Source organism: Kiritimatiellia bacterium (genome assembly GCA_026417735.1).
Classification (GTDB): domain Bacteria; phylum Verrucomicrobiota; class Kiritimatiellia; order PWTM01; family PWTM01; genus CAACVY01.
In genome coordinates this window covers 1-57671 of the sequence record JAOACR010000003.1, presented here as the reverse complement: position 1 = coordinate 57671, position 57671 = coordinate 1, and the positions used below count along the sequence as shown (strand labels likewise).

General features: G+C 67.7%; 37 protein-coding genes and 1 tRNA gene (1 of these 38 running past the window's edge). 21 read left to right on the top strand and 17 right to left on the bottom strand.

Features of this window, described 5'->3' with window-relative positions; all coding sequences use genetic code 11:
• The 6 genes from N2652_00400 to N2652_00375 form a co-directional block, all read left to right on the top strand.
• Positions 1-586, top strand: the 3' portion of a protein-coding gene (locus N2652_00400) for a dihydropteroate synthase (protein ID MCX7817672.1). Its footprint begins 413 nt before the window's first position; only the last 586 of its 999 coding nucleotides appear in the window; the start codon falls outside the window, past its left edge; it ends in the stop codon at positions 584-586.
• 109 nt (positions 587-695) lie between these two features.
• Complete coding sequence (locus tag N2652_00395; protein MCX7817671.1) at positions 696-3233, top strand: hypothetical protein; 2538 nt, start codon at positions 696-698, stop codon at positions 3231-3233.
• Between the two features lie 202 nt (positions 3234-3435).
• Positions 3436-5622, top strand: coding sequence for a glutamine synthetase III (locus N2652_00390; GenBank protein ID MCX7817670.1), 2187 nt, complete (start codon positions 3436-3438; stop codon positions 5620-5622).
• Positions 5623-5669: 47 nt separating this feature from the next.
• A complete protein-coding gene (locus N2652_00385; GenBank protein ID MCX7817669.1) occupies positions 5670-7406 on the top strand; it encodes an NAD+ synthase in 1737 nt (578 codons plus the stop codon).
• Positions 7403-8971 (top strand): sigma 54-interacting transcriptional regulator, encoded by a 1569-nt coding sequence (locus N2652_00380; protein MCX7817668.1) that lies wholly within the window; start codon positions 7403-7405, stop codon positions 8969-8971. The genes N2652_00385 and N2652_00380 overlap by 4 nt, the downstream gene beginning before the upstream one ends.
• Positions 8964-11498 (top strand): PEP/pyruvate-binding domain-containing protein, encoded by a 2535-nt coding sequence (locus N2652_00375; GenBank protein MCX7817667.1) that lies wholly within the window; start codon positions 8964-8966, stop codon positions 11496-11498. Before N2652_00380 ends, N2652_00375 begins: the two co-directional genes overlap by 8 nt.
• A gap of 119 nt (positions 11499-11617) precedes the next feature.
• On the opposite strand, the gene N2652_00370 is transcribed toward N2652_00375, so the two are convergent.
• The 6 genes from N2652_00370 to N2652_00345 form a co-directional block, all read right to left on the bottom strand.
• Positions 11618-13069 carry a SpoIIE family protein phosphatase gene (locus tag N2652_00370; GenBank protein ID MCX7817666.1) on the bottom strand — a complete coding sequence of 484 codons (1452 nt, stop codon included), beginning with the start codon at positions 13067-13069 and terminating at the stop codon, positions 11618-11620.
• 1 nt (position 13070) lies between these two features.
• The gene (locus N2652_00365) at positions 13071-13559 is read right to left on the bottom strand and encodes an STAS domain-containing protein (protein MCX7817665.1); all 489 of its coding nucleotides are present in this window, start codon (positions 13557-13559) and stop codon (positions 13071-13073) included.
• Positions 13560-13651: 92 nt separating this feature from the next.
• Complete coding sequence (locus N2652_00360) at positions 13652-14923, bottom strand: DNA-processing protein DprA (GenBank protein ID MCX7817664.1); 1272 nt, start codon at positions 14921-14923, stop codon at positions 13652-13654.
• Between the two features lies 1 nt (position 14924).
• The gene (locus N2652_00355) at positions 14925-17099 is read right to left on the bottom strand and encodes a RecQ family ATP-dependent DNA helicase (protein MCX7817663.1); all 2175 of its coding nucleotides are present in this window, start codon (positions 17097-17099) and stop codon (positions 14925-14927) included.
• A gap of 165 nt (positions 17100-17264) precedes the next feature.
• Positions 17265-18392 carry a hypothetical protein gene (locus tag N2652_00350; GenBank protein ID MCX7817662.1) on the bottom strand — a complete coding sequence of 376 codons (1128 nt, stop codon included), beginning with the start codon at positions 18390-18392 and terminating at the stop codon, positions 17265-17267.
• Between the two features lie 52 nt (positions 18393-18444).
• A complete protein-coding gene (locus N2652_00345; GenBank protein MCX7817661.1) occupies positions 18445-20271 on the bottom strand; it encodes a cell surface protein in 1827 nt (608 codons plus the stop codon).
• Between the two features lie 128 nt (positions 20272-20399).
• Between N2652_00345 and N2652_00340 the strand changes: the two genes are divergently transcribed.
• Positions 20400-21884, top strand: coding sequence for a DUF4832 domain-containing protein (locus N2652_00340; GenBank protein ID MCX7817660.1), 1485 nt, complete (start codon positions 20400-20402; stop codon positions 21882-21884).
• Between the two features lie 18 nt (positions 21885-21902).
• Here the strand turns inward: N2652_00340 and N2652_00335 are convergent, their stop codons facing one another.
• Positions 21903-22664 (bottom strand): class I SAM-dependent methyltransferase, encoded by a 762-nt coding sequence (locus N2652_00335; GenBank protein MCX7817659.1) that lies wholly within the window; start codon positions 22662-22664, stop codon positions 21903-21905.
• Positions 22665-22775: 111 nt separating this feature from the next.
• Here N2652_00335 and N2652_00330 point away from each other — a divergent pair, with 111 nt between their 5' ends.
• The gene (locus N2652_00330; GenBank protein ID MCX7817658.1) at positions 22776-23951 is read left to right on the top strand and encodes a hypothetical protein; all 1176 of its coding nucleotides are present in this window, start codon (positions 22776-22778) and stop codon (positions 23949-23951) included.
• On the opposite strand, the gene N2652_00325 is transcribed toward N2652_00330, so the two are convergent.
• Genes N2652_00325 through N2652_00310 form a run of 4 tightly spaced genes read right to left on the bottom strand, consistent with a single transcriptional unit; the run spans position 23915 to position 28075 of the window.
• A complete protein-coding gene (locus N2652_00325) occupies positions 23915-25165 on the bottom strand; it encodes an ABC transporter ATP-binding protein (protein MCX7817657.1) in 1251 nt (416 codons plus the stop codon). The genes N2652_00330 and N2652_00325 overlap by 37 nt on opposite strands.
• 5 nt (positions 25166-25170) lie before the next feature.
• Positions 25171-26019 carry an ABC transporter permease gene (locus N2652_00320; protein ID MCX7817656.1) on the bottom strand — a complete coding sequence of 283 codons (849 nt, stop codon included), beginning with the start codon at positions 26017-26019 and terminating at the stop codon, positions 25171-25173.
• The gene (locus N2652_00315) at positions 26016-26546 is read right to left on the bottom strand and encodes a hypothetical protein (protein MCX7817655.1); all 531 of its coding nucleotides are present in this window, start codon (positions 26544-26546) and stop codon (positions 26016-26018) included. Before N2652_00315 ends, N2652_00320 begins: the two co-directional genes overlap by 4 nt.
• The gene (locus N2652_00310; protein ID MCX7817654.1) at positions 26543-28075 is read right to left on the bottom strand and encodes a hypothetical protein; all 1533 of its coding nucleotides are present in this window, start codon (positions 28073-28075) and stop codon (positions 26543-26545) included. Before N2652_00310 ends, N2652_00315 begins: the two co-directional genes overlap by 4 nt.
• Here N2652_00310 and N2652_00305 point away from each other — a divergent pair.
• The 6 genes from N2652_00305 to N2652_00280 all read left to right on the top strand — a co-directional run bounded on the left by N2652_00305 (position 28074) and on the right by N2652_00280 (position 41204).
• Positions 28074-30761 carry a Tat pathway signal sequence domain protein gene (locus tag N2652_00305; protein ID MCX7817653.1) on the top strand — a complete coding sequence of 896 codons (2688 nt, stop codon included), beginning with the start codon at positions 28074-28076 and terminating at the stop codon, positions 30759-30761. The two genes, N2652_00310 and N2652_00305, sit on opposite strands and share 2 nt — an antisense overlap.
• Entirely contained in the window at positions 30736-33918 is a 3183-nt protein-coding gene (locus N2652_00300) for an SUMF1/EgtB/PvdO family nonheme iron enzyme (protein MCX7817652.1), read from the top strand. The genes N2652_00305 and N2652_00300 overlap by 26 nt, the downstream gene beginning before the upstream one ends.
• 223 nt (positions 33919-34141) lie before the next feature.
• Positions 34142-35644, top strand: a complete 1503-nt coding sequence (locus N2652_00295; GenBank protein MCX7817651.1) for a glycosyltransferase family 2 protein — start codon at positions 34142-34144, stop codon at positions 35642-35644.
• On the top strand, positions 35641-39588 hold the full coding sequence (locus N2652_00290) for a polysaccharide deacetylase family protein (GenBank protein MCX7817650.1): 3948 nt from the start codon (positions 35641-35643) through the stop codon (positions 39586-39588). The genes N2652_00295 and N2652_00290 overlap by 4 nt, the downstream gene beginning before the upstream one ends.
• Before the next feature lie 17 nt (positions 39589-39605).
• Positions 39606-40466 carry a phosphoribosylformylglycinamidine synthase subunit PurQ gene (locus N2652_00285; GenBank protein ID MCX7817649.1) on the top strand — a complete coding sequence of 287 codons (861 nt, stop codon included), beginning with the start codon at positions 39606-39608 and terminating at the stop codon, positions 40464-40466.
• A 30-nt stretch (positions 40467-40496) separates the two neighbouring features.
• Positions 40497-41204: a glycerophosphodiester phosphodiesterase family protein gene (locus tag N2652_00280; protein MCX7817648.1), complete on the top strand. Its 708-nt coding sequence runs from the start codon at positions 40497-40499 to the stop codon at positions 41202-41204.
• Between the two features lie 419 nt (positions 41205-41623).
• Here the strand turns inward: N2652_00280 and N2652_00275 are convergent, their stop codons facing one another.
• The 4 genes from N2652_00275 to N2652_00260 all read right to left on the bottom strand — a co-directional run bounded on the left by N2652_00275 (position 41624) and on the right by N2652_00260 (position 44155).
• The gene (locus tag N2652_00275; GenBank protein ID MCX7817647.1) at positions 41624-41842 is read right to left on the bottom strand and encodes a hypothetical protein; all 219 of its coding nucleotides are present in this window, start codon (positions 41840-41842) and stop codon (positions 41624-41626) included.
• A gap of 6 nt (positions 41843-41848) precedes the next feature.
• Complete coding sequence (locus N2652_00270; protein MCX7817646.1) at positions 41849-42232, bottom strand: sulfatase-like hydrolase/transferase; 384 nt, start codon at positions 42230-42232, stop codon at positions 41849-41851.
• Positions 42233-42292: 60 nt separating this feature from the next.
• On the bottom strand, positions 42293-42496 hold the full coding sequence (locus N2652_00265; protein MCX7817645.1) for a hypothetical protein: 204 nt from the start codon (positions 42494-42496) through the stop codon (positions 42293-42295).
• Positions 42497-42727: 231 nt separating this feature from the next.
• Positions 42728-44155, bottom strand: coding sequence for an arylsulfatase (locus N2652_00260; GenBank protein ID MCX7817644.1), 1428 nt, complete (start codon positions 44153-44155; stop codon positions 42728-42730).
• Between the two features lie 103 nt (positions 44156-44258).
• Here N2652_00260 and N2652_00255 point away from each other — a divergent pair, with 103 nt between their 5' ends.
• Positions 44259-45083, top strand: coding sequence for an RNA methyltransferase (locus N2652_00255; protein MCX7817643.1), 825 nt, complete (start codon positions 44259-44261; stop codon positions 45081-45083).
• Here N2652_00255 and N2652_00250 read toward each other — a convergent pair.
• Together N2652_00250 and N2652_00245 are read right to left on the bottom strand one after the other, a co-directional pair.
• The gene (locus tag N2652_00250) at positions 44987-48301 is read right to left on the bottom strand and encodes a glycoside hydrolase family 78 protein (protein ID MCX7817642.1); all 3315 of its coding nucleotides are present in this window, start codon (positions 48299-48301) and stop codon (positions 44987-44989) included. The two genes, N2652_00255 and N2652_00250, sit on opposite strands and share 97 nt — an antisense overlap.
• Before the next feature lie 228 nt (positions 48302-48529).
• Positions 48530-48621 (bottom strand) — tRNA-Ser (locus N2652_00245).
• Between the two features lie 159 nt (positions 48622-48780).
• Between N2652_00245 and N2652_00240 the strand changes: the two genes are divergently transcribed.
• From N2652_00240 to trpB, 6 genes are all read left to right on the top strand, one after another.
• The gene (locus N2652_00240; protein ID MCX7817641.1) at positions 48781-50430 is read left to right on the top strand and encodes a ThuA domain-containing protein; all 1650 of its coding nucleotides are present in this window, start codon (positions 48781-48783) and stop codon (positions 50428-50430) included.
• Positions 50427-51740 carry a Gfo/Idh/MocA family oxidoreductase gene (locus N2652_00235; GenBank protein ID MCX7817640.1) on the top strand — a complete coding sequence of 438 codons (1314 nt, stop codon included), beginning with the start codon at positions 50427-50429 and terminating at the stop codon, positions 51738-51740. Before N2652_00240 ends, N2652_00235 begins: the two co-directional genes overlap by 4 nt.
• Positions 51685-54102 (top strand): HEAT repeat domain-containing protein, encoded by a 2418-nt coding sequence (locus N2652_00230; protein ID MCX7817639.1) that lies wholly within the window; start codon positions 51685-51687, stop codon positions 54100-54102. The genes N2652_00235 and N2652_00230 overlap by 56 nt, the downstream gene beginning before the upstream one ends.
• A 110-nt stretch (positions 54103-54212) precedes the next feature.
• Positions 54213-55859: a hypothetical protein gene (locus N2652_00225; protein ID MCX7817638.1), complete on the top strand. Its 1647-nt coding sequence runs from the start codon at positions 54213-54215 to the stop codon at positions 55857-55859.
• A 253-nt stretch (positions 55860-56112) separates the two neighbouring features.
• On the top strand, positions 56113-56724 hold the full coding sequence (locus N2652_00220) for a phosphoribosylanthranilate isomerase (GenBank protein ID MCX7817637.1): 612 nt from the start codon (positions 56113-56115) through the stop codon (positions 56722-56724).
• On the top strand, positions 56709-57671 hold a 963-nt coding region (trpB, locus tag N2652_00215; protein ID MCX7817636.1), incomplete at its 3' end, for a tryptophan synthase subunit beta. The genes N2652_00220 and trpB, both read left to right, overlap by 16 nt.

Below are 57671 nucleotides of genomic sequence, written 5' to 3'. Positions count from 1 at the left end.
CGTCCTTCGCGCGGGGCTCGAGGTCTCCGATCGCTCCCGCGGACGTCCGCTGCTGAACTGCGTTTCGCTGGAGCGCCCGGAGACGTTCAGCCTGGCCACAGAATACGACGCGGAAGCCGTCGTCTCCGCCGCCGGCGCCGGGGCGCTGCCCATCGAAGCCGGCGAGCGAGTCGAGAACCTGGCGCGCGCGCTCGAACTGCTCCGCGCCGCCGGCCGCCCCGACGAAACGCTCTACCTGGATCCCCTCGTGATGCCCGTGGCGACCGACGGACGCCATGGGCTCCGCGTTCTAAATGCGATCGCGATCGCCCGCGGCCGGTTTGGCCCCGCAGTCCACATCACCGTGGGCGTCAGCAATGTCTCGTACGGACTGCCCGCCCGCCATCTCCTGAATGAGGTGTTCGCCCATCTCGCCCGCGACGCCGGAGCGGACAGCGCGATCGCCGACCCCGCGCAGATTTCCGCAGAGCGGCTGGACCGTCTGGATCCCACCGCCGAGCCCTTTCGCCTCGCGCGCGCGGTGCTGATGAACGAAGACGAGTTTGCAACCGCATTCCTCGACGCCGTGCTCGCGGGACGCCTCTGAGACGGGCGCTCACCGTTCGCGCCGCCGCCCCCTCGTAGTGTTTTTCGGGGTGCTTGCGCCGGCCCGCCGTGTCTTCTAGCGTATCTTCGCCCTCGCTCAAGGAGACACTATGAGAGGCAACTGGCTGCTCGCCTTCTGTTCGCTGTCCGTTGCTGCCGCCGCGGCGGAGTCCGCCGAGCGGTTTCCGTTTGTGATCCCCGGTGACGATATCGCGGCGAACGCGACGGATTTCTCCCATCTTGTACCCCGGCCCGCCGGCGCCGACGGTTTTGTCACAATTCGCGACGGTCGGTTCTACGTGGGCGACCGCCGTTTGCGTTTCTGGGGCATGAACGTGTGCTTTGCCGCCAACGCACCGGAAAAATCCGTCGCGCCGAAGGTCGCCGCGCGTCTGGTCAAGCTCGGCATCAACGCCGTGCGGTTCCACCACCACGACACGCAGCCGCCGCCGCGCGGGCTGCTGCGGCCACCGGAAAACGGCGTCCGTCGCCTCGATCCTGAGATGCTAGACCGGCAAGATTTCTTCCTCGACCAGTTGCACCGGCATGGCATCTACGCAAACCTCAATCTCCACGTCGGCCGCTCGTTTACGGAGGCGGAAGGGTTCGAGAATGTCGGCGACTTGCCCTACGAGTGCCGCTTCGCGAAATACCTGCTGTACTTCGAACCCCGGATGCGACAGCGCCTGAAAGAGTTTATTCGTGAATACCTCGGCCACGTAAATCCGTACCGCCAGCTGCGCCGGGCGGAAGATCCGGCGATCGCGCTGGTCGAGCTCACCAACGAAAACAGCTTCAGCGAGCGTGGGCCCGGGCTGGCCAAAATTCTTCCGGAGCCCTATCGCTCCGAGTTCCGCCGCCAGTTCAACGCCTGGTTGCAGCGCAAGTATCAGAGCACCGAGGCATTGAAACGAGCCTGGTTGAGTCACCTCGAGCCTCCCGGCCGGCTCCTCGCTTCCCTCGACGGCTCCGCGAGCCGTCTGGCTCCCTGGACGTTGAACACCCCCCGTAGCGCCCCGGCGATCGCCCGGTTTGGCGTACCAGGACCGGACGGTCGGCACGCCGTCCGGATCGAACTGCCGGCGCCCGCGCCTGCCGGCGCGCACCATGAGCTGATCCACAGCGGTCTCTCGGTGACGAGCGGCCGAACCTACTCGGTGACCTTCGCGGTCCGCGCGGACCGGTCGCGCAACCTGTACGTGGACGTGTCGCGGCAAGGCCCCGCCAACTGGGGGCCTCTCGGCTGGTCGGAGCGGTTGCGGATCGGGCCCGAATGGCTTCGGGTCGCCCGGCAGTTCCGCGCAACCGATACCGTGGATGGCCGCGCACGCCTCTGCTTCAAGTTCGGCGAGTCGGACGTGGACTTCGAACTTGCAGACGTCGAGTTCCGCGAGGGGGGACTGCCCGACCCGTTCTCCGCCGACCAGCGTCTGGAGACGGGAACGGTCGAGATCCCCTACGCCGGGCTCTCGGATCGCGCTTGGGAAGACGCCCGTGCGTTCATGGTTGACACCGAGCGCGAGTTCATCCGCGATCTGATCACCTTCATCCGTCGCGACTGCGGCGCGCGAATGCCGATCACCGCGTCGCAGATCACCTATCACGGCGCTCGGATCGTCGCCGACACCTGCGACTACGCTGACGCGCACGCCTACTGGCACCATCCTCGATTCCCCCGGCGCCCGTGGGATCGCGATGACTGGACCATCGGAAACACGCCGATGGAGGAGGCGATCGAATTCAATCCGCTATTCGAGCGCGCAACGTGGCGGCTGCTCGACCGGCCATTTACGTTGTCCGAGTGGAACATCCCCGCCCCGCACGATTACGCCGCTTCCGCGGTGCCGTTCGCCGCGCTCGCAGCCGCGCTGCAGGACTGGGACGGTGTGTTCTTCTTCCAATACTCCAGCGACGCAGACGAGTGGTTTCGCGACCGGATTTCCGGCTACTTTTCGTTCAACGGGCACCCTGCGAAGCTCGCGCTGCTCGGCGTCTTCGCCCACCTCTATCTGCGAGGCGACCTGCCGCCGTTGCCGGAGGTCGCGGCCGGCACCTGCGAACGGCGGCTGCCGCCCATGCTCGGCCTCACGCACCGCATTGGCATCTCGCCCGCAGCCACCTCGCCCGCCGCCGTGAGCCCTCCGCCGACTCGGCGCGTCAGCAGCCCGGACAACGCGGTCGTCTGGGACGCGACCGCCCCCCCGCGCGCACACCTCACCGTCAACACCCCGGCGACGAGGGCCGCGTGGGGACGCGTCGCCGGGCAGCGCTTCCAATTCGGCGGATGCACCCTCGCGATCGGCCCGGTCGAGCGAGATTACGCGGTCGTCGCGCTCACGAGCATGGACGGCCGCCCGCTGGAGATCTCGCAGCGAATGTTGTTGGTGGCGGTCGGATCCGCCGAAAATCCCGACATGCGCTGGAACGAGAGCCGCACCAGTGTCGGCCGCCATTGGGGCCGCGGCCCGACGCACGTGAACGGAATCCCGGCGCGAATCGAGCTGCAGGGACCGCCGTTGACCGTCCGTGCGCTCGACGGCCGAGGCGAACCCACGGCCGAGCTCAAGGTGAGCGCCACCGACTCCACATGCTCGTTCGACATCGGCCCCGAGCACCGCACGTTGTGGTATGATCTGCGCCGGCGATGACGGGTCAAAAGAACAATTTTGTTACATAGGTCGGAACCAATGCTGACAAATATGTCGTATTGCGCCGCCGTCGGATGGCTGGTGCGCGGCACCAAAGGCTCTTTCGGCGTGGAAATAGCGCAGTCACGCCGCACCCTGGCATGGGGCCTGCTGTAAGCGGAGGTGCCTCGTCGCAATGTGACGACGAGATGGAAAGGGAACGATGAAGACCATCAACAATCGTGTTCGGGCGGTGGGAGAAATTGCGGGCGCGCCGTGGCCGATTCCGCGGCTGCCGACGGACGAGTGTCCGGAGGAACTGTTCGGCTCGCTGGTGTTCAACATGGCCGAGATGGAGCGCCGGCTGCCGAAAAACGTTGTGCGCTCGCTGCGCGAAACGATCCGCGCGGGCCGGCCGCTGGACCCGGCCGTCGCGGACGTGGTGGCGCAGGCGATGAAGGCTTGGGCGCTCGAAAAAGGAGCGACTCATTACGCACACGTCTTCTATCCCCTGACCGGGCAGACTGCGGAGAAGCACGACAGTTTTCTGGTACCCGCCGAGGACGGCCGCGCAATCGCGGAGTTTTCCGGCCGTCAACTCATCCAGGGCGAACCCGATGCCTCGTCGTTCCCGTCCGGTGGCCTGCGCGCGACGTTTGAGGCGCGCGGCTACACCGCCTGGGACGTCACCAGTCCCGCGTACATCCTTGAAAATCCGAATGGAAACACCCTCTGCATTCCGACCGCGTTCTGCTCATGGACCGGCGAGGCGCTGGATAAGAAAACGCCGCTGTTGCGCTCAATGCAGGCGCTGAACAAACAGGCGCGTCGGGTACTGCAGATCTTTGGCGAGACCGACCCTGACTACGTCGTTGCCACCGCCGGTCCGGAGCAGGAGTACTTCCTGGTAGACCGACGGCTGTACATGCTGCGGCCAGATCTGGTGATCGCGGGGCGCACCCTCTTCGGCGCGCGGCCGCCCAAGGGACAGGAGTTTGAGGACCAGTACTTCGGCGCGATTCCGGAACGCGTGCTCGCCTTCATGTTCGATGTCGAGCGCCGACTTTACAAGCTCGGTATCCCCGTGAAGACCCGTCACAACGAGGTCGCACCCAGTCAGTACGAAATCGCACCGGTTTACGAAAACGCGAACGTCGCCGCCGACCACCAGCAAGTCGTGATGCAGACCATGCGGGCGACGGCGCCGGCATACGGCCTGGCCTGCTTGTTGCACGAGAAGCCGTTTGCAGGCATCAACGGGTCCGGCAAACATCTGAACTGGTCGCTCGCATGCGGGCGGCGCAACCTGCTGGACCCCGGCGATACGCCGCATGAGAACGCGCGGTTCCTCGTGTTTTGCGCGGCGGTCGTGCGTGCGGTGCACCGTCATGCGGACCTGTTGCGCGCCTCGGTTGCCCACGCGGGCAACGACCATCGGCTGGGCGCGAACGAGGCGCCGCCGGCGATCATCTCCGTGTTCCTCGGCGATCTGTTGACGGACATCTTCCGCCAGATCGAGCGTGGCCGGCTCAACGGCGTTGCGAAGCCAGGCGAACTGCGCATCGGCGTGGACACGCTGCCGCCGCTGCCGAAGGATGTCGGCGACCGGAACCGAACCAGCCCATTCGCGTTCACCGGCAACAAGTTCGAATTCCGTGCGGTGGGCTCCTCGCAGTCCATTGCCGGTCCGCTGGTGGTGCTGAACACCATCATGGCCGAGTCGCTCGACTACGTCGCAACCGAGCTGGAGACCCGAACCGCCGGCAACCCAGCAAAACTCAACGCGGCAGTCCACGAACTCATTCGGGACATCATGCGCGAACACGGCGCGATCGTGTTCAATGGCGACAACTACGCCGCGGAGTGGTACGCCGAAGCCGAGCGGCGGGGACTGCCGAACCGCCGCAACACCGTGGACGCCCTGGTTGCAGTCCGCGGCAATCCGGTGTACGAACGGCTGTTCCAAACCTACGGCGTGCTCTCGCCGCGCGAGTTCGAGTCCCGCAACGAGATCTATCTCGAGCGCTACACGAAGGAAATCCGCACCGAGGCCCTGCTGTGCCATCGGATGGCTTCCAGCGCGCTGCTGCCGGCCGGCCATCGTCACCAGGGTGACCTCGCCCACACGATCGCGGCGCTGCGGTCCGCCGGACTTTCCGAACCGCATACCGGTTACCTGCGACGGCTGACCGATCGGGTGCGTGAGTTTGAAACGCGGATCGAGGCGCTCGAAAGCGCGATCGCTGGCACCGCCGGCAAGTCCGAGCTGCTCGAGCTGGCGCGGTACTACCGCGATGAGGTCGTCCCCGCAATGGCGGCAGTACGCGAAACAGCCGACGCGCTGGAGCCGGTCGTCGCCGACGATCTCTGGCCGCTGCCGACCTACGCGGAGCTGTTGTTCGTCCGTTGATCCCGGAGGGCCGGGCCCGCGGCGGCCGCCGCGGGCCCGGCGCCCGCATGCGAACGGTTCGCATCGCGCTGGCCCAGATCAATCCGACGGTCGGCGCGCTCGCCGACAACGCGCGCCGAATCCTGCGCGCCGCGCACCAGGCGGCCGCCCTCGGCGCCGACCTCCTGGCCACGCCGGAGCTGGCGCTCTGCGGGTACCCGCCCGACGATCTGGTCATCCGTCGCGCCTTTCTCGATGCGGTCGTCCGAACGATCCGTTGGCTCGCCCGTGCGCTGCCGCGGAAGCTAATCACCATTGTCGGTGCGCCGCGGCCCGTCCCCAACCACCGCCCCCAGAACGCCGCGTGGGTCCTCCAGGACGGTCGCCTTGTGGGCACCTATGCGAAAATGCAGCTGCCCAGCGGCGGTGTCTTCGACGAGGAACGGGTGTTTGCGCCGGGCGAACGCCCTCTCGTGCTTCGGGTGGGACCGGTCCGCATCGCGCTTCACATCTGCGAGGACTCCTGGCACCCGAAGGCCCCCGCCTGCACCACGCTGCGCGGTGCGGCGGATCTGGTGCTGAACATGTCCGCCTCGCCGTTTCAACTCGGCAAGTTCGCCCTCCGCCACAGCGTGATTACGGAGGCCGCTGCGATCGTCGGCGCCCCGTTTGCGTACGTAAACCTCGTCGGCGGTCAGGACGAGCTGGTGTTTGATGGCGGCAGTTTCGCGATCGATCGACAGGGCCGGCTGGTCGCGCGCGCCCGTTCGTTCGAAGAGGATCTGTTGCTGCTGGACGTGCCTGCGCCGTCCCCGCCGGCGGGCGCCCCTGCGCCCCAAACGGCACTGCTCGCGCTTTCGGCGCTCGGGCGCTCGCGGCGGCGCTCACTGGCCAACTCAATCGCCGCCCGCCCGCGCGGATCCGCAGAAGCATGGGCGGCGCTGCGGCTGGCGCTTCGAGACTATGTGCACAAGAACGGCGCCAGCGACGTGGTGCTCGGCCTCAGCGGCGGCGTGGACTCCGCGCTCGTCGCGGCGCTGGCGGCCGACGCGCTCGGCGCCCGTCATGTCCATGCGCTTTCGATGCCCACCCGCTTCAACTCACCGCAGACCCAGCGCGACGCGCGCCGCGTCGCGGAGCGGCTCGGTCTCGATTTCCGCGTCGTCCCCATCGAGCCAATGCGACAGGCGGTGCTGGAGGGACTCAATGCGGTCGCGCCAGGTTGCGAACGCGGGCTGACCGGCGAGAATCTGCAGGCAAGACTGCGAGGGCTGGTCCTGATGGCGATGTCGAACCGATATGGATGGCTGGTGCTTGCGACCGGCAACAAGAGCGAGATCGCGACCGGCTACTGCACAATTTACGGCGACCTGGTCGGCGCGTTCGCACCGCTGAAGGATGTGCCCAAGACCCTCGTCTACCGTCTCGCGCGCTGGAGAAACCGAACGGCCGGCCGTGAAGTCGTGCCCGCCTCCGTGCTGCGCCGCGCACCGTCGGCGGAACTGCGGCCCAACCAGACCGACCAGCAGTCCCTGCCCCCCTATTCGCTGGTGGATGAAATCGTCGAGCGCGTCGAGGAACGCGACGAACCCCCTGCCTCGCTGGTCGCCCGCGGCCTTCCCGCCGACGCGGTACGAAACGTCGTGCGGCGCATTGAAACCAGCGAATACAAGCGGCGACAGGCGCCGCCGGGGCCGAAGATCACCCCCCGCGCCTTCGGCCGGGATCGCCGCATGCCGATCACCTGCGCGTGGCGCGCGCCGGTCCCCCGGCGCCCCGCGGCTCGGCGGGGAGGTCCCCGATGAGCTCCGAACCGACCCTCCCGCCCTCGAGCGCTCGAGAGCTGCAGTTGCTCTTTGAGGTCAGCCGCCGGCTCGACCAGAGCCTCGACCTGCGCGAAGTGGTGCAGCCGGTGCTCGCCGCGCTCGCGGCGCATCTGAACATGAACTACGGCACGCTCACGCTGCTGCACCGCGACACGGGCCAAATCCAGATCGAAGCCGCGCACGGCCTGACCCCGGCGCAGGCGCGGCGCGGCCGCTATCGTCTGGGCGAAGGTGTCACCGGCCGCGTGATCCAGTCCGGCGAGCCGATCGTGATCCCCCGCAAGAGCGAATCGCCGCTGCTGCTGGACCGCACCGGCCGCGGCAAGCGACCCGACACCTCGTTCATCTGCGTCCCGATCAAGATCGGCGCGGAGGTCGTCGGCGCGTTGAGCGTGGATGAGCCCGCGAAGCCGCTCCCCGCGCTGCAGGCCGATGCGCGCCTGCTTGGCATCGTTGCCTCGATGATCGCGCAGGCGGTGCGGCTGCGCCGCGAAGCCGCAGAGGAGCAGGAGCGCCTCGCGGAAGAAAATCGCCGGCTCCGCGGCGAGCTCCGCGGCCGATTCCAGCCCGAGGGCATCGTCGGCGCGTCGCACGAAATGCGCGAAGTCTACGAGCAGATCGCACAAGTCGCCCGCACCGAGGCCACGGTGCTGATCCTCGGCGAAACCGGTACCGGCAAGGAGCTCGTCGCGCGCGCCATCCACTATGCGAGCGACCGCGCGTCGGGTCCGTTCGTGCGCGTGCACTGCGCAGCGTTGCCGGAGTCCCTCGTCGAAAGCGAGCTGTTCGGCCACGTCCGAGGAGCCTTCACCGGTGCGGTGCGGGACCGGCAGGGACGTTTTGAGGCCGCACACGGTGGGACGCTGTTCCTCGACGAGATCGGCGACATTGCGCCCGGCGTCCAGGTCAAACTGCTGCGGGTACTGCAGGAACAGGAGTTCGAACGCGTCGGCGATACGCGGCCGATCCGGGTGAACGTGCGGTTGATCGCCGCCACTCACCGCGACCTCGCCGCCATGGTCGCCAGCGGCCGTTTCCGCGAGGATCTCTATTACCGGCTGAACGTGTTTCCGATCTATGTGCCGCCGCTGCGCAACCGCCCCTCCGACATCCCGTTGCTCGCGAACCACTTTCTGCGGCTGTACGGCGAGCGCGGCGGCCGTCGCGTCACCGCGATCAGCAGCGAGGCGTTGCAGCGGCTCCTCAGCCACTCGTGGCCCGGAAACGTCCGGGAACTCGAAAACACGATCGAACGAGCCGTGCTCGTGTGCGATGGCGACACGATCGAACCTCACCACTTGCCGCCCGTTCTGCAGGCGCTTCCGCCGGCCCCGGAGGCGACCGGTGGCGGCCTCGCGGCGCAAGTGGCCGCACTGGAACGCAGGCTGATTCTCGAAGCGCTGCGCGCCACCGGTGGACGCATCGCCCCCGCCGCCCGTCGACTGGAGACCACGCCCCGCATCCTCGCCTACAAGATGCGCAAACTCAATATTCACCCCCGCGTCGGCCCCGCCGCACGCGGGCCGGAGCCGAACAATGCGTGAACCGTATCGCCCCCTCTCCACCGGTTGGCCAGATCTTGACGCGCGGTTGAAGGGCGTTCTGCCCGGCGACAACATCGTCTGGCACGTCGATTGCTACGACGACTTCCCCCGACTGGTCGCCCCCTTCCCCGCCACCGCGCAAGGGCGTCCGCTCATTTATTTCCGCTTCTCCGACCGGCCTCCTGTCCTGCCCGCGGATGCAGGAGCAGAGCTGCGCCGCCTCGACCCCGCTGAGGGGTTTGCACCGTTCGTCCGTCGCGTGCACGACACGATCGATCAGGTCGGCCGCGGCGCCCTGTACGTGTTCGACCTACTCAGCGACCTCGCCGGCGTCTGGCAGTCGGACGCGCTGCTGGGCAACTTCTTCCGTTTGACCTGCCCCCACCTCTACGACCTGGAGACCGTCGCCTGCTTCGCGCTCTTGCGCGGCGCGCAGTCCGCCGACGCGGTCGAACCCATCGTTGCCACCGCGCAAATCGTGCTCGACGTGCTGCGCCGCGGCGACCGCGTCTTCGTGCGGCCCGTGAAGACGCAGTACCGCTATTCCCCCACCATCACGCTGCTGCATGAATGGCAGGGGAACAGCTTCCCGCCCGTGGCCGACAGCGGTGTCGTCGCGGAAGTTCTCGCAGAGGGCGGTGCCGGCGATCCGCGCCAGCCCGAGCGCGTGGAGGCGCCCGCACTCGTCACCTCGCCGCGCATGGAGGCGCTGCTCTCCGGCGACGACCGCATTCTGGCGCTCGCGCATCGCTACATGACAGCGGCCGACCTGGATGCGGTCCGCCGCCGCATGATCGGCACCGGCCGAATCGGCGGCAAGGCGACCGGCATGCTGCTGGCCCGCGCAATCCTCCGACGCGAACGCCCCGAGCTCGCCGCCCGCCTCGAGCCGCACGACTCGTTCTTCGTCGGCTCCGACGTCTTCATCACCTTCCTCGTCCACAACGGGATCTGGTGGATGCGCGATGTCGCCGACGACATTGACCGCCGACTCGTCGAAGCAGCGCTCGCGCGGCACCGCATCCTCAGCGGCACCTGGACCGCCCGCGCGATCGAAGGATTCGAACGAATGGTGGACTACTTTGGCCAGTGGCCGTTCATCGTACGGTCCAGCTCGATCCTCGAAGACGGCTTCGGCAACGCCTTTGCGGGCAAATACGATAGCCTGTTCTGCGCAAACCAGGGCCCCCGCGAGCAACGCATCGCGGACGTCCTCGCCGCCGCCCGCCACATCTACGCTAGCGCGATGAGCGAGCGTGCGCTGCGCTACCGCGCCACACGCGGTCTGCTCAACCGCGACGAACAGATGGCGCTTCTGGTGATGCGCGTTTCCGGTACGCTCGCCGGCCGCCGCCTCTACCCGCCTGTCGCCGGCGTCGGCTTCTCCTTCAACCCCTACGCCTGGCACCCCGACATTGATCCCCGCGCAGGCGTCGCGCGCATAGTGCTGGGTCTGGGCACCCGTGCCGTGGATCGTTCCGACGACGATTACACTCGGCTCGTCGCACTGAACGCCCCTCACCGGCGCCCCGAAGCCAACTTCGACGAAATCGTCCGCTTCGCGCAGCGCCGCGCCGACGTCGTCGATCTCGACGCGAACCAGGTCGTCAGCGTCCCCGTCGAAACGCTCGCCGCCGACCCCCCGCCCGGCGTGCCGTTCGACCTGTTTTTCACCGGCGGCGACGACGGTACGCCGCCTGTGCCGACGTTCGACCGGTTGTTCGAACGAACGCGGCTGGCCGAGGACCTGCGCGACATGCTCCGCACCCTTGAGTCAGTGTACGAGTGCCCCGTGGACATCGAGTTCACCGTTAACTTTCCCGCCCCGGATTCCCCGCGCATTCATCTGCTTCAATGCCGACCGCTTCAGGTTCGCGAGGGCGAGCGCGCCGCCCCCGAGTGGCCCGCGGACGGCGCCGCAGCCTGGTTGGCCGTCGCCGCGGACGCGGTCGTGGGCCACAGCCGGTCACTGCCGCTCGACTGGGTGATCTATATCGCACCACGAGACTACGCCGCACTAAGTCTTGCAGACCGGCACGCGCTGGCGCGCTGGCTGGGCGTTCTCGGGCGGCGCCTGCGCGAAACACCTCGCCGCGATGCGGCCATCGCATTGCTCGGCCCCGGCCGTTGGGGCACCACGAACCCCTTCCTCGGCATCCCGGTCACCTTCGCAGAGCTCCAGCCCGCCTCCGCAGTTTTCGAGATCGTCGCCATGCATGAGCACCTGATTCCGGACGCCTCGCTCGGCACGCATTTCTTCAGCGACCTCGTTGAGTCCGACATGCTCTACGCAGCGCTGCGCCCCGACCGCTCTCCGAACCTTCTGGACGATCAACGCCTGCGTGCACTGCCGAACCTGACGCTCGAGGTGATGCCCGACGCGGAACGCTGGGCGGGCATCGTGCGCGTGCTGGCCGCCGACCGACTCCCGCCCCCCTGGCGCGGCCTGCGACTGCTCGCGGATGCACCCCGCCAACGCGCCGGCATCCTTCTGGAAACAGCCGGCGGCGCCCCTCCATCACGCTGACCGGCGCGCTGACCGTTCCAAGCCTTGGACGTCCCTCCCGCAACCCCATCCAACCATCGGACCGACCGCCACCGCCACGCTCTCGGCACGCTCATTCCGTCGACGTGCCGGCCTGCCCCTCAGGCGGTCAGCCGCGCAACGAGAATCGTCAGATCGTCCTCGAACGGACGGCCCCCGGAAAAACGGCGAACCCGATCCTGCAGCGCTTCCACCACTGCGGTGGCGCTCGGCGGATCGGTGCGGACCACCGTCTCCATGATGCGGTCCGCGCCAAACTCCTCGCCCTGATCGTTCCGCGCCTCACTCAGGCCGTCGGTGAACGCAACCAGCACATCGCCGCATTCCAGCGGCACACATACGTCTTCGATGAGTTCGTCAAACATCGCCGGATCGCCAATGCCGATGCCCACTCCCGGCGAGTCGATCCGGGTCAGACCGCGGCTGAGCGGCCGGTACAGCACCGGCGCCTCGTGGCCCGCCCGAGCGACCGTCACGCGGCGCGCCGGCGGATCCAGCACCATGTACAACGCAGTGACGAACATGTCCCCGCCGAGGTCCGGCGACATCACCCGGTTCAGCGCGCGCAGCACGGCGGCAGGGCTGGGACACCCCGGCGCGGTCGCGCGCGTCACACTGCGGCAAACCGACATCCAGAGCGCGCCCGCCACGCCTTTGCCCGACACATCCGCCACCATCAGTCCGATGCGACGATCGTCCACCTGGATCGCGTCGTAGTAATCCCCTCCAACCTGCCGAGCCGGCACGTTCACCGCCGCAAACTCCGCGCCAGGAGGCGTCGGCAGACAGCGCGGCAACAATGCGGCCTGGATCTGGCGCGCCAGCGCCAGGTCGTGGTCGAGCCGGCGCTTCTCGTCCAGCTCATCCCGCAGCCGTGCATAATGCACCGAGACGGAGGCCTGGTCAGCGAGCGCCTGCAGCAGGTTCACATCGCTCGGCGTGAACGGGCGGCGATCCGCTCGGTTCACCGCGACCAGCACTCCCATCACGCGATTGCGAAACCTCATCGGTACCGCCGCCAGTGTGCGCACCCGAAGCGCCGGGGGACCGTGCCGCGGTACCGACGGCTCCCGCTCCGCGTCATGGATCAATCGGGCGGCACCGCGCCATGCGACGTCGCCCACTATGCCCTCGCCGGTCCGCACCAGCTCGGCACGCACCGCCGCCTCCAGCGCCGCCGACGGCCCCTGCCCCGTGTCACCCAGCGGCTCCGTCCACGCCCGTCCGAGCGGAGCGAACAACCCAGACACCGCGCGAACGCGCAGCGTGCCGCCATCCGGTTCCATCAGGTAAATCGCACCCGACAGCGCACCGCTGGTGCGCAGCGCGTAGAAAAGAACCCGCTCCAGCAGCGCGTCGGTCCCCTCTTCGTCGGTCTCTGAAAAAACTTCCGCGACGTCGTGCACGAAGCCCATCATCACCTCGCGCTCGCGCCGCAACTCGTCCGCCTCGCGCCGGCAGCGGCGGTACCGCCGCCACAACGCCGCCCCGAGCGCGCCCACCACCCCGACGCCGGCGGCGACCGCCAGGCCGACCGCGTCCCGCAACGGCATCTCAGCGCCCTCCGGGCGCGTTGCTGACCCCGCCGGACCGCTCGCGCAGAAACTCGATCACATCGCGAAATCGCTCCCGGTTCGCTTCCGAAACGGAGGCGAGCGTCTCATGCGCTTCCAGCACCGTTTCCCTCGAACCGGCCACCGATGACGGCCGAAGCTCCTCCCCGGCGGCCTGCCCTGCTGCCGGCGCCACCGGCGCGATCTCCAGAAGCCGGTCCACCCCCAGCGTGTGCAGCAGGCGGCGAACTCGTTCGCCCGGCGATACCGCCAGCATTCGCCCGCCCGCCCGGCGCAGCCGCATCGCGAAACCCGCAATCAATCCGAGGAAGGTGCTGTCCATCGAGTCACACTCGTCCAGCTCCAACACCGCCTCCTGAACCCCTTGCTGTTCCGCGTGCTGAATGAACTCCCGCAGCGGCGGCCCCACCGACAACGTCCCCCGCCCCGTGACCCGAATCCATGCGCGGCCGGCATCAAGCCACACCATCACCCGCCCCACACCCTGAGAGCCGTTGCCCATATTGCTCGGCGACTCTACTGGTCAATGCCGGCGCGGTCAAACGTGGGCCGCTCCCACGGCTACCCATCTTCCGTCGCCGCGCTCCCCTCCGTTTCACCAAAGAGATTCGGCTGTTTCGCACACCAGAGCGTCGTCCGACCGCACCGACGCTGCTCAATCGCCCCCTCGTGGAGCAGCCGCTCCAACCAGACCCGCAATTGCGAGGGCTCCAGCCGCAGCCCCTTGGCGAGTTTCGACGCGGTGACCGGCTCCTGCAGCGCCGCCAAAAGCTCGCGCCGCACAGCCGCAAAGAGACGCTCTGCAGGCGGTTCGGCGGCGGTCACGGGCGCTCGTTCACCGGCCTCGCAGACTGCCGGACGCGGCCGCCCCGACGGCCGACCAGGTGCGACCCGTGCCCGCACGAACGCGACCAGATCGGCCTCGTCCGCGGCGGCCACCGGCAGCGCCCCCTTCTCCACGAGTTTCCGATTGCCCTCCGGAGCGCCATCGGCCACCCACACGAACACGCGGTCGTTTGGCCACAATTTCAGTGCTTCCGTTGCGCCCGCCCACGTCCCTCCCTTGCCCACGCTCGCGCTGATCACCACCACCGTATCCGCCAGTGCATACACGATTTTGTTGCGTCCCATCGCCGCGCCAACGGAGAAACGGCTCTCGGGACTGCATGGCGAGAGCAATACCAGCCGGCCTTCGCGCAGGTAATCCCGTTCCGGCTTTCTGCAGGCGCGGCGCAACAAACTGTCTCCCAGAACCAGCACCGCCCGCCCACCCTCGTCCAGCGCCGCCTCGGCGGCCGCCATGTCCACCCCGGCCGCCCCTCCCGAAACCAGCGGCACCCCGCAGCGAGCGGCCGCGCAACCCAAGATGCGTGCAACACCGAGTGACGGCTCGGGCGCATGGCGGGAACCGACCACACCCAGCCCGACCTCGCCCAGCAGCTCCAACGGTCCTGCTCCGTAAAGAATCGGCGGCGTCTTTGCTTTGAGTTCGGACTTCAGCCGACCAGGATAAGCTGCGTCGCTGCGGCACAGCACCCAGAGCCCCTTGTTCAACCAGCGCTCCAACGCCAACGCCATTTCGCCACCCCGCGACATCAGCCGCCGAACGCGTTCCGATTCGACCGGAGCGTCCCCGTCCTCCAGCCGTCGCCAGCCCTCGAGTTCCAGCAGGGAGGCCGGCCGAAGCGCCCGTTGATGAAGCCAGACCGCCAGCCGGTGATACTCACCAGCGCCCAGCGGCTTTTCATCGCATGCAGAGGCGTCAAAGTAGCCACACAGCAGCAGGATCGCCCGCGCGTCCGCATTCAGATTGCCCGGTGTCTGGCCGTTCATATCAGCCTCCGTCCCTCGCGCTCGAAGCCAGCGCCACCGGCCACACCGCCGGGCAACCGCGCCCCATCAGCAACACGCCCGCAACCGTCATCGTCCACCGCGAGTCCACCACGTCATCCACCAGCAGCACCGGTTCCTTTCGCATCGCCGAGGTATCCACTTGAAACACCCCGCACACATTCAGCGCTTGTTGCGCACTGTTCTGCATGAACTTTTGCGGTTGATTGTCCTTCACCTTGATCAGCGCCGGCGCAAATGGAAGGCCCAACCGCTCCGCAAGCCGGCGGGCGAAGTCCGGCACCAGCTCCGGCCGCGATCGCGACGGGATGCACGTCACCCACGTGGGCGGCGGCCGCGGCGCCCACTCCCTCACCATCGCCGCGCACGCCTCGACCAGTTCGTCGCGGAACCGACCGTTTTGATATTTGTCCTCCCGCACCATCCGTCCCCACCCGCCGTCCCCCCACAGGCACAGCGCGCGCCCCTCGTTGAGCCTCGGCATCGGGAATCGGCCCGTCGCAAAAAGCTTCATCCCCGAGGCAAGGTCGCCCGTCACCCATTGCGCAAAGATCGCCGCCGCCACGCGCTCGCTGGGCGACTTCACCCGAGGCGCAATTTCGACATAACATCGCCGGAGAAACTGCGAGGCCAGCCGCGTTCGCTCCGGCGCATGACCGATCCCAACCACCGGCTCACCGCGACAGTTCGCACAGCGACCACACGGCGCCGCCGGATCGTCGAGCGCGCGGCACAGGCGTGCCATCAAACAGTCGCGCGCGTGGAGATATTCCGTCATCTCCCGCTGTTCCGCTTCACGCCGCTCGCGCAGCGCCCGGGCGCGCGCCTCGTCCAGCCGGTACTCCACCGGCGTGGCCATCCATCGGGACTGCACCCGCGACACCGGCGAAGGCGTTTCGACCGCGAGAAACTTGAGGCACTTTTCGATCGCGCCCTGCGGCAGGTTCACCATTTCCTGCAGTTCGCCGACCGAAACACCGCCGGGCGCCCGGTTCAGCCCCTCGAGCACTTTCACCACATGCAGGTGCGGTGGCATCGCAGACTCGATAAAGTACCGGATGATCTCCTCGTCTTCTTCACCGCCGAGCAACACCGCGACCGCGCGTTCCACCGCGCGCCCCGCGCGGCCAACCTGCTGGTAGTAATGCACCAGCGACGGCGGCCTCTGCATGTGCACCACGAATCCGAGATCGGGTTTGTCGAATCCCATCCCCAGCGCAACGGTCGAGACCAGCGCCTTCACCTCGTTGCGGCGAAGCCGCTCCTCCAACTGTTCCCGACGGTTCGCGGCCAAACCTCTGGCCCCATCCGTTTGGCTGTCGTCGTCAAGACCGCTGTGATAGGCCTCGACTGGCCAGCCGCAGTCTTTCAGCCACCGCGCCAGGCGATTCGCATCGCGTCGCGTGAGCACGTAGATCCCCCCGCTGCCCGGCAGCTCGCCGAGGTGCTCCGCGAGCCACGCCATCCGCTCCTCATAGTTCGGCATCCAGATGTTCTGCAGCTCCAATGTATCGCGCGCAAGGGGCCCGCGCACAACCTCCAGTTCGCCCAACTGCGCCACCACGTCCGCAACAACCCGTTCGTTCGCGGTCGCGGTTGTCGCCAGCACCGGCAGGCCCGGCGGCAGCGCCTGGAGCACTCGCACAATGCGCCGGTAATCCGGCCGGAAATCGTGCCCCCAGTCCGAAATGCAGTGCGCCTCGTCCACCACGAACAGCGCGATGCGCGCCGCCGTCTTCCCCAGCACGTCGCGCTGAAAGTCCTCGTTCGCGAGCCGCTCGGGCGAAATGAAGAGAACGTCCACCTGATCCGCCATCAACTGCGACTGAACTAGCGCCCACTCCTTTCGGTTCTCTGAGTTGATCGTGGCCGCCCGAACGCCGAGCCGTTCCCGCGCCGCACGAATCTGATCCCGCATCAACGAGAGCAGCGGCGAGATCAGCAACGTGAACCCCCGTCCCGCCTCCCGCAGCAACCGGCTAGCGAGGAAATACACCATGCTCTTTCCCCAACCCGTCCGCTGCACCAACAGCTGGCGGCGCCCAGCCAGCACAGCCGCGATCGCCTCCCACTGTCCCGGTCGGAAGTCCGCCGCCGAATCGCCCAGCGCAGACCTCAGCATTGCGAGCGCCTTCAACCGACTGTTGTTCAAATCCATGCGCGCGCCTCCGACATCCTTTTCGAACCCCCAGGGAAAAACACGGCCGATGGTAGCCCCCCCTCGCCGACCGTCAATTTGTGGGCCGTCGTCCCCCCGCACAGATCGGGCCCGCGTCCGCCCACCCACGGACCGCGGGCCCAACCCAAACTCACCGCGCTGCGCTCAGCCGATCGCGAGCGCGTCCACTTCAATCTCGAACAACAGATCGTCGCGACAGATGTCCGCCTTCACCACCACGATCGGCAGCCCCTGCAGCCGGTGGCGCGCACACCACCGGTCCCAGGCCGACGCATCGGCCGCATGTTTGAAATACGCGATCGCGCGGTTCACATCCGCCCACCGATAGGCCGACTGCTCCATGATCGCCTCGACGACGCGCATGGTGAGCTCGACCTGCGCGTCCACATCACCCACGTGCGCGGTCTCGCCGTTCGGGTGAATGCTCGCCGTGCCGGACACGTACAGCCGCCGATACGAGGGCAAGCGAACCTCGACCGCGCGGCTGAAGGAGCTCCCGTACGCCGGCGCCGGGCACTGCAGCGGCGACGGAAGACTGCGAATGGACACGTCACCCCGCTTCGGCTGAATCGCCAGCGCCTCGCCCACCAGTGCCGCACCGTACGGGTTCGCGGTGCCGACCCCCGTGCTGGCGGGCACCAGCCGGTCGTAGACCCCGCGTTCCGCGAAAAAGGCATTTCGCACCCGGTTCAACTCGTTGTACCAATCGAGGATCCGATCGCAGTACAGCCAGGTGCGCACGATGTGGTAAAAATCCATGCCCACCGGCGCGAGCGCCGCATCCATCCGCTCGAACACCGACCGGGCCTGATCGCCACGGCGGGCGTGAAGGTCCGCCGGCAGCAGCCCGACAAGAATCGCATAGCGCGCGTCATCGTCCTCGATCAGGGTCCCGACCCTGCGGCCCTCGAAGAAAATCGGCTCACAAGATCCGCCCACCGCATAGAACTGCGCGGCCACCGGCGCATGCCCCGCGCACGCGGAGCCGTCAATCCACGTGATCGGCCAGTCCAGCCGGCCGCAGTAGCGCCGCAAGAGATCGAGCGTTTTCGCCTCCAGCTCACACGGGCCGAACAAATCCATCGCGGCGACGGTCGCGCCGGTCGCCGCAAGAAATTCGCCGATTTCCCGCGCCAGCGGTTCCGGGCCCCCGTTGCCGCCGGGCGCATCCGTTGCAAAAAAGCGGGGCAGGCCGCCCGCCGACAAGCGCACCACGTGCAGACGAGCTTGACGAAATGAATCAATCACCGGCCGGAGCGAGGGCGTGGTCATGATTCCGCTCATGACCACTGAACGAAAACCCCTTCAAAATATTGTCGGCGCGTTACAGCGACAACAAATACTGCACCAGATCGTCAATCTCGGCCGGTGTCAGCTTCGATGTTTCGCCGTGCCGGTCGTCCTTGTTGAACGTCGTCACCACATCGCGCAGTGTCGCCGCCCGACCGTCATCCAGATACGGTGCGGTCCGCCACACCTCGCGCAGCGTTGGCGTGTCCAGCGGCTTGTTCGCATCCGGTCCGACACCGGTGCCGACGTCATAGCTCTTCAATGTCGTATACAAAGGCGGCGGATGACACTCCTCGCAACCGGCCTTGCGGAAGACCGCCTCGCCCCGACGCGCCGCATCGGTCAGCGAGCCGTCCGGTGCGCGATGCGGACTGTTGACCGGCGCCAGCGCCTTCAGGTACTCGTCCATCGCCTGCGCTTCCTCCTCCGGCCGCACCGCAAACTGAATGAACCGGATCCCGGAACGCACCGCGATCTCGGCGGTCGCGCGCACGCCGCTGAGCATTGCCGGCGGCGTCTGGTGCGCCAGCACTAGGCTCTTGGTCTGTTTGGGATTGCCCATCCCGTCGTTCAGCAGATCCCAGTTCAGCCCGTCCACCCGACCGTCGGGGTGGCAGCTCGCGCAGCTCTGCCACTCCTGAAAACAGAGCGCGGCATCGTGGAAGAGCATCTCCCCGCGCCGCACGATCGACATCGGCGACTCGGAGGAGCCCAATCGAATTTCCGACGGCCGGCGCGGCGGGCCGGCCAGAGGAACCACCGCCAGCGAATCGGTGAAATACATCGCCGCACAGGCTCGGTCGCCGACCACCGCGACACCCCGCGGCGAGTTGCCGGGGAGTCGAACGCGTTCGCGAATGTCCACCAAAAACGCCAGATCGTTCGGCACCTGTGCCGGCGTCGAACTCACCGGCGTGACCGCCTCTCCGCGCGCAACGCGATCGAGACGATCGTGCAGCGCCGCCCGGTCAATCACGCTGAGCTCGTGCGTGCCGGAATGTGCCACCACCAGCCAGCGCCCGTCGGCAGAGACGGCCACACCCCAGGGATTCGCGGCGCCGTGATCAATCTCGTCGAGCAGCACCGTGTTGACGAGACGGCCGGCGGCCACGTCCACGACACTGAGCGCGGCCGTCATCATCCAACCCCGGTCCAGCTGCGTGGTGGGAAGCGTGAACCGACCGAGAATCGAAGTGACATAGGCGAAACGCCCGTCGGGCGAGAGCGCGACGCCCCGCCCAACGCTGCAGCCGTTCGGCAGCCGGACCGTCGCGAGGACCTTCAGGTCGGCCGCCGAGAGAATCACCACATCCAGCGCGACGACCTCCGCGGTGGCCGGCACGGCGGGCAGATGATTGACCACCACCAACCGCGAGCCATCCGGCGTCAACGCGCAGGCGATCGGCTCGCGCGGCATCGACACTTGTCCGATCTGGGTGCCGTCGGAGGTTTGGATCGCGCGCACCACACCGCCGAACCGGTCGCACACATACAGCTGCGCGCCATCCGGGGCGATCGCCAGCGCCACCGGCGAGTGGCCGGCTGGCCAGTCGTGCAGCAGCCGCCCGTCAGCCGTCTCGACCACCCACACTTGGCCGGTTCCGGTGCCGCCAGCCACCCACAGCCGGGCGCCGTCTTTCGAAACAACGAGCGCCGCCGGCTCCGCCGGCAGCGGCCACACCGCGCGGACCTGGCCGGCGACGAGGTCCACATGGGCCACGCACCGGCCGGTGGCTCCTGCCACCCAAACGTTCGAACCGTCGGGTGAAACCGCGATCGCCAGCGGCGACACGGGCCCGGCCGCCGCGCACGCGATCGAGCCGGCTGTGATCGCCGCAATCATCCCACGCACTCCGTGCATGCGACACACTCCTTGTCGTCCGGCGTTGCCAGGACCATCGGCGAGCGTAGTCGCGCACGTTGCCAGATTCAAACCGCCGTTGCACGATGTCCTCAGTGCCGCACAACCGCCGTTGGAGACATCGCCCGATGAAGTCCTCCCTCACGGATCGTTGGACCACGTCCCCGAAGCCCCCGCCGCCAGTCTGCCGAGCCATCTGCCGCCTCGTGCTAGCGACCGTCGCCGTCCCCCTCGGCGCCAGCGCCGCCGACGCCGTGGTGGTGCGCCCCACTGAGATCCCCGACCTGCTGCCCAACCCGCACATGGGCTGGCAAACCTTCCACCGAACGGCGCGCAGCGACCGCGCCTTGCCGCCGTGGATTCCCTCCACCGTCGCGTATACGCGCTGGGGATGGGGTGAGCTGGAGCCAGAGCCGGGACGCTTGAACGCGGAGTTGCTCGACCGCCAGCTCGCCGAATGCCGGGCTGCGGGTCAGACGCTCGCGTTTCGCGTGATGTGCTGCTCGACCACGCCCCGTCAGCCCTACCACCCGAAATGGCTCGAGGCGGCCGGCGGGCGGGTGATCGCGGCGGATTACAACGGACAGGAACCGCTGCCCATCCCCGACTTTGACGATCCACGAACCCTGGAGCTCCATCTCGATTTTTTGCGGCGGCTCGGAGAACGCTACGACGGCCACCCCGATCTCGAGCACGTGGACCTGGGCTCGATCGGCTGGTGGGGCGAATGGCATTTGAGCGGCAGCCGCCGCGCCCGCTTACCCTCCCTCGATGTTCGCCGTCGCGTGGTCAGCGCCTACCTCGCCGCGTTCCGCCGCACGCCGCTCCTGATGCTGGTGGGCGGTCGCGAATGCCTCCGCGAGGCCCTCGAGCGCGGCACCGGTTGGCGTGCGGACTGCCTCGGTGACATGGGCGGATTTTCAAAGAACTGGTGCCACATGCGCCGAGGGTATCCGGTGTGGCTGCGCGAAGCCGGCGCGCTCGAGGCCTGGCGACGCGCGCCGGTGGCGTGGGAAACCTGCTGGGACATCCGCCGATGGGTGCACGAAGGATGGTCGCTACGGTACATCTTCAACTACGCGCTCGCCTGCCATGGCTCCTTCGTCAACAACAAATCTGCGCCGCTGCCGGAAAGCCCCGAGGTGCGCGCTGAGATCGAGCGGTTTCTGCGGCGGCTCGGCTACCGGTTCGTCCTCCGCGAGCTCCGTCACCCCGCCAGTGCCCGTCCGGGCGACCTCTTCCGGATCGTCACCGTCTGGCAGAACGTCGGCTCGGCCCCGTGCTATCGCCCCTACCGGCTCGCGTGGCGCCTCACCGCCACCGACGGGCGGCAACTGGTATTTCCCGGCCAGACCACGGTGGAGCGTTGGATGCCTGGCGATGTCCCTGTGTTCGACGAGGCATTCCTCCACTCGCCACCCGACCTTCCGCCCGGACCGCCGACCCTCGCGACCGACGAGTTGCGCCTTCCGCCGGACCTGCCCGCCGGGCAGTACGGGGTTGCGCTGGCAATCGTTCCGCCCGACTCGCTACGACCCGCCATCCGCATCGCGATCAAGGGACGTGCCGACGACGGCTGGTATCCCTTAACCGCGTTCGAGGTCCGCCCGTAAACGACATCGCCGGCAAGCTCAGCCGGACGGAGCCTGCGCCGCGATCAACAACCAATGTCCCCTCTGCGGGATCCATCGCTCAAGGCGGCGACCCACGAACACAGGAAGAGGCAGCAAGCCGATCGTCCTCACTTCGACCTTCGCAAACCCGCTTCGAATAAACAGTTCTCTCGCTTGTCGGACGCCCAGCACACGAACGTGACCCGATACACCACTGAACGCCGGATCGTCCGGTTGTAAAACATTCAAGTCGACGGCGATTTCCTCGCCCGCATGTAGCCCCATGGGGTTACCCAGATACCAACCACACGTTTGCTGGAGCGAGAATGGCGTGTACCCCAAGATCATCGCTGCCAAATTCAGCCAGCTGGTCAGATTTTCACTCGTCAGGATGGCCCAGCCGCCCGGCACAAGTACTCGCCGCATCTCCTCCACAAACAGACGAGTATTGTGAAGATGTTCGATCACTTGTGCCGCGTGGATCACCTCGAAAAACGCATCCGGCAGTGGCCACCGGCCATTGAGGTCAAATTCCAAAACCTTGATTCCTACTTCACGCGCTTTAGCCGCAAGCGTGGGATGCCGCTCGACCCCGAACCATTGGCTGGGCTTTTCAGTCAAGTAGCGCAATAGCCTCTGTCCATCACCACAACCCACATCGAGGAGGCGCTGTGGACGGAGCGCTCCAACTTTCTGTCCAGCCCAATCGTAGGACCTGTCCCCGCTCTCGTGGTAATAGCGGAACACCATTTGCTGAAGCGATCGAAGAATCGCGATCATGCGGCGCCGAAATAGATTTCCCGAATAGCTTCCGCGAAGAAGTGATTGCGATTCGCGCCAGTCATGTTATAGAGGTAAAAGTAAATCCACGGTACACGAGATATCACCTGCATGCGAATCGATTCCAACGTGTGGGTATACGGCTCCCGGGCCGCTCTGCTGGCCGCAGCCCTCGGAGGAACTGCATCCACCGTGGCAGCGCCATTGGAGGCGCCGTCCGTGCCGCCGTCGAACTACGGCACCACGGGCGCACCGCTCGCGACGGAATGGCCCTTGGGCCAGATCGTCACCAATGTTCCGTGCGTCGGGGACGAATCGCAGACGTTTCATTTGTACCTGCCCCGCGGACTTCAAGCGGGCCGAAAGTACCCGCTATTGCTGTTCGTCAGCTCGTCGGTCCCCGGCGGGAGCACGCTAGGGCGGTTTCTGGACGCGGTCGAACTCAACGGCTGGATGCTTGTGGTGCCGGCAGCGGGCGCCTCCGAAAATTTTGATCGGGCGCTGGCCGCAGCGCGACTGACGTTGAGCAATGCGTTGGTACGGTTGCCCGTGGATTCCCGTCGGGTGTACGCGGGTGGATTCTCCCACGGCGTCCGCGCCGCCGTGCTCGCGCTGCACGAAACCAAAGGCATCGAACCTGCTGGTCTGCTGCTGATCAACATGGGGGTCGGACCGGAGGAAATTGCACGCCTGCCGAAGACCGCAGCCTTGGCGACAATCGGCTCCGCCGCGACGATCAGCCGGTGGGATCTGGCCTGCACCGCACTGAAGTTCAGCGACGGCCGGCCCTCACGGATGGAGTGGCACACCGAAAAACCCGGCCGGTGGGGACCGACCGAGGCGATCATCGACAGCGTCCTTTGGATGAACGGCATATTTCTTCGTCGCGAGCGTGGAGGCCGTCTCGAGGCGGCGCGCGAGCGAGAGGCCTGGGTCGCGGCGGTCCTTGACCGCGTCGAACCGGCGGTCACCGCCGCGCCGGAGCGGGCAGCCGAATGGCTCGCCTTTCTGCAGGGGTTTCCGGCGAGCGGACCGCTCCAGGCGCGGATCCGCATCCTGCAACAACAGCTGAAAAACCAACCGGCGGCCGAAGCGTGGCGAAAAGTCTGGCCGGACATGGAGCGGCTCATCGCGAAGCATTTCGCGACCAGCCCCAAAGGATTCCGGTCCGGCAACGGCACGGCCGCGGCCAAAAAGGATTTTGGGGCGCTACTGCAGAAGGCCGCAGGTACGCGGCTGGAGCCGCTGATTCAGGCGTTCGCGGCCCGCGGCGCGTCGGGGGGCTGAGCCGAACTGCCCTTCCCTTCTCCAAACGACCAGCGCCCGTCCAGCTCGACCAACCCCAGCGCTCCAGTGCGGTTGCGCACCGCAAAGGGATACCAGTCCTCACGGCGGTGGTACTGGCGGCTGTGGTCCCAGGAATGGAGCGAGAGTGAAAGCAGATAGTGCCCCTCCATCAGCCGCAGGGGATCGAACGTCAACCGGATGTCTCCCTCCCCTTCGATCGCCGGAATCTCCACTCCGGCGATCTGCGTGTTGCTGCCGCATAGGTAAAGGCCGTTCGCGGTCTTGATGGAATAGCCGAAGACCGGTCGCTCAATCCGCCGTGCCGCCCGCCAGCGGATCCGCACGCTCATCCGGCGCCCCGTCTCGAAAACCGCGGTCGACGCGCCGCGCTCGTCCTCCAGCACCACGTCGGCCAGCTCCGCCTCTCGCGTGCCGAACTCCTGCGTAAACACTGGGCCGCCCTCGCCCATGAACTCCCGAATGTAACGGAGGATCGTTGGTGCGGGCTCGCCCTGCGCAACGATCCGGCCACGGTGCAGCAGCCACACCTCGTCGCAAAATTCTTCCACCGTCTGCAGCGCGTGGGAAACGAACAGCAGCGTGCGTCCCTCCCGCTGAAAACGGCGGATGCGGTCGAGGCACTTGAGTTGGAACGCGACGTCCCCGACCGCCAGCACCTCATCCACCAGCAGGATATCCGGCTCCGCCTCCGCCGCGACCGCGAATGCGAGCCGCACGTACATGCCGCTGGAGTAGTGCCGCACCGGCTCGCCGATGAACCGCCCCAAACCGGAGAACTCGACGATGCGATCGGTTCGCCGCCGTAGCTCCTCACGCGGAATGCCCAGCAGTGCGGCGTTCAGGCGTATGTTCTCCAACCCGGTCAGATCCGGATGAAACCCGGCGCCCAGTTCGAGCAGCGAACAGATGCGGCCGCGAACAACGACGCGTCCCGCCGTTGGCGTGATCGTGCCCGCCACCAACCCCAACAACGAGCTCTTGCCGGCGCCGTTGGGTCCGATCACACCCACGGTGCGCCCGCGCGGCACCGCGAACGTCGCATCGCGCAGCGCCCAGAATTCCGGCGCGGCGCGGCCCTGCAGCGCGTCACGCAGGCGGCCAAACAGCGTCGGAGGTCCGATGCCGCGAACGCGATATCGCTTACCCAGGCCTCGGGCCTCGATCGCCGGCGCGGCTGGAGCATCGTCGCTCATTCGCCCTACAGCAGATCTGCGAAGTGTCTCTGCGCCCGCTGAAACACGGCCAGCCCCACGGCCAGCACCACTACCGGCCAGCCGAGCGCGGCCGCGGAGAGCGGTGTCCACGGGTAACTGACGTCGCTCAGCAGACACGCGCGCAACGCGGTCAGCAGCGAAGTCAGCGGATTCAGCCAGATCCACGGCGCAAGGTTCGGTCGGGACTCCAGAAATGCGCGCGCGAAGTCGAGGTCGTACATCACGGGGCTCACGAAGAACCATGCGCTCAACAGCACGCCAACCAGATGCTGGGTGTCGCGCAGGTGCACATGCGCGGCGGACAGCAGCAGCGCCAGTCCCAGGTTGAGCGCGGTGAGCCCCGCGATCACCGCGGGGAGCGCGAGCCAGCCGCGCGGGCTCCAAGCGACCGCGTCCAGCGCCGTTAGCAGGACGATCTGCACCGCCAGACTCACGCCGTAGTGGACCAGCTGGGCGGCGACCGTCGCAGTAGGCAGAAGCAGGCGGGGGAACAGCACCTTTTTCACGAGGTTCGCGTTGGAAGTGACCGAGACCATCCCGCCCTGTAGACACTGCGCGGTATACTGCCAGGCGAACACCCCCACCAACACGCGGCCGATGCCCATCCGTTGCCCCGCGAGGATCCGCAGGAACATCACGTAGACCGCCGCCATAAACAGCGGTACCAGAACCGCCCACAGAAACCCCACCGCCGACCCCTTGTAGCGCCCCTTCAATTCGCGGGCAATCAGCGCCCCCAGCATCTCCCGCCACGCACCCGTGCGCCACGCAGAAGGGGTCGACCGTGCACCCGTTGGTTCGTTGATCAGCATCGCGACGTCCGCCGTGCTCATGGCCGCCGCAGCTCCTCCTGACGCCGCAACGCCGGCGCCTCCAGCGTGAGGGCGACGCGGGCCCGCGACGAACCTGCATCAAGGGCCTGCAGCCGCAGCGCGGCAACTCGCCAGGGCGGCCGCGCGGTGGCGCACGCGTGCAAAAACACCGCCAGCACATCCACCGGCACCTCCGGCATGGCCAGCTCCACCCGCCGGATCGCGCGGGCCTCGTCCAGAATCAGCTCACGCTCGCCGGACACCGCCGGCGGAGAGACGCCCGAACCGACTCCCGCAAAGAGTTCGACCGGCGATCGCACGGGTCCAGCCGAGCCCAACGCCGCATCCACCTCGCTCAAGTGCGGCGCATATCTCGCAATTGCCTCCGCCATCTGCTCCAGCTGCGCAAGCTCTTCCCGCCGCGCCGCGCACCGCCCGCGGTACGCCGGCAACGCCACCAGCTCCGTCCAGAGCACCCCTCCGAGCGCGGCCAGCGCCAGCGCCCCAGCTGCGGCGGGGAGCGCCACCTCGCGAACCCATCCTCTCACCGCCGTCCGCCCTCCATCACAAAGGGAACCCGTCCGTCGGACAGCGATGGCCCAAACTCCATCTTCGGCACCAGCCCCAGCATTCGGAAAAAATCCGCCATCCGCCGCGCCGCTTCGCGGTCCGGAACAGTCCCCTCAACCCGTACCGTTTGGTCGGACAGATCAACCGTCTCAAGATGAATCTCGGCCTCGGACGCCACCCTCAGCAGCCCCGCCAGCACCGCGGTCTGAGGTGGCTGAAACAAGCGGTCGAGGGGTCTCAGCGCCTCGAGCCGCCGCTCAACCGCCTCCCGTGCCATCCGCACTTCAAGGCCCGGCTGGACCCGAGAAAGGCCGCCCACCTCGCGCGCCCGCCTGGCCACCACAGTGGCAAGGTCGCGCTCCCGCGAACTGATCGCCGAGAGTCTCCAAGCCTCCACTCCTAAAGCCGCCACAGAACTGATCGCCAAGCCCCCACAGGCCAACAGCGCCGCAACATTTTTTGCCCTTCGCACCTCAGCCGGCAGCTCATCCTCCCCCAGCAGGTTCGCGCAACGGCTCATTCCCTCCAGCGCCCGAAGTGCCAGTGTCCGTGCGAGTGCCAGTTCCGGATCGGCCAACACACGTCCGTACTCCTCGGCCGTCCCCCGCCGCCGTGCTGCCATCGTTTGCGCCCATCGCTGCACTGTCCCCGCCGGCCGGCCACACCACACCCAAAACTCACGCTCACGCGGCTGGTTCGCCACCGCCGAGCGCAGCATGACATCCACCCGTTCCCACCCCGCCGAACCCTCTTCTCCCGGCGGTTCCCGGACCGTGACCACCCCCTCCAGCCCCTTCACGCTCCCGAACGCACACACCCATCGCGACGCCGTCGCGTGTACCGCCACACGCAGCTCGCCCATCGCCGGTTCGCCCGCCTCCCGAAGCGCCGCCTCCCACACCGCCAAGCCCTCGACATCCAACACTGTCGGCCGCACCCCCAACGCCACCAGCGCCTCGCACCGGCGGGCCAACGCCTCGCGCGGAATCACCGCCGCCAGCGCCGAGGTGCCACCGTCCTTCCGCCGCAACTCCGGAACCGCAACCGCACAATCCTCGATCCGAAAGGGTAGCTGAACATCGAGCAACGACCCCACTACCGCTCGCGCCCGCGCGGGCGACGCCCCCGGCACTTCAACCCGGCGCACAATCGTCTCAGCCGCCGGCGCCGCCGCCGCCACCTCACACCGCGCTGCCGGCACACCAGATAAGGCCTCTCGAAGGCGTCGCGCACAATCCGCCGCCTCCTCCCCCCGCGCGGATGCTGCGATCGTCTGGGTGACCACACGCCCCCACCGGCGGCAGGCGCGAACCACCGCCCAACCGCTGGCGTCCGTATCAACTCCGAAGCTGACTCCTGAAAACATCGAAGCGTCCAACGGCCGCATATATCCCGGCCTTGCCCCCCTGTCGAGCCGGCCGCCAAACCGCGCGGCCGTGCCCAGCAAGCCGTCCACCGCGGCGGCGATCTTGCCCTTTGATCGGCGTTCGGGTATAGGCCACCGCATGAGAATCGCCGGTCTGCCGCCGGAGAACGCTGCGGGCCGTCTACTCGTGCCCTGGCTTTTTCTGGCAGCGGCGGCCGCCACCGCAGCGACATCCACCGACCCGTCGGATGTTCCGGACCGCGTAGTCTGGCCGGAATTTCTCGCCCGCCACGACCTCGTTTGGGAACGCCTACCCGCCCGTTGGCACGAAGGGGCGTTTACCGGCAACGGCCGTCTCGGCGCCATGGCGTATATCCGGACCAATGGCTGGCTGGCCTTCGACATCGGCCACTCCGAAGTCGTCGACCGGGGCAACCGGATCGCCATCGGTTTCTTCGCGATGCGCCCCGTCGGACGCACTCTCGCTGGCACCATGCGCCTTCACCTCTGGGACGCCGAAATGACTGCAACCCAGACGACCGACCGTGGCCGGATCTCATGGACGGCCTTCACTTGTGCCGACCGCCCCGTGCACGCCGTCGCTTGGACTGTGGAGGGCGCTGAGGCGGTGGAGCCCATCCTCGTGCACGAGCCGGCGGTGGACGCACGAAAGGTGTTCCGCGGCGAGCCGCTGGGCCCCAAGGACCTGAATCCCCCCCCGCAGCGCGACGAACAGAACACGATCCGAACCCTGCTGCAACCGTTTCGCGAGGCTGGCGGCTATGCGCTGGCATGGACCGTGCAACCGGCAGGCGCCAATGGCGGTCGGCTCCTTTGGTCTGTGGTTCCCCGCCCGGACCCGGCGGCCGCGGCGTCCAACGTCGCCGAAGCGGCGCTTGCCGGCTGGCCCACCCTGGTGCGTGACCATCGCGCGTGGTGGCACAGTTGGTGGCCGCGCCATTTTCTTTCGATCCCGGACACCCGGCTCGAGGGCTTCTATTGGATCCAGATGTACAAGCTCGCCTCCGCCGCCCGTTCCGACGGTCCGGCAATCGACCTGATGGGACCATGGTTCCGTTCGACGCCCTGGCCCCGTTTCTGGTGGAACCTGAATCTCCAGCTCACCTACTGGCCGGTCTACGCGGCCAACCGCCTGGATGTGGGTGAGTCACTGGTCCGCATGATCGATCGGGGCTGGTCGAACCTCATCGCGAACGTTCCGGAGCCGTTCCGCGCAGACTCCGCAGCGGTGGGCCGTACCTCCGATCACGACTGCCGCGGGCCCGCCGGCGCGGAGTTCGGCAACCTCACGTGGGCACTTCACAACGTCTGGCTGCACTACCGATACGCCGGCGACGAAACACTTCTGCGCGAGCGCCTCTATCCTTGGCTGCGCCGCGCCGCCGCATGGATGCTGCACCAGCTCCGACCCGGCGAGAACGGGCGCCTGCATTTCCCGGAAGACATCTCGCCGGAATACCCGGACCGTGCTCGGGATACGCACTACAACCTTGCGCTGCTGCGGTGGGCACTCTCCACGCTGCTGGCCGCGCATGAACATCTCCGTCTCGACGACCCCGAGGCACCCCGATGGCGCGACACGCTCGCGCGCCTCGCCCCCCTGCCCGTGGACGAGCGCACCGGTTTCATGGTCGGCGCCGGTGTTCCGTTCGCACAGTCGCACCGACACTTCTCGCATCTCCTCGCGTTCTACCCTCTCCACCTTTACGACCCCGAGGATCCCCGCCAGCGACCGTTGCTGGAACGTTCGCTCGACCACTGGATCGGCCTCGAGGGAGCGCACCAGGGATATTCCTTCACCGGCGCGGCGGCGATGTCGGCCTGGCTCGGCCGCGCGGAGGCGGCGGCGGCCTTTCTGCGGCGTTTCCTCGACGGTTTCGTCCAGCCGAACACAATGTACCTCGAGGCCGGCCCGGTGATCGAAACACCCCTCTCCGCCGCCGCATCGCTGCATGAGATGCTGTTGCAGTCGTGGTGCATGGAACCGTTTGGCGTGCAACTGCGCGTCTTCCCCGCAGTTCCGGCCGACTGGACCGATGTGGTGATCCGCGACATGCGCGCAGAGGGTGCGTTTCTGGTGTCTGCGTTGCGGCGCCGCGGAGCCACGCGATGGATTCGGATCCAAAGCCTGGCCGGGGCGCCCTGCCGCGTCCGCACCGGTTGGACCGGCCCGGTGATCGCGCGGGGTTCCCGGCCGTTCTCGATCTCCACCGCGCCGGATGAACAGGGCCGGCCGGTGACCACGGTGGACCTCCGGGCAGGCGAGCGCGTGTTGCTGCTTCCCGCCGCGCAGCCACCGGAAGAAGCCGAACTGGCGGTCGAGCCAGTCGCGGCCGATCCGGACCGCCTCAACTGGTACGGGTCTCAGAAGGCCCCGTGGGTCCGCGCAACACCGGAGGGCGTTTTGCGACTCGATGCGACCAGCGCAGCACTGCTGGGCACGCGGCTGCTGCGCGAACGCAAGTCCCCCGCCGGTAACATCGGCCGCTGGACCGACCGGGAGGATCGCATTCTGTGGCGCGTGCGAGTGCCGCGCGCCGGCACATGGAATGTACGGTTGCGCGCCGCCGGGCCCGGCGCAGAAGTGCGCGCCGTTTTCCTCCGCGCCACCGGCACGGATGACGCCACCCCGATCGCGGTTTCGCTGACCGCACCCGCCACTGGCGACTACGGCCGCTTCGTGGATGGCCCTCCCGTGCGCCTCATCCTTCCCGAGGCCGGCCCCTGGACGGTGCAGCTCGAAGCCGCGGGCGATCGCGCGCCCGCAATCAATATCGAACATGTGGAACTCATACCCGTGGACTGACCGGCTCCGTTTCGGGGCCGCCGCAACACTGGCGATCGCAACCCTGTGCGCCAGCGGCGCGCTGCCGCCTCCGGATCCCCGCGCGGTCCACGACGCGATCGCAGACCTGATCGCGTCGTTTGGCCCACGGTATCCTCGTGGTCCCGAATGGCAGCGCCGCGCCGCAGAGCTGCTCGCCCGTCACGCCGCGGCCACCAACCCGGCCGCGCTACAGGCGGAGGTCGCCGCGCTGCAGCGCGAGGCACTCCTCGCCAACCCTCTGCTGCAAGGTCTAAAGATTCTGGCGCTGCGCCGCGCAGTGCCGACGGACCGCCAGCTCGATGGCGCAGCACTCGGCCTTCCGCAAAACTGGCAGGGCAACTGCGCGCTACGGCGCCCGGGCCCCCCAACGGAAATCGTCTCGCTCGAGCTTGACCACCCAGACGCCCCGCCGCAGCGCATCTGGGCGCCCGAGGCGCCGGCGATGATTGCCGACCTCGAGCTGCATTTCGACGCCCGCCGCCTGTTGTTCTCTGCGCCGCTGGGACCTTCCGCGTCATGGCAGATCTTCGAGCTCGATCTCGACCGGTGCCAGGTCCGCCAGGTGACCTCCGGTTTTCCTCCCTCCTGCGACCAATACGACCCCTGTTACCTGGCCGACGACGACGTGATCTTCGCCTCCACCGCCTGCATCGCCGGCGTGCCCTGCGTCGGCGGCGGAACCCGCGTCGCCAACCTGTTTCGATGCCGCCTCGACGGCTCAGGAGTCCGACAGCTGTGTTTCGATCAGGAACACAACTGGTGCCCGACGCTGCTCGAAGATGGCCGCGTGCTCTACACCCGATGGGAGTACACCGACACGCCGCACTACTTCACCCGCCTGTTGTTTACGATGAACCCGGACGGGACCCACCAGCGTGCGCTGTACGGCAGCAACTCCTACTGGCCCACCTCCGTTTTCTACGCGCGCCCGATTCCCGGCCAGCCGGGCCGGCTGATCGCAATCGTGTCCGGCCATCACGGTGTCGCCCGCATGGGAGAACTGGTTCTGTTCGACGTGTCCCGGGGCGACCGCGACGCGGAAGGGGCCGTGCAACGCATTCCCGGTCGCGCCCAGCTTGTGCCGCCGGTGATCGCCGACCGCTTGGTGGACCGCTCCTGGCCGAAGTTCCTGCACCCGGTTCCGCTCGCGGACCCGGCCACCGGCGCTGGCGCCGGCCGCTATTTTCTCGTCTCCATGAAACCCTCCCCCGACCGCCCGTGGGGCCTTTGGCTAGCGGACGTCTTCGACAACCTCGTGCTGCTCCGCGAGGACCCCGACATCGCCTGGCTCGAACCGACACCTTGGCGGCCATCACCCCGCCCGCCGATCATCCCCCCCAACGTGGACCTCAACCGTAACGATGCGACCGTACTGATCCACGACGTGTATCTCGGCGAACCCATGCGCGGTGTCCCACGCGGTACGGTGCGGGCGCTGCGTCTGTTCGCCTACCACTACGCGCTGCCGGGCACCGGCGGCCACATCGACATCGGTATCGACGGTCCGTGGGACGCGCGCCGCATTCTTGGCACCGTCCCCGTCGAGGAGGACGGTTCCGCCTTCTTCCGTGTGCCCGCAAACATCCCCATCGCGCTGCAGCCGCTGGACCGAAACGGCGCGGCTGTGCAGGTCATGCGTTCGTGGTTCACTGCGATGCCCGGCGAGAACGTCTCCTGCGTCGGCTGCCACGAGCGGAATGCCGAAGTGGCTTCTCCGGCGCCTCGCGCCGCGTTCCGGCGCGAGCCCTCGCGCATCGAACCTTGGTACGGTCCACCGCGCCCGTTCTCGTTCCGTCGCGAAGTGCAACCGGTGCTCGATCGCCGTTGCGTCGGTTGCCACGATGGTTCCGCCGACCGGCCCGACTTTCGCAGTGCTGGATCTTCCCCTTTCCGCAATTTCACGCCGGCCTATGTCGCGCTGCACCCGTTCGTGAATCGCCCCGGTCCCGAAAGCGACTACCGTCCGCGACCCCCGATGGAATACCACGCCGACACGAGCGAGCTGGTGTGGTTGTTGCGGAAAGGCCACCACGGCGTCCGTCTTGCACCGGAGGAGTGGGATCGGCTCATCACCTGGCTTGACCTCAACGTGCCGGATCATGGCACCTGGACCGAGCAAACCGGTCGCCGCCGTTCCAGCTGGGCCGACCTCCGCGCACAGCTGCGTGCAACATATGCCGGCATTCAAGAGGACTGGGAACAATATCCCCCGCAGCCGCCGCTTGCCGTAACCTTTCAACCACCGCCGCCCAACAGCGCTCCGCCCCGCAGCCGGGCCGGGACGGCCCCCCCAACAACCGATGAAACGCCCCTTCCCCCACCACCGGTCCGGCGCTTCGAACTAGCCCCCGGCGTCGTTCTCGAAATGGTTCGGCTGCCCTCCGGCACCTTCTGGATGGGCGCCGACGATGGCGCCGACGACGAACGGCCCGCTCACCCCGTCACGATCCCGTCACCGTTCTGGATCTCCCGCCATGAAATCCCCAATGCGATCGTCCGGCTCTGCGATCCCGCCCATGATTCTGGGGCGATCAGCCAGTACAACAAAGACCACGTCGGTCCCGGCCTGCCCGCCCACCAGCCGACTCAGCCAGCCATCCGCATCTCCTGGCACTCCGCGCGCGCCGTCTGCCGATGGCTGTCCGAACGCATCGGCGGCGTCGTTGACCTCCCCACCGAAGCCCAGTGGGAATACGCCGCCCGCGCGGGCCGCCGCACGCCCATGTGGTACGGCGAACCCACCGTCGATTTTTCCGCGTTCGCGAACCTTGCCGACCGATCCCTTCTGAAACTGTTGATCCGTGACTCACCGCCGTGGTTGCCACATGCCGGCGACTGCGACGATCGGGCCACCGGCCCGGCCCCGATCGGCAGATACCGACCGAACCCTTGGGGGCTCCATGATGTGCATGGGAACGTGGCCGAATGGACGCGATCGCTGCACCGTCCCTATCCGTACGCGGACGACGGACGCAACGACCCCGCGGCCGAAGGCCCGCGCGTCGTCCGCGGCGGCTCGTGGCGCGACCGTCCCCGCTGGGCCGCCGCGCACGTCCGGATCCCGTTGCCTCCCTGGGGACGGTACGCGACGGTCGGATTTCGCGTCGTCGCCGAATCGCTGCCGGATCCGCGCTGAGACCGGCTACCCTGCCGGCCGGCCACCACTGCGCTCGTGCCGAGCCAAAGCACTCAGACTTGGGCACTTTTGCCGTGCACGACCGCCGCGTCGGCCGGCACGGGCTGGCGCATGAATCTCATTTTTACATTTCAGCTGCTTTGCACATGGGACCGTCGCTGTGCTAAGCTCAAACCAATGGGCTGCATGGGAGACGGCATCATTGCGATCTGATCCAGCTGCCATGGTCGCCACACCGCCGGCCGAATCTGCCGCGCTACAGGAAAGCCCCCCGGCACGTGCCAGCGGCTCCGCGACCCGAACGGCCCGCCGATGCCGGTGCGGGCTCTGCCGGCTCTCGATACACGTCGTCGAGGCGCCCGCGCCGGTGGTCTGCCCGTTCTGCCAGTCGCGACTCCACGTCGAGACCGGCCCGGCGCGGCCATGGTCACCAGAACCCGAGGGCGTGGTCGGCGCGAAAAGCGTTCACGAGGGCTATCGTCAGCTCGGCCGGGGCCCGACGGTGCTGCTCGGCATCATCGGGATCGTGCTGCTGTCGCTGGCAATCTACATCAAGCTGAAAAATCTCGAGTACTTCTGGTACCAGCCGTGGGTAAACCTGTACAGCCTCACCGTCGGCGCGTTCATCCTGTCGCGCTTTGTGATCGCCGCGTTCTACGTCGCGCCCCCGGATGTCGGTTTCGAGCCGACCGCGGCGGTGGTGATTGCGGGCCGAAACGAGGGCGACTCGATCGGGAAAACCATCGGTCGCATCTATGCGGAGGGCTACCCGCACGACCGCCTCGAGGTGATTGTCGTCAACGACGGTTCCACGGACAACACGCTGGACGAAATGCTCGCCGCGCAGGGGCGTCACCCGTCTCTGGTGGTGGTGGACTTCGAAGAGAACAAGGGCAAACGACACGGCATGGCGATTGGCGCGCTCCTCGCGCGGGGCGAGTTCCTCATCTACGTAGACTCCGACAGTTTTCTGCTGCCCGGCTCAATCCGGAAGGTCCTCCAGGGCCTCGCCGATCCGACCGTCGCCGCGGTGGCGGGACACACCGACGTCGAAAACGTGAACGTGAATGCGCTCACGAAAATGCAGGACGTGCGCTACTTTGTCTCCTACCGCGTGATGAAGGCGGCCGAGAGCGTGTTCGGCGCGGTGAGTTGCTGCCCGGGCTGTTTCTCCGCCTACCGCAAGAGTTGCGTGCTGAACGTGCTTGACCGCTGGCTGCATCAAAAGTTCCTCGGCCGCTACTGCACCTATGGCGACGATCGCAGCCTCACGAACTTCCTGCTGCGCGACTACCGCATCCTCTATGACGACGAGGCGCTGGCGACCACGATCGTGCCCGAAACGTGGGGCAAGTACATCCGGCAGCAGGCGCGATGGAAGCGCTCGTGGGTGCGCGAAATGCTGTTCGCCGGCCGATGGATGTGGCGCAAGCATCCCGTCGCCGCAGTGTCCTGGTATGCGATGACGATCCTGCCGCTGATTGCGCCGCTAGTGATGCTGCACGCGCTGGTGATCGGACCGATCGTGTACGGCCGGCCCGCCGGCTTTTACGTGATCGGCGTACTGCTGGTGACGTTGCTGTGGTCGTTCTACTACCTCGAAAAAACCAGCCGGCCGCACTGGTGGGCCGGATTTCTTTTCACCATCACGTACGTGTTGTTCTTCAGCTGGCAGGGCTACTATTCCCTGCTGACGGTCCGGCAGACGCACTGGGGGACACGATGAGCACCACGGAGCCGCCCGCGGCGGCCATCAACCCGGAGCCGCCATCGAACGACACGCTCTACAACCGCCGTCCCACACCACCCGTCAAAGTGGCCTATACGACCTCCTGGCTGCACTTTCTGGCGGCGCTCTGCCTGCTGGTCGCATGGTGGGTGCCGGTGAAGATCGTAATGGAACGCGTGCTGTGGCCCCGCGCGCGCCACACCGGCCCGCGCGATGCCGTCTCGTTTGTCGCGATCGCGTATGAGGGCGTCTCGACGAAGGAAGGCGACGTTTCGCCCGACCGCTTCCGCGAACACATCGAAGCGCTGAAGGCCGCCGGATATCAGCCGATCCGTCTGGCGGATGTCGACGCGCTCTTTCGGGATGGTCGGCCGTTGCCGCGCCGTGCGGTGCTGGTCACCTTCGATCACTCGCGGAAGACCTCCTACTTCGCGACGCATTCCGTCCTGCGCCGGACCGGATGGAACGCGGTGATGTTTCTCTGGACCAAACCGATCGTGGACGGGGATCCCGCAGCCCTGCTGTGGCCGTACCTGCGCAGCATGCTTCGGTCCGGCCTGTGGGAGATCGGCGCGGAAAGTCACGAGGGCGTCCAGCGCATCGTCTCCAGCCCAAAAGGTTTGACCGGCAACTTCATGACCGCACCGCTCTGGAAGGCAGACGAACAACGCTTCGAAACACTGGAGGAGTTTCAGGCGCGGCTTGACCGCGACCATCGGACTTGCCGGGAATTGATCGAGCGGAACCTCGGCGTCACCCCCTTGGCCTACGCCTATCCGTTCGGTGACTTCGGCCAGTACCAGCATCGGGCGGTCGCCACGAGGCCGATCAACCTCGGCCTGGTCGGCCGGCACTACCGGCTCGGCTTCATCGTTGGCAACCTCGCGTTGAACACCCGCTTCAGCGACCCCCGTCGGCTGAATCGGCTGCTCGTGCGCCCGGAATGGTCTGGCGCGGACCTGGTGCGCCGTCTCGATCTCGCCTGGCCGAACGAGTCGCCCATACTCGAAAAGGACGGCCGACCGATCGCGTCGGCCTGGGTGGTGGACTGGGGCGAAATGTCCCAGGAACCCGACGGTTCACTGGTGCTGTTCGCATCCACCAACGCGACCGGCGCGAAAATGTGGCTGGCCGGCAGCGACCTGAACAGCAACTTCTATGCGCGGGTGCGCTTCCGCCTGGAGCGCGGACAGCTCGGATTGTACCTGCGCGCGTCGCCGGACAGTGAATCGTACGTCTACGTAGGACTCGATCCGGCCGGCGAGGTGTGGTTGCGCCAGCTCTCACAAGGGCGAGAACGGGTCCCGATCGGCGAGGACGCCGAGGACACGGGCGTGTGGCTGCGCCAAAAGTTCGTCGGCAGCGAACGGTTTACGCTCGCCTCCTCCAGAGTGCCTCTGAGCCCGACCAAAGACCATACGCTGGAACTCTACCTGCGCGACCGCCTCCTCTTTGCGCGGCTCGATGGCAAGGAAGTCTTTCAGAGCCGGGGAATGCTGCGCGGCGACGTGCGCCCCGGCATGGTCGGCATCAGCGTCTGGGCAGCGCAACGGGGAGTGGCGCGAGCCCGCCTCCGCGGCGTTGAGGTGCGTGAACAGTCCCCCATGGCCGTCTCGCTGGCCGGTGGGCCTGCCGAACCTTACGCCTTTCGGTGGGTGCATCAAGAGGCCTACCGTCTCACCGAGCTGTGCCCGATCTGGGACGACCGCACCGGCGGCGGCAGCCTTGCCTCCCCGGCCGAGATCGACGTCTATCGGCTCGCTGCCCGTGTGAACCACCTGCGCTACCTGCCACAAGTGCTGCTGCCCGATGAAAAGGCGCTGCAGCGCGCCGCGCCGACACTGCTGGCAGAACGCGCAATCGCCCAGCGGTTCGACGGGCTGTTCGTCAATCTGTCCGCCGCGCAAGACGCGGGATTGCCCGCCATTGCCAGCTGGCTGCGCCAGTGCGGCTCGATGCTCGCCACCAACGGTCTTCGGCTGCTGGTCCGGCTGCCTCCCACGCTGGAGACCCGCTCACACGTGGCCTCGCTGCTCGCGATGGTCCCGCAAGCTCAGATCGCCGTCGCGGCGGGTTCCCCTCTGACCACCGGTCAGACCGCAACGGGGGTTTCGGTGGTGAAGGTGGAGGAAGTGCCGGCACCCGCCAGCGAAGAGGAAATGCCCCTCTTTTTCATGATCCCGGGCGCGGCCGAACGCGGCGGCATCGAGACGGAGGAGAGCCGCGCCGCCCGACTGCAGCAAGAGGGACTGGCGGCCTATCTCGACGGCCAGTATGACCGCGCTGTGCAGCTGTGGCAGGAATGGAGGAGCATTGAGCCCGAAAACCCGAAGGTCTACATGCTGATCGGAGATGCGCTCTCGCGCAAAGGCGACCTGCGGGGTGCAGTGGAGCACTACGATCGTAGTCTGGACCTCGACCCCGGCCAGATCACCCTCGCGATCCGCCGGGCCGGTGTGCTGGTCGCAATGGGGGAATCCGAGCGCGCAATGCAGTCCTTGAACCTGTACGCGCGACTCTTCCCGGGCAACCCGGATATTCTGCTCGCACAGGCACGGTGGCTGGTCGACAACCGCCGCACCGATGAAGCGCTGGATGCGGCCAGAAAATTGTTGAAAGTCCAGCCCGAACACGTCGAGGCGCTCGCCATGGTCGTGCGCCACACTCGGGATGCCGCCGAGTACCGGAACGCGATCGAGCGGTTGGCCAACGCCGGTCTCAAGCCCTTCAACCATCTTCCGTTTGCGCAGTCGTGCTGGAAGTACGAGCTTCCCGCGCTCCCCGCCGCCGCCCCGCTGATGGCCACGTTGCGCGCCATTGCAGCAGACAACCGAGATCCCCGAATCGCCGAGCTCTGCGCACGGCTTCTGCCGGTCGGTACTCCCGCAGTGGAGACGATGGCGGAGGGACGCCTCTCGAACCGCTGGTGGATCGAGGGCGGCGACGTGACTGCGCGTGCGGGCGGCGGCATCCGCCTCGCCGCAGGTGAAGCCTATGCGGAAGCCTCCGCCCGTTTGCTGGGTTCACTGCAGACCCGCGACGCGCTCGTGGAAGCTTCCGTCGGCGGGATTCACGGCGGTGTGTGGCTGTACGCTCGTCGCACCGAACGCCACCTCGTACGGTTCGGCTTCACCGAGGGCCGGTTGCACCTCCAGGTTTGGCGCGATGGGCGTCTGCTGCAGGAAATGAAGCGCGAGTGGATCCCGCCCGCCGGTTTCACTCCGCTGCGTCTGGAAGTCAACGGCCGGGGCGCGATGGGCTTCGTCGACGGCGAGCCCGCGTTCGCGACACGGCTCGTGATTCCCTCCGACATCCGTGCCGGATGGATCGGCCTCGCGGTCCACTCGCCCACCCGCGGTCAGGCCGCCGCAGAGTTCACCTCGCTCCGTGCCGGGCCCCTCCAGCCGCGCTTGGCCGCGCTCGCTCCCACCAGCTCCGGCGACGAAACCGATCAGCAACTGGCCGCAATCCGTAACGACACGCCGTTCCTCACCGCGCTGTGTCCGGCCTGGTTCACGGTGGAAACTGACGGTCGTTGGACCGGGCCCGCCACACCCGATCCGGCCGTCTACCACATCTTCGCGCGGTACCACCGCATCTGGCTGTTGCCGATGGTGGAATGCCGGAGCGCCGCCGGCGCGGTCCCGTCGGAAATCGAAGGCCGCGTCCGTCAGGTCAATGCGGATGGGCTCGTGCTCGCCTTCCGAACCTGGCCGGGCGACGACTGGATCTCCGCGCTTGCGGAGCGTCTGGCGGCCAGCGGATTGACGATCATCGTGCTGGGAATGGACACCGCCGCGCAGTCCGCCCGCTGCGCCGTGATAAGCGGCGGTTCGGTCGACCGCGGGGAGGGGGATGGCCTCCGGCTGCGAATCGCCCGTCGGGCATCGCTCACCCCTGCCGACCTCGCCGGCTTCGAGGGATTGCTGATCGGCTATTGATCGCGAGGTTCCGCCCGATGTCGTCGGCTGCTACAGCTTCGCTTTCCGGGGAACGGCCACGCGTGTTGATCATCACCGGCTACGGGTTCAACTGCGAAGCCGAATCAATCGCGGCCTGGCGCCTCGCCGGCGCGGATCCCCTCCCCCTGCATTTTGCGGACCTTCTGGCCGATGCCGGCGCATTGAGCGGCGTCCGTGCGCTGATGTTCATCGGAGGCTTCTCCTTCGGCGACCACATGGGGTCCGGCCACGTCATCGCCGCCCGTCTGCGACACCGCCTGCGCGAACAGCTTCAGGAGTTCCTCGCCAAGGGGGGATTGGTGCTGGGCATCTGCAACGGGTTCCAGATCCTCGCCCGGCTGGGCATGGTACCGGCCTTCGACGGCGACTACTTCCGCCCCCGCGTCAGTCTGGCAATGAATGACGTGGGCACGTTCCGCAACCTGTGGGTCCGGATCCGTTTCAACCCCGCCAGTCCCTGCGTGTTCACCCAAGGGTTGCCGCCGATGGACCTGCCGGTGCGCCACGGTGAGGGCAAACTCGTCGCGCCGGACCGGCGCGTGCTCGCACGCATCGAAAAGGAACATCTGGCCGTCTGCCGATATGTCGACCCCGATACCGGTCAGCCCGCCCACCGCTACCCTGCCAATCCCAACGGGTCGCTGAACGCGATCGCCGGCCTCTGCGACCCGAGCGGTCGCGTGTTTGGAATGATGCCGCATCCCGAAGCCTATTTGTACCCGGAGCAGCACCCCTCGGCCGTTCGTCAGCGCCTCGAAGGAACGCTACCCGCCGAAGGGCTCGGTGTGGCGATCTTCCGCAACGCCGTGCAATATCTCCTCTCCACAGCCCGAGCGCCGGCCGCCGCGCCGGCCTAGACACGGCCCTCACGTGGACCAATGCCCTCCATGAAAATCGTCGCCCATCGGGGCGCCTCCCGCTCCGCCCCGGAAAACACGCTCGCCGCAATCCGCGCCGCCATCCTCGAGGGGGCCGATGGCGTCGAGCTCGACGTCCGCCTCACTCGTGACAGCGAACCCGTACTGCTGCACGACCCCGATCTGCTGCGCACGACCGGCGATCCCCGCCCGGTGGCGCACTGTCTGCTCACCGACCTTGCGGCGCTCGACGCCGGATCGTGGTGGAGCCCCACCTATGCCGGAGAGCGAATCCCCACGCTGGCGGAAGCGCTCGCCATCGCGAAGGTTGAACTGATCAATCTGGACCTGAAGAACGACCCGGACGCGTCACCGCAGCTCGCGGATCGCGTGCTCGCCATCGTCGGCGCGTCGTCGGCCCGATCCCGCTGCTGGCTGACCGCCGCCGATCCGATGGTGCTCGCACGTTGCCGCGAACGGGCACCCGACTTGCCCACCGGCCGTCTGATCGAAAGTGCCGCCGATCCCTGGCGGCCCGAGGGGATTTCGTTCCTCAGCGTTCGCGAAGACCTCATTAGCGCGGACCTCGTCCGCCACGCCAATGATGCCGGCCTTGCGGTGTGGGCGTGGACCGTGAACAATCCCGAACGCGCGCTTGCGCTCGCCCAAGCGGGCGTTGCGGTGCTGATCACCGATACGCCAGCGCGGCTGCGCGAGGCGTTGAAACACTGCCCCTGATCCACCAAGGGGCCACCACTCTTTGCCAGCCCTTCTGGACTGCCGCGATTGATGCCCGGCCCGCTCTTCCTTTCCTGCGCAGCGACCGGTCACACGCGCCAACTGCGGGGCGGCGGCGTCGCAGATTGTCCGCGCAGGCAGTGGGGTAGTCGCGGGCGAGCGATTACCCGTCGGCCGGCATGAGACGCCGATGATATCGCCATCGCTTCGGACAACCGGCCCCGAGTCGGTTCGCACCGCCGCCCGCACGAAGTTCGTGAGCTCTCCTGGATCGTGGTTATGATCGTAGAGTTCCCCCTCTCCTATCCCTCGTCCCAGGCGGTGTGCCGCCAGCACTCCGTTCGTAGCGAGTAACCGCATTCGGTCAGGTTCGTCATTCCCGCGCCATCTGCTCGACGCACCCCGCGTCGCCGCGCCACTTACGTGAGCGCCCCCATCCGGCCGTGATGCGCCGGGCCGCGAAGCATCGCCACAAGACTCTGCCCTGCAGATTGCTCGGCGTAGCGAACCCGCAGCTCCGCAAGGGACGGATATAGGTTTCCATGGCTCACCAGCGCTCGCGCGACTCCACCGGACACCGCCACGCCCGGCGCGACGATGACCCGCGGCACCCTCGCACTTTGCTCAAACTGGCTCATCTTCTGTCACCGACCGTGTTCGCCTCTGTGATCGCCACGGCCACTGGCAAACACGATCACCGCGTTCGAGGTCAGATGGTGCCGCTCCAGCTCGTCCAGCACTCGACCGAGCTGCACATCCATGAACGTGATCCTCGCCCCATCGGCCTGCCGGCACCGCCGGCGCAGCTTGTCGGTCAGCGAGTCCTGTTCCGGCTTTCGCCTCATCAGCGCCGCCCCCGGAATGTCACGCTGATCCTCTTCCACCCCGCCCACCACCGGCATCCGCTTTATGGGATACAGGTCAAAATCCCTTGTGGGCGCAACAAAGGATGTGTGGAGCCGACAAGAACCCACCGCGATGAAGAACGGCCGTTCACGCTGACGCGCCGTCCGCACCAGCGCCCAGATCGCTTCGGCCGCGACAAGAGTCGGTCTGGAGTCGCTCCCAATGCGGCGACGCGGTGCAGCTCAGGGTTCCGCCGAACTGTCCCGGCACCAGGGAAAAATGTCCGGCTCCTCACTCAGCCGGTCCACGCCGGCCGGATTGATCTGCACCTCCCACGAGACAGGCTCGCCGTGCCCCCTCGTGCCGATTGAACCCGGCGCCGCGTCATGGTCCAGCTTGCCGCCCCGAATCGCCCACCCGGCCGCGAGTCGAAACGCCTGCGGCAAACTGACCTACGGTGGAACCATCGCCCGAAAGACCTCCTTTGGAGAAGATCCCCGTGGAGCGAGGATAAAGGCCGGTCAGAAACGCTTCGCGGCTCGGCCCGGGCAAGGGGAACAAACAGTACGCGCCTTCAAACCTCACCCCCCTTGCCGCGAGCCAGTGAATGTTCCGGCGATGTCACCAGCCCATCGCCATAGCAGCCGAGCGCGATCAGCAAACTGGGCCGCCCACCGTCATTGGCCCCGGGTCCGCTCAACGCCCTGCCGAGCCGGCGGGCGGATCGGCCAGTCCTCTGATTCCGTCCGGGCGCTCGCGAGATAACGAGAAAGCTTCGCCACGATATCCGGATGCACCGCGGCCAGGTCGTTCGTTTCGGAGAGGTCCGCGGCCAGATCGTACAGTCGCAGTGGCGCGTCTGCACCGCCCTCGCGAATGCCCTTCCACCGCCCCTGCCAGAGCGCCGCCTGAGAAAAACCGCGCTCGTGGAACTCCCAGTAGAGAAACTCATGTCGTCTCTGAGCAGCCTCGTCGCCGCGGAGCGTCGGGGCAAAACTGATCGAGTCCAGCCCCGCCGGCGTCGCAACGCCGGCCAGCTCGCACACCGTCGCAAACCAGTCGCCGAAGTACGCCACGTGATCCGTCACCCGCCCCGGCGCAATCACGCCGGGCCACCACGCGATGCCCGGTACCCGGATGCCGCCCTCGGTCAGACTGCGCTTCATGCCGGTGAGCGGCCCCGCCGGGCGGAAACGGGAAGGATCATGGCCGCTCTCGCTGTGGGGGCCGTTGTCGCTGGAGAAAAACACCAGCGTTCGCTCCGCAATCCCCAGATCGCGTAGCCGATCCAGCAGCCGCCCGACGTGCCCGTCGAGCCGAGTCACCATCGCCGCGTGCCCCTTGTCCGGTGGCGGCCAATCCTCCGCTTCATAGGGGCCGTAGTCCGGCACGTGCGCTCCGTCCCCGAGCACCCTCGCGCGCTCGTTGTTCGCGTGGGGGCTTACTGGCGACCAGTAGAGAAAAAATGGTTGGTCCCGGTGCCGCTCCACGAACGCCAGACACTCCTCCGCAAACCGGTCATCCGCAAATACCACCGCGTTGGTCGCATGGCCGCCGCCCTCTTCGCCCACCGCAATGCACTCGTTCGGCCACGGCTCGCGCTGTTCGTTTCGCCATACATAGTCGGGAAAGTGGTTGTGCGCATGGGTCTGGTTCAGATAACCGTAGAACTCGTCGAAGCCCTGCCGCAGCGGCAGACCACACTCCGCAGCGCCGACGTCGCCTAGCCCCCATTTGCCGACCAGCCCCGTCCGATAGCCCGCCCGCTGTAAAACTTCCGCGACGGTCAGATCCTCGGGTCGCAGCGCCTGCGCGAGCGCTCGCGACCTCGGCGCATTCCCGCGCACCCGTGTGCGGCCCTGGTGTTCGCCGGTCATCAGCACGCTGCGCGACGGCGCACACACTGTCGCCCCGGCATAAAAACGAGTAAAGCGAAGCCCCTCTGCCGCCATGCGATCCAGTCTCGGCGTTCGGATCACCGTCTGCCCATAGCAGCCCAGCTCGCCGTAGCCGAGATCGTCCGCAAGGATGAAAACGAAGTTCGGTCGCGCCGCGGCCACTTGCACCATCGCCGCCAGCGCCAACCAGTCGCTCCGTCGGTTCATGTGTCGGTGGCTCTTCGGGTCCCCTGGATCCTCGCACGCGAAGCGGCCCCAGTCCAGCCGGCCGGATTGCGCGCCCGCCGGCCTCCCGCAACAATCCCGCCCGATGAACCCGCTGCGCCGTATCCGCATCGTGCTGGTCCGCCCGATCTACGGCGGCAATATCGGGTCGGTCTGCCGCGCGATGAAAAACTTCGGTCTCCGTGATCTCGTCATTGCGGGCGGCGGTCCGCGCGAGGACATGGCCTCGCTCCACCCGATGGCCGCGCACGCGCACGACATCTGGCGCGCGCACCGCGACGCGCCCTCGCTCGCAGACGCGGTGGCCGACTGCGGCCTCGTGGTCGGCACCACCGGCCGCGGCGGACTTTACCGCTCGCACGCGGTCGAACCGCGACGCGCCGTCCCGCGCATCCTCACCGCGGCGGCAGACCGCCGCGTCGCGCTCGTGTTCGGACCCGAGGACGACGGCCTCACCAACGAGGATCTCGCGCTGTGCCCGCTGCTGATCCGCATCCCGAACTCGCCCGCCTACCCTTCTATGAATCTTGCGATGGCCGTGGCGGTCTGCGCCTACGAGCTGTACGTGACGGCTGGTCAGTTCGAGCCGCCTGCAGAACGAACGCCCGAGGCGACGATGGAAGCAAAAGCCCGCCTCTTCGACATGTGGCGACAGATGCTGCTGGAAATCGGCTTTATGCAACCGCACAAGGCCGATCACATGATGCTCGGTTTTCTTCGCGCATTCAGCCGGGGTCCCCTGTCCGACGCGGACGTGCGCCTGTTGATGGGCGTCTGCCGACAGGCACGCTGGCTCGCCGCGCAGTACCGTCGCTACCGCGCACTCGCCGACGAGGCCGCCCGCGCGGCCGAACCCCCACCCCCCGGCGTCGCGGTCCCTCCGCCGGACATTCCGCACGCCCAACGGTAGCGACCAGAACCCACCACGAACCCCGCTCGGCCGTCCGCCCAGCGCAGCGGCCGCCCCTCGGCCTGAATTGCCGCCGCGTCCGCACGCACCGGCAACACCACCCACGCCCGCGTGCCCACCGGCACCACCGTCTCCATCTCAAACCGATCCGCCACCACGCGCCACTCGACCTCAATCCGGCCCTGCGGCGAATCGTGCCACGCGCGCACACGCCCCAGTCCCCGCACCGGTTCCGGTGCAATCACAAACTCGCGAAACGCCAGTCGCGTCGTATCGCAGGTCAGACCGACCGCGGAGACCGCCGGATGCAGGCGCAGGCCGGCCAGATACTGCATCATCCACGCGGCGACGTCGCCAAACATCACGTGATTGCGCGAAGCGCCTTCTCCCCAGTCCTCCCAAAACGTCGTCGCGCCACGGCGAATCCAAGCGCCAAAGGAGGGCGGCACCTCGCGAGTCGCCAGCGCAAACGCCAGGTCCGTCCGACCAATCTCGCTCAGGGCGCGAAACACATACTTCGAGCCGAGAACCCCAAAGTCCGGCGCCCGCCCGGCCGCCTCGATCGCCTCCACCAGCCGCGCCCCGGCGACCGACCGCAGATCGGCGGGAACCAATCCCTGGTGCAGCGCGCACGCCTGCGCAGTCTGACCGGCATTCGAATAACGGCCCTCGCCACGATGGAAGCTCTCGTGAAACGCCCGCGCGATGCGATCGGCGAGCTCCTCAAACCGCTGCGCCTCCTCGGCGCGCCCCAGCATCTGCGCCGCACGGGCGACGATCCGCGCGTCAACATGGAAATAGGCGGTGGACGTCACCTCCACCGGTGTCTTTGTCCTTACCGGGATCCAGTCGCCCAGGCCAAAGCTCACAATGTGGTTCGTCGCCCGCCCCTCCAGATACTCGACATATCGCCGCATGCCCTCGTAGGCGCCTGCAAGCGTTGCGCGGTCGCCCCGATAGATGTACAGCAGCCATGGAACGATCAGCAGCGCGCTGTCCCATGCCGGACCGTTGCCCCACTGGTAGCCCCAGCCGCTGGTCGGCACAATCCCCGGCAGACTGCCATCAGGCTGCTGTTCATCGAGCAGATCGCGGACCCACTTCGCATAGGCCGGTGCGTTGTCAAATGCGTACATTGCAAATTCCGCAGCAAGATGCGCGTCGCCGGTCCAGCCGTTTTTCTCGCGATGCGGACAGTCAGTCGGGTAGCCGTTCACGAAGTTGCCGCGGTAGGACCACCGCACACACTCGAAGATCCGGTTCAGCAGCTCAACGTCGCACTGGAACCCGCCGGCATCGCGGAAGTCGGTGTGTACCACGCAAGCCCGCACATCCTCCGCTCGCGGCGGGTTCGAGAGGCCCGACAACTCCACGTACTGAAAACCGTGATAGACGAACCGCGGCTCGAACACCTCCGTGGCGAGACCCCGCGCAACGATCCGATCGGTCTGAAATCCGCCACCGGGCAGCCACCGGAACGATCCCGAATGTTTGAAAAAGGTGTCAATGGGCTTGGGATCGAGGCGACCGTCTGCGGCAAGCCGTTCGCCGTATCGAACGGTCACCACCGTACCCGAGGGCTGTTCTCGTATCCGCAACCGAATCCAACCGGCGAGGTTCTGGCCGAAGTCCGCCACCCACACGCCCGGCGCAACCGCGCGCAGCGACATGGGCGGCAGCTCGCGCGTGACACGGCTGGGCGGTAGCATCGCAGCACCGAGCCGCCCCGCCGGCGCCGGCACCACCTCCGCCGGCAATCGCCTCGCCGCCAGGTCCGGCGCATCAGAGCGCCGCACCCCTACCAGCTCCCCCTCCCGAATGCAATCATAGGCGACAACAGGCTCCACGTGGTGCCAGGAATCGCCGGTGCCGAAACGATCGCGCGTGCCGTCGTCATAGAGCACGTCCAACTGCGCGATCACTCGCGGAGCATCCCGCCAGGGTGCGTTGTCGAAGTTCCACACGGCGACCGTCCGCACGTCGTACCAGCCGTGCCCGAGGTCGATCCGCCAGCGCACCTCGCCCGGAGCGAGCAGTCCTGTGAGATCATACGTCGAATACAACACCCGCCGGTCATAGCGCGTTGGCGGAGGATCCAGAACTCGATCTCCCACCCGCGTGCCGTTAAGCCGCGTCTCATAGAAACCGAGGCCGCTGATGAACATCGTCGCCTCACGCACCGGCCGCCGCACCCGAATCGTTGTCTCGAAGGCGGGCGCCAGCCGTTCGTCGCGCCGATCCAACTGCCCCCAGGGCCCGCCATCCGGCTCGGCCAGCACCAGCACGGGTCGCCACGGCGCAGCGGGCGGCGCGGGCGCATCGCCGACACGCTCCTCCAGTCTCCCGCCCTCCGCCACCCACCAGCGGCCATCGGTGGCGACCGTCTCGCCCCCAGCCGGATGCAGCGCCAGCAGCAGACCGCAGGGGCCCGTCGTCGCATTGGGAACCTGCACCGCAATCACATTCGTTCCCGGCCGCATGAACTCGCTCACGTCGATTCGGCGAACCCAACGCGGCCGGTTCAGATGTCCCCACGTGCGCGACGCCAAACGCCCGTTCAGGTACACCTGATAGGAGTCATCCGCGGTGATCTCCAGCCACGTCACACCTGACGTCACCGTCGCCGGTAGCTCGACGCTGCGCCGAAACCATCGCGTGCCCGGACGGCCGGCATCCGTACCGTCTTCCACCGCGGCGCCGATCCACTTCGCCCCGCCCAAGTCGGACGGCGGACACGTCGCGCGGTTCGGCCCGATCCATTTCGCACTCCAATCCTCCGGCCGCATCACCCCCACGATCCAGCGCGCCGGTTCGCTCCAGGGCGAGGGCGCAGCCGGCGCCGATCGCTCCCACGCGCGCACTTTCCAGTAGCAACGCTGCCCCGTACGCAGTGGCCGGCCGCCGTACGGAATCCAGATCGTGTCGCTCGATTCGACCCGCCCGCTGTCCCACAAGTCTCCCTCGTCGCGGGCCAGCGCCGCCATCGAGGAAGCAACCAGAATCTGGTAGGCCGCCGGTGCGAGATCGCGCGCCTCGTCCCTCGCCGGCCGAAGCTTCCAGCTCAGCCGGGGAGCCGGCACGTCCACCCCTTCCGGGTTGTCCATCCCCTCCACCCTTAGGTCATACGGCGCAGCCAGCGGGCACACCGCTCCCTCGGGGGCACCCTCCACTGCAATCACACCTGCCCAGACCACCAACCCGTAGCAGAATGCTCTCACCGCTTCAGACCCCCTCACCTCGTCCACATCGCACCAGCGACAAAGCTCCCTGCACCGCGCCCCGCATCAATCGAGCAATGGTGCAAATCGACAATTCCGCCCAGACACCCTCCGCCTCCCGACCTGCCGCGGGACCACCCCACTCGCAACCGCCTCGCGGAATCGGACAGCTGCCCCTCGGCCAGCGAAACGACACGACGCTCGACGCTCGTGTGTCGCGGAGTTCACTGGCGGAAGGGGTGGGATTCGAACCCACGGGGCACGGTTAAGCGCCCTCTCGATTTCGAGTCGAGTGCCTTAAACCACTCAGCCACCCTTCCGGGCCTCGGGAATGAGCATACCTAACGGCGCCAGCCACGCAACCTGCGCGATTCTCTGGCGCACTCGACCAGCGCAATGGGCCGTGTCACCCCGCTTCTGACGCGGCGCCCACAGCGGCAGCTTGACGCGCCATGCCCCGTAAAGGTAGACAGCGCCACATGCTCACTCGCCGGCCCTTCACCCTGTTGCTCCTGCTAGCTGCGGCCGGCGCCACGCCCGGTTTGCCCGCCGACGCGCCGTCGGCAGCACCCCTCTCGGAGCGCATCCTCGCCGCTCCGCCTGCCGAAGCATCCCCCCCGCCCGCCGGCGCCCGCCGTCTTCTGATCTTTGATCGCAATGTCGGCTATCCCGGCCACGCCTCCATCGCCGCGGCCAACTCCGCACTGACGAAGCTCGGCAGGTCCACTGGCGCCTACGAGGCCGAAGTCCACCGTGATCCCATCGTCTTCGCCCCCGCATCACTCGCGCGATTCGACGCCGTTTTGCTCAACAACACCGTCGGCAACCTCTTCACCAACGAAGACCTGCGCACGTCGCTGGCGGAGTTCGTCGCGGCGGGAGGCGGGCTGATCGGCATTCATGGTGCCTCCGTCGCGTTCGTCCACTGGCCCGGTGGCAGCGAGGACTGGCCGGAGTTCGCGTGGATGCTCGGTGCCCGAGGGGCCCGCCACCGCGCAGCGGACGAGCAACTCGTCCTCCGCCTCGACGAACCCGAACACCCACTGGTGCGCGCATTCCCAAGCCCCTCGATCAACCACGCCGACGAGTTCTTCCGATTCAGCGATCCCTGGTCCCGCGACCGGTGCCGAGTGCTCATTTCGGTGGACCTCGCCGCCAGCGCGCTCGTGCCCGGCAATCAGGACATGCCCGCCTTTCGTCCCGACTCCGATTACGCGATCGCCTGGATTCGCCGGCACGGGCGAGGTCGCGTGTTCTATTGCGCACTCGGCCATCAGCCCCATCTGTTTGAAGATCCCGTGTGGCTGAAGTTCCTCCTCGCCGGACTCCGCTACGCGCTGGGCGATCTGACTGCGCCCGACCAGCCCAGCAGCCGGATCAGCCCCGGCCGCATCGCCCAGTCCCGCCTCGGTTGGCAGATCGCGTTGGCCGGCGACCCGCCGCACAGCGTCTCGGTCCGCCGCCTCTGTCGAGCCGCCGCCGGCCTCGCGCTGCATGGAATCGCGCTGGCGAACAAACAGCCGATGAAGGACGACGCTGCTGTCTGCATCGAACCCGCAATGACCGCCGCGCAGCGGGCCGCGTTTCGAATCGAACTGGCCGCCGCTGGCCTGCGACCGCTCGTTCTGTTCGCGGGCGCCGCCACCAACCCTCCCGACGCTGCGCGTCTGGACGAGCTCGCCGCCCGCCTCGGCGTCGAAACCGTAATGTGCGAACGCTCCGGAGGCGACGGTCTGGCAACCGAAACAGCGACCGAGCGGCGCCCGCCTCGCGTGATCGAACTTCGGTCGCCTGTCCTTCCTGGCCATCGCGGTCGTGAAAACGCCGGCATCGCATGGCTCCTCGAGAACACGTTCGCGGACGATGGGCCCGATCCGCTACCACCTCGCACACGTCTCCTCTGGTTCCCTGCCGAGCGGCTCGCGCTCGCCGGGAACAGCGGAACGCCACCGATGGACCTCTCCCGGGTGTTGCGCGCCGCAACTCCGCGCGACGGGACCCTGACCGTGGTTGTCGCAGGAAACATCGGCACGGACGGCTCTCCTTCACCCGCGGTCCGCTCCTTGGTCAGATGGCTCGACGAAATCGCGATCACGCTGGCCAGCCAGCCCGCTTCCTCCGCACGATGAATCGCGCCCCACCCATTTCGCGCCGTAAGTTTTTGCGCGCCGCCGTCGTGCTTCCGTTCGCCGCCACCGCAACTGCACCCAGCGAACGGATCGGCATCGCCCTGATCGGCTGCGGCCTGATGGGCACCGGCCACCTCCGGCACCTGCTGGGACGCGGCGACGTACAGCTCATCGCCGTCTGCGATCCCGACCGCGTTCGCCGCGAGGCCGCCCGCCAAATCGCCGAGAATGCCGACTCGGGCACCGGCCGCGGCTGCGTCGCACTGAACGATTACCGCGATGCGCTCTCGCGCAGCGATGTGGACGCCGTTGTGATCGTCACGCCGGACCACTGGCACGCCATCATCGCCGCCGACGCCGCACGGGCCCGAAAAGACATCTACTGTGAGAAACCGGTGTCTCTCGTTCTCGCGCAGGGTCGGCGCCTCGCCGACGTCGTGCACGCGCGGGGTGTCGTCTTCCAAACCGGCACGCAGTACCGTTCGAAACCCGTCATCCGGCGCATCTGCCAGTTCGTACGGACCGGCGGTCTCGGAAGGGTCCGCCAGGTCTTCACGCTCTGGACACGGGTGAACGGCCTGCCCTATCCGCACAATCCCGCTCTACCCGCCGAACCGGTCCCGGAAGGGTTGGACTGGGACATGTGGATCGGACCCGCGCCGTGGCGGCCGTACAGCTCCCGATACCACCGCAATCCACCCCCCGGTGTGGTGCCCTGGCATTTCTGCTCGGACTTCGGCGTCGGCGCGGTGACCGCTCACCACTCGCACAGCGCCGACATCATTCAGTACGCGCTGGGTATGGAGCGAAGCGGCCCCGTGGAAATCCTCCATCCCGCAGATCGCGCGTTCCCCACCATCACCTGCCGGTACGCGAACGGCACCTTGCTGCACATGGTCGAGAACTGGTCGGATGTGGCCCGGCTCTACCACGCGGTGCCGGCCGACGCGGATCTGCGGGGAATGTTCGGCGGTGTCTTCGTCGGCGAGCGCGGCTGGATCACCTCCATGTCCGGCGCACCGATTCGCGGCGGTCCAGCCGACCTGCTCGAAGAGGCCGGACTCCTCGACGTCCAGGTCGGCGATTTCCAGGACCACCACGACGACTGGATCCACGCGATCCGGTCTCGCGGCCCCACCCGAACCGACGCGGAGCTCGGCCACCGCGCCGCCGCGCTCGGCCACCTGATCATCCTCGCGCTGCGGCTGGGTCGGTCTCTCCGCTGGGATCCGCTCCGCGAAGAATTTCCGGGCGATGAAGAGGCAAACCGTTTGCGCGACGTTGCGCTGCGCCCGCCCTGGAGGCTGTAACGTGCCGCCGGCCGCCGCGATCCGCCCCATGCTGTGCCACTCGCTCGCCGCGATGCTCTCCGCGCTCGTTGCAGCTCTGCATCCGGCCAGCGCCGCCGAACCTGTTGCGCTCGATCAACACGGCCACCTGGGCCAGGTGTTCAGCACAACCGGCTCCCTCCGCGCACTGCAGGTCGTCGTTCCCACTTGGGGAAATCCCTCGGTCCGCGTCACCCTCACCCTCTGGGACTCCACCGCACGGGTGCAGCGACTCGCCACCCGACAGTTCACAAATGTCGCGGACAACGCAACGGTCCGTCTGCCCGTTTCGCCCCCCGCACCGCCCGGCGTGTATTACTGGGAACTCAGCGATCCCCCCTCCAACGGCCGCGCCGGCGTCTATGCAATCCCTGCTGACCCTCCCCGCCCCGGCTGGGCCGCGATCTTCGCCGATCGCGTCGATCCGAGCCGGTGCCTTCAGTTCACCACGGAGGAGTCGCTGCCAGCCGCCGCCTGGATCGCCCTCCTCCGGACAGCCACCGACGACCACCTCATCACGGAAGCCGGCCGCGCACTGGCGAGCGACGCTCCGCCGAGTTCGCTCGCAACGCTGGCCCCCTTGTTGGCGGACCAACGCCGTGCCCATGCAGTGCGCATGGTGTTCGAGTCCATCCCCGACCCGGAAGCGGACCGGCTGCTGTGCGCCGCACTGGGATCCACCACGGGCCAGTGCCGACTCGGCATCATCCTCAGCCTCGGACGGCGTCGGACCCCCGACGCGGTCAACTCCCTCGCACCGTTGCTCGCCGACGCGGATCCAACCATCGCCGACGCCGCCGCCTGGGCGCTCGGCGAGATCGCCGTCCCCGCCGCCGGTGAAAGTCTCCTCAGCGCACTCACCAATGTGGAGGCTCGTCCGGGTCAGGCCCAACGCCGCGCAGCGGCGGACGCCGCGGTGGTCGCCGCCCGCAGACTGGCACCGCTCGATCCGTCGCTCGCGCGCCGTCTTCTCGATGCGGTAGCCTCCACACCCCATGCGGCTGCGGCGGCCGAGTTCGCCCTGCTCGAACAGTGTCGGCTCAATCCCGCCGCAGCGCCACCCCAGCTTGCCGAATGGGCGACCGCCGAGGACCCGCGCCGACGCCATCTGGCACTCTGGTTGATCCAGAACGACCTCGTCGGCTCAAACCTCACCGCCGCGCTAATCGCCCAGACGTCTGCGCTGCCCCCGCACGTTATGCCGGGCTGGGTCGCTGCACTCGCGCGCCGCGCAGACCCCGCCCATTGGAACGCACTGTTCTCATTCCTTCAGAGCGCAGCGCCCGAGATTCGCCTCGCAGCCCTCACCGCAATTCCCGACTGGCCGCCCGACGCCGAAGTCACCTCACATCTTCTCGCGTTGCTCGATTCGCCGGACCCCTCGACCGCGAATGCCACCGCGACACTGCTGCGCCGACTTCCGTGGAGGGAGGTCGATCAGGCGATCGCCGCACGCCTCGCGCCGGTCGGCGCCCACACGAACGACGCACTTCTGCGCCTCGCCGCCCGTCGGGCCACACCCGCCGCCCTACCCGCCCTCCTCACCGCCGCCCGGGCGCACCCCGATCCGGACCTGCGCGCCGAATGCATTCGCGCCGTCGGCCGACTCGCCACACCGTCCGTTCACGAGGCGCTGGCGGACCTGGCGGTGCGGGCGGGCGAAGATGAAAGGCTCCTCGCCGCGATCGCGCAGGCATGGCGCGACCTGCTCGGCCGCACGCCGGACCGTGATCGCGCGATCGGTCGTCTGCGCGCGCGATGGCAGCGTCTTACACCGGCTGCCCGCATCACCACGTTGAACATCGCCCAAACCGCCGGCGGCCAGGTGGCGCTGGAGCTGGTGATCGCCGCGCTCGATGACGAAACCCCGGAGGTCCGCACCGAAGCGGGCCGGCGGCTCGCCGAATGGACCTCGCCAGAAGCGGTGCCCGCGCTGACCGCGCTCGCTCGCCGGCTGCCCGGCGACGACCCGCAGCGCGCTCGCTTGCTCGCTGGTGCGCTGCGCCTGTGCGCGGCCGCATCCGTACCCCCCGCGGAACGCGCCGCATGGCTTCAACAGCTTCACCCGCTTCTTCGCACACCCGCCGAGCGGCACGCCTGGCTCGCCGCCGCTGTGCTTCCCAACCCCGCGCTGATTGCGCTCGCCCGCCGCTGGCTCGGCGAGCCGGCCGTTCGCACCGAAACGGCCACCGCACTGCTGGCAATGTGTGAGCCCCTGCTCGGCACCGACCACGCAGCGGACGCAATCGCGGCGCTGCGCGAAGTCGCCACAGCAACCGATCTCCCCGAGGCCTCAAACCGCGCACGCGATCTCCTTCGCCGCGCCGGAGACGCCGTTCCATGAACCCACTGTGTTCGCCTTTCCAACGCTTGGACCGGGCCGCGCGCACGCCATCCCATCCTTGGACACGCCGTCGTCCGTCTGTCGCTCTCCCGCGCAACGCGGCGCGCCGGTTGCACGCGCTGCTCCTCGCCGTGCTGCTCGCCGGTGGACGCCAGACCGACGCGGTCGAGCGCAAACTGATCGCCCACGGTTGGGACCTGCTGGCAGTCCACCCCACCGATGTCGCCGCGCATCTGGACCTGTGGACGAACCTACCGGTCGATGGGGTCTCGCTTCACGTCCGCGGGCCAAAACAGAACGATGCGGAGCCCCGCGGCTGCAGCATCTTCACCGACCCGCCCTGGCAGCGGAGCTGGTTCAGCAATGACGTGATCGCGCTGCGCGCGTGCGCAAACGGCGGTCTGCGCCATAACTTCCTCACGGCGTATTGGTCGCCCGCCCGCCGAATCGCATGGACCGACGACGACGCGTGGGCCCGCATCGCCTCCAACCACGCCGTGCTGGCCTGGTTGGCCCGCGAGGGCCGGGCCGCGGGCATCCTGGTGGATCCCGAAGACTACTACGAAGTTCATCAGTACCGCCGCCTCGCCACCGATCCCCCCTGGCCGATCTGCGCTGCGCTCGCGCGGCAGCGCGGCGCGGAACTCATGGCCGCGATCGCCGCAGAATACCCACAGATCACGCTGCTGAGCTTCTGGCTGTTCAGCATGTGCCGCGACCACCTCGACGATCCCGACCCGGCCAGCGCCGTCGAAGAGGCCGGAGATCTCTGGCCCTCGTTCCTGAACGGCCTGCTCCGAGCGCTGCCCCCTGGCGCCCGCCTGGTGGATGGCGACGAACACGCCTACCGCTACGATGCGAGCCGACATGACTTCCACATCGGCGCCTGGCGTGTGCACGGTCCCGCCCGTATGCTCGTCGGCCCCGACGTGCAGCCGGTCTACGCCGCCCGCGTCCTGGCCGGCTTCGGCATCTACCTCGACATGTACATCAACCCGCCCGGCTCACCGTGGTACTTCGGCGAACTGCACGGATCGCGCGCGCGACGGCTCCTCGCGAACCTCGCCGCGGCAACCGCGGCAGCCGATGAGTTCGTCTGGGTCTACGGGGAACAGTGCGACTGGGTCCGCTGGCGCCTGCCCGGCCGCGAGACCAACCGGACCTGGAGCGCTTCCATCGCCGGATTTGAGGACATCCTCGCGATCGCGCGCAATCCGAGCCGCTGGGCTCGCGTCTGGGTCGAACGGCAGCGCACCGCCGGCTCGATCACCAACCTGCTCGCCGATGGCAGTTGCTCGCCCACGACCAACGTGACCGCCGCGCAGGCCGAGGACCCTCTCCCCGCGGGGTGGTCGCGCTGGCGCCGCGAACAACGACGCGCCGGTCGTCTCGGTGTCGATGCGAACGTGGGCCGCAAGTGCGCCGGCTCGCTGCACGCCGCCGGCGTCGAAGAGGGATGCTTCGTCACATCCGTGCGGCTTCCTCCCCAAACCCCCGTCGTCATCGAGGCGCACGCGCGCGGCGGTCCGGCGACCGTGCTGATCGGCTGGAAGCAGTCCGGCGCTTGGAACTGGTCGCTGCCGATGCCGCGCCTTCGGTTCGCCGAACCGCTCCCCGATGGATGGCGGCGAGCCTGCGACCTGGTGACCACGCCGGAGGCGGCCGACGAGCTGGTGCTGATGCTCAGCGTCCGGCAGGCAGAAGGTGACGCCGTTTGGTTCGATGACATCTCCGTCGTCCCACTCCCCCCCTGGTAGCCGCGCACCACGGTGACCAGCGGCGCGTTACATCGAGGCCGAGGACGTTCGCGCCAGGCCGGCCTCTTTCACGGCCCCGCCCTGCCGCACTTCCGCGCACCCGGTCGCCTTGAGAGAGAGTTTCGCGAACGTCGGGCGGCAGCTGGCGCATTTTCGCAACCGAATCGGGAAGCGGTTCGCTCCGCACCACTTCGGCGCAGCGTCCTTCGGCTGCAGATTTGCGGTCCGGCTCTGCGTGGGGTAGAACAGCCGCGTGCCGTTGTTTGTCAAGATTTGCGGTCTGTGCCGTGCCGACGACATCGCCGCTGCAAACGAAGCCGCTCCGGACGCGGTCGGTTTCGTTTTTTGGCCCCGTTCGGTTCGCGCGGTACGGCCGGAGCAGGTCGCCGAGTGGCTGCCCGACCTCCGGCCTGACCTCGAACGGGTCGGCGTGTTCGTGAATCCCGCGCCGGATGAGTTGCGCCGCGCGGTCGACATTGCCGGGCTCACGATCGTACAGCTCCACGGCGAGGAACCCCCTTCCCTCGCGGCAGGACTGCGGGTGTGGAAAGCGATGCCCGCCGCGGCCGCCTCAGTCTCCGCGGCGACCGGCTGGCCGGCAGAGGCAATCGTGCTCGACAGCGGCACTGGCCAACACCCCGGCGGCACCGGCCTGCCGGCCGATTGGCACCGCGCCGCCGCCTTCACCCGCGCGTTCCCGGGCCGCGTGGTGCTCGCCGGCGGGTTGACGCCCGACAACGTCGCCGCCGCGGTGCGGGAAGTCGCACCCTGGGGAGTAGATGCGAGCACGGGCGTCGAGTCCGCGCCGGGACGGAAGGATGCGGCCAAGATGAAGGAGTTCGTGCAGCGATGTCGCGCGCTGTGACCGTTCCGGACTCCCGCGGCTGGTTCGGCCCGTACGGCGGACGGCACGTGCCAGAAACGCTGATGGCACCGCTGGAAGAGCTCGAGCGGGAGTTTCGGCGCGCGTGGCGCGACCCGTTGTTCCGCCGCGAGTTCGAGTCCCATCTGCGCGAGTACGTCGGCCGGCCGACCCCTCTGTATTTCGCAGAGCGCTTCTCCGAACGAATCGGTGCACGGGTCTACCTCAAACGGGAGGACCTCTGCCACACCGGTGCCCACAAGATCAACAACGCCCTCGGCCAGGTGCTGCTCGCCCGCCGCATGGGCAAACGCCGGGTCATCGCGGAAACTGGCGCTGGCCAGCACGGCGTCGCCACCGCGACGATGGCCGCGCGGTTCGGCCTCGAATGCGTCGTCTACATGGGCCGCGTGGACATGGAGCGGCAGGCGTTGAACGTGGTCCGCATGCGCATGCTGGGTGCGCGAGTCGTGCCGGTGACCGCCGGACAGCAAACACTGAAAGAGGCGATCAGCGAGGCGATGCGAGACTGGGTCACCAACGTTCGCACCACGCACTACGTGCTGGGCACCGTGTTCGGCGCGCACCCGTATCCGCTGATGGTCCGCGAGTTCCAGAGCGTGATCGGGCGGGAAGCCCGGCGCCAGATCCTCGCCGCAGAACGGCGGCTGCCGACGTTGCTGGTTGCCTGCGTCGGCGGCGGCAGCAATGCGATCGGCCTTTTTTATCCGTTCATTCGGGAATCCGACGTCAGGCTGATTGGTGTCGAGGCAGGCGGCGAGGGCATCCGGCCGGGCAAGCACGCCGCCCGTTTTGCGGGGGGCCGGGTCGGCATTCTTCAGGGCACGCGTACCTATCTGCTGCAGGACGAGGAAGGCAACATCGAACTTACGCATTCGGTCAGCGCCGGCCTTGACTATGCGGCGGTTGGTCCCGAACACGCATTGCTC

What these genes read in the sequence shown, in the direction of transcription:
- N2652_00350 (MCX7817662.1), bottom strand. Translation starts at nt 18,392, where the DNA reads ATGACCACGCCCTCGCTCCGGCCGGTGATTGATTCATTTCGTCAAGCT.
- N2652_00340 (MCX7817660.1), top strand. Translation starts at nt 20,400, where the DNA reads ATGAAGTCCTCCCTCACGGATCGTTGGACCACGTCCCCGAAGCCCCCG.
- N2652_00330 (MCX7817658.1), top strand. Translation starts at nt 22,776, where the DNA reads ATGCGAATCGATTCCAACGTGTGGGTATACGGCTCCCGGGCCGCTCTG.
- N2652_00395 (MCX7817671.1), top strand. Translation starts at nt 696, where the DNA reads ATGAGAGGCAACTGGCTGCTCGCCTTCTGTTCGCTGTCCGTTGCTGCC.
- N2652_00295 (MCX7817651.1), top strand. Translation starts at nt 34,142, where the DNA reads ATGGTCGCCACACCGCCGGCCGAATCTGCCGCGCTACAGGAAAGCCCC.
- N2652_00360 (MCX7817664.1), bottom strand. Translation starts at nt 14,923, where the DNA reads ATGAACGGCCAGACACCGGGCAATCTGAATGCGGACGCGCGGGCGATC.
- N2652_00260 (MCX7817644.1), bottom strand. Translation starts at nt 44,155, where the DNA reads ATGAACCGACGGAGCGACTGGTTGGCGCTGGCGGCGATGGTGCAAGTG.
- N2652_00255 (MCX7817643.1), top strand. Translation starts at nt 44,259, where the DNA reads ATGAACCCGCTGCGCCGTATCCGCATCGTGCTGGTCCGCCCGATCTAC.
- N2652_00355 (MCX7817663.1), bottom strand. Translation starts at nt 17,099, where the DNA reads ATGGATTTGAACAACAGTCGGTTGAAGGCGCTCGCAATGCTGAGGTCT.
- N2652_00310 (MCX7817654.1), bottom strand. Translation starts at nt 28,075, where the DNA reads ATGCGGTGGCCTATACCCGAACGCCGATCAAAGGGCAAGATCGCCGCC.
- N2652_00235 (MCX7817640.1), top strand. Translation starts at nt 50,427, where the DNA reads ATGAATCGCGCCCCACCCATTTCGCGCCGTAAGTTTTTGCGCGCCGCC.
- N2652_00280 (MCX7817648.1), top strand. Translation starts at nt 40,497, where the DNA reads ATGAAAATCGTCGCCCATCGGGGCGCCTCCCGCTCCGCCCCGGAAAAC.
- N2652_00345 (MCX7817661.1), bottom strand. Translation starts at nt 20,271, where the DNA reads ATGCACGGAGTGCGTGGGATGATTGCGGCGATCACAGCCGGCTCGATC.
- N2652_00305 (MCX7817653.1), top strand. Translation starts at nt 28,074, where the DNA reads ATGAGAATCGCCGGTCTGCCGCCGGAGAACGCTGCGGGCCGTCTACTC.
- N2652_00285 (MCX7817649.1), top strand. Translation starts at nt 39,606, where the DNA reads ATGTCGTCGGCTGCTACAGCTTCGCTTTCCGGGGAACGGCCACGCGTG.
- N2652_00325 (MCX7817657.1), bottom strand. Translation starts at nt 25,165, where the DNA reads ATGAGCGACGATGCTCCAGCCGCGCCGGCGATCGAGGCCCGAGGCCTG.
- N2652_00240 (MCX7817641.1), top strand. Translation starts at nt 48,781, where the DNA reads ATGCTCACTCGCCGGCCCTTCACCCTGTTGCTCCTGCTAGCTGCGGCC.
- N2652_00275 (MCX7817647.1), bottom strand. Translation starts at nt 41,842, where the DNA reads ATGAGCCAGTTTGAGCAAAGTGCGAGGGTGCCGCGGGTCATCGTCGCG.
- N2652_00335 (MCX7817659.1), bottom strand. Translation starts at nt 22,664, where the DNA reads ATGATCGCGATTCTTCGATCGCTTCAGCAAATGGTGTTCCGCTATTAC.
- N2652_00385 (MCX7817669.1), top strand. Translation starts at nt 5,670, where the DNA reads ATGCGAACGGTTCGCATCGCGCTGGCCCAGATCAATCCGACGGTCGGC.
- N2652_00320 (MCX7817656.1), bottom strand. Translation starts at nt 26,019, where the DNA reads ATGAGCACGGCGGACGTCGCGATGCTGATCAACGAACCAACGGGTGCA.
- N2652_00380 (MCX7817668.1), top strand. Translation starts at nt 7,403, where the DNA reads ATGAGCTCCGAACCGACCCTCCCGCCCTCGAGCGCTCGAGAGCTGCAG.
- N2652_00375 (MCX7817667.1), top strand. Translation starts at nt 8,964, where the DNA reads ATGCGTGAACCGTATCGCCCCCTCTCCACCGGTTGGCCAGATCTTGAC.
- N2652_00365 (MCX7817665.1), bottom strand. Translation starts at nt 13,559, where the DNA reads ATGGTGTGGCTTGATGCCGGCCGCGCATGGATTCGGGTCACGGGGCGG.
- N2652_00230 (MCX7817639.1), top strand. Translation starts at nt 51,685, where the DNA reads ATGAAGAGGCAAACCGTTTGCGCGACGTTGCGCTGCGCCCGCCCTGGA.
- N2652_00370 (MCX7817666.1), bottom strand. Translation starts at nt 13,069, where the DNA reads ATGCCGTTGCGGGACGCGGTCGGCCTGGCGGTCGCCGCCGGCGTCGGG.
- N2652_00290 (MCX7817650.1), top strand. Translation starts at nt 35,641, where the DNA reads ATGAGCACCACGGAGCCGCCCGCGGCGGCCATCAACCCGGAGCCGCCA.
- N2652_00390 (MCX7817670.1), top strand. Translation starts at nt 3,436, where the DNA reads ATGAAGACCATCAACAATCGTGTTCGGGCGGTGGGAGAAATTGCGGGC.
- N2652_00300 (MCX7817652.1), top strand. Translation starts at nt 30,736, where the DNA reads ATGTGGAACTCATACCCGTGGACTGACCGGCTCCGTTTCGGGGCCGCC.